Origin of the sequence: Spirillospora sp. NPDC048819 (assembly GCF_040650055.1) — a bacterium.
Taxonomy (GTDB): Bacteria; Actinomycetota; Actinomycetes; order Streptosporangiales; family Streptosporangiaceae; genus Spirillospora.
On the sequence record NZ_JBEZGN010000004.1, the window covers coordinates 113,975 to 171,645 of the forward strand.

Consider the following 57,671-nt stretch of genomic DNA (forward strand, 5'->3'; position numbering starts at 1 on the left):
CGCCGGAGGGCTTCCCGTTCGCCGAGAAGCTGATCGCGTGCGAGGTGCTGACGCCGGGCGGCTGCTGGTCGTCGTTCCCGCCCCACAAGCACGACGAGGAGACGCCGGACGAGGCCGTCCTGGAGGAGATCTACTACTTCGAGGTCGCCCGGGGCGGCATGGCCTACCAGCGCGTCTACGGATCGCCGGGACGCCCGATCGACGTCCTCGCCGAAGTGCGCAGCGGCGACGCCGTCCTGATCCCGCACGGCTGGCACGGGCCGTCGATGGCGCCGCCGGGCCATGACCTGTACTACCTGAACGTGATGGCCGGGCCCTCACCGGAGCGGGCCTGGCGGATCTGCGACGACCCCGCGCACGCGTGGATCCGCGACACCTGGGCGGGACAGCCCCTCGATCCGCGGCTGCCGCTGACCTCACCGGAAGGACGGTCATGAGGCTGACGGTGGGTCAGGCGCTGGTGCGTTTCCTGGCGGCGCAGTACAGCGAGCGGGACGGGGAGCGGCGGCGGTTCTTCGCGGGCTGTTTCGGCATCTTCGGGCACGGCAACGTCGCGGGTGTCGGGCAGGCGCTGCTGGAGCATGCCGACGACGTCCCCTACTACATGGCCCGCAATGAACAAGCGATGGTGCACACCGCCGCCGGATACGCCCGGATGAACGACCGGCTCGCCACCTTCGCCTGTACGACGTCCATCGGGCCTGGGGCGACCAACATGGTGACGGGGGCGGCCCTCGCCACCATCAACCGGCTGCCCGTGCTGCTTCTGCCGGGTGACATCTTCGCCACGCGTCCGGCCAACCCGGTGTTGCAGGAGCTGGAAGACGCCCGGTCATACGACGTTTCCGTCAATGACTGCTTCAAGCCCGTCTCGAAGTACTGGGACCGCGTCAACCGTCCTGAGCAACTCCCCAGCGCGCTGATGGCGGCGATGCGCGTCCTCACCGATCCGGCGGAGACGGGTGCGGTCACGTTGGCGCTGCCACAGGACGTTCAAGCGGAGGCGTACGACTGGCCGGACGACCTGTTCGCCCGCCGTGTGTGGCGTATCCCGCGCGCTGTGCCCGAACCCGCCGCGCTGGAGGAGGCGTCCGCCGTCCTGCACGGCGCTGAACGTCCCCTCATCGTCGCGGGCGGCGGCGTGATCTACTCCCGGGCCACCGACGACCTACGCGCCTTCGCCGAACGCACCGGCATTCCCGTGGCCGAAACCCAGGCCGGCAAGGGGGCCCTGCCCTGGGACCATGCCTGTTCAGTGGGTGCCATAGGCGCGACGGGCACGACCGCGGCGAATGCTCTCGCGCGTGAGGCCGATGTCGTCCTTGGCGTAGGCACCCGCTACAGCGACTTCACCACCGCGTCCCACAGTCTGTTCGCCAACCCGGACGTTAAGTTCATCAACCTCAACGTCGCGGGGTTCGACGCCGCCAAACTCGCCGGGATCACTGTTGTCGCCGACGCGCGGGAGGGCATCCGGGGCCTGAACGCGGCCGTGGACGGCTACAGCGTCCCGGCCGCCTATCGAGACGAAACCCAGGCCCTCGCAGCCGACTGGAACGCCCAAGTCGACCAGGCGTACGCGGCCCAGAACGGGAAGCTGCCCGCCCAGTCCGAGGTGATCGGCGCCGTCAACGAGATCAGCGGCCCGCAGGACGTCGTGGTGTGCGCCGCCGGGTCCATGCCGGGCGACCTGCACAAGCTGTGGCGGGCCGGCGACCCCAAGGGCTACCACGTCGAGTACGGCTACTCCTGCATGGGCTATGAGATCGCCGGCGGTCTCGGCGTGAAGATGGCCGCTCCGGACCGGGAGGTGTTCGTCCTGGTCGGGGACGGGTCGTACCTGATGATGGCCCAGGAGCTGACCACGGCGGTCGCCGAGGGGATCAAGCTGATCGTCGTCCTGGTCCAGAACCACGGCTACGCCTCCATCGGGAACCTGTCGGAATCGGTCGGCGCACAAAGGTTCGGCACCCGCTACCGTGCCCGGACCGAGACGGGACTCGACGGCGGCCCGCTGCCGGTCGACCTGGCCGCCAATGCCGCCAGCCTCGGCGCCGACGTGATCCGCGCGTCCACCGCCGACGATCTTCGCGACGCGCTCCGGGAGGCGAGGAAGGCCGCGCGGACGACGGTTATCCACATTGAGACGGACCCCTTGGCAGGCACCCCCGACAGTGCGGCATGGTGGGACGTCCCGGTCGCGGAGGTGGCGGCGCTCGACTCCACCAGGGAGGCTCGTGCCCGTTATGAGGGGGATCGGCGCGCACGCCGCCACCATCTGTGATCAACTCCTCAGACCGACCATTCGGGGAGAAACGGAGAACACATCCGATGAGAGGCGTTTTCGCGCGTGGATCGTCCAAGAGCCTGGCGGTCCTGGCCGCCGCGGGAATGCTGGCGCTCAGCGCCTGCAGCGGCTCGGGCGGCAAGGAGTCCGAGGAGGACACCCAGGGCGCCGGCCCCCGGCTGGAGATCGCCATGGTGACGCACTCCGCGCCGGGCGACACCTTCTGGGACATCGTCCAGAAGGGAGCCAAGGCGGCCGCAGCCAAGGACAACGTCGAGTTCCTGTACTCGGCCGACCCGGACGGCGGCAAGCAGGCCCAGCTCGTCCAGGCCGCGATCGACAAGAAGGTCGACGGCATCATCGTCACCCTCGCCAAGCCCGACGCGATGAAGGACGTCCTGGCCCGCGCCGCCGCCGCGAAGATCCCGGTGGTGTCGATCAACTCCGGCCAGGAGGAGTCGGCGGAGCTCGGCGCGATCGCGCACTTCGGGCAGGACGAGTCGATCGCGGGTGAGGCGGCCGGCACCCAGCTCGGGGAGATCGGCGCCACCAAGGCGCTGTGCGTGATCCACGAGCAGGGCAACGTCGGGCTGGAGGCCCGCTGCGACGGGGCGAGGAAGACGTTCGACGGCGACCTGGAGAACCTGTTCGTCCAGGGCTCGAACATGCCGGACGTCAAGTCGTCCATCACGGCCAAGCTGCAGGCCGACAAGAACATCGACGGGATCCTGACGCTGGGCGCGCCGTTCGCCGCGACGGCCGTCGACTCGGTCAAGGAGACCGGCAGCAAGGCCGAGATCGGCACGTTCGACCTGAACAAGGACCTCATCGCCTCGCTCAAGTCGGGCGCGATCGAGTTCGCCGTCGACCAGCAGCCGTACCTGCAGGGCTACGGGGCCGTCGACGCCCTGTGGCTGCTGAAGAACAACGGCAACGTCCTCGGCGGCGGCCGTCCCGTGCTGACCGGCCCGGCGATCATCACCAAGGACAACGCCGCGGGGCTGGAGGAGTTCGCCAACCGGGGGACCCGGTGACCCACGCGGTCACCGAGCCGCCGGTGGCCGATCCGGGCCCCGACGAGCGCCTGGCCCGGCAGTCGCCGCTGCGGCGGCTGCTGGGCCGCCCGGAGCTCGGAGCGCTGCTCGGCGCGGTGGCGCTGTTCGTGTTCTTCGCGATCATCGCGGACGCGTTCCTGCAGACCGGGTCGTTCTCGACCGTCCTGTACGCCAGCTCGACGTTCGGGATCATGGCGGTCGGCGTGTCGCTGCTGATGATCGGCGGTGAGTTCGACCTGTCCGCCGGCGTGATGGTGACGTCCGCGGCGCTGATCGCCGCGCTGACCGCCTACCAGTTCACGCTGAACGTGTGGGCGGGCGTGGTGATCTCGCTCGTCCTGACGCTGGCGCTCGGCATGATCAACGGGCTGCTCTACAACTGGACGAAGCTGCCGAGCTTCATCATCACCCTCGCCATGTTCTTCATGCTGGCGGGCCTGAACCTCGGCGTGACCAAGGCCCTCACCGGCAACGTCGCCAGCGACTCCGTCCGCGACATGGACGGCTTCGACACCGCCCGCGCGATCTTCGCCTCCGACATCGACGTTCTCGGCTTCCGGCTCAAGATCACGGTGTTCTGGTGGCTGCTGTTCGTCGCGATCGCGACCTGGATCCTGCTGCGCACCCGCATCGGCAACTGGATCTTCGCGGTGGGCGGCTCGGCCGACAGCGCCCGCGCGGTCGGCGTCCCGGTCGCCCGCGTCAAGATCGGCCTGTTCATGGGCGTGGCGTTCTGTGCCTGGTTCTCCGGGATGCACCTGGTGTTCGCGTTCGCGACCATCCAGTCGGGGGAGGGCGTCGGCAACGAGTTCCTCTACATCATCTGCGCGGTCATCGGCGGATGCCTGCTGACCGGCGGCTACGGATCGGCGATCGGCGCGGCGATCGGCGCGTTCATCTTCGGCATGACGAACAAGGGCATCGTGTACGCGGAGTGGAACCCCGACTGGTTCCGGTTCTTCCTCGGCGCGATGCTGCTCATCGCCACCGTGGTGAACCTGATCGTCCGGCGCAGAGTGGAGCGGGCGTCATGACCGCGAAGAACGCGCCGCTGATCAGGCTGAGCGGCGTCGGCAAGAACTACGGCAACATCATCGCGCTGCGGGACGTGAGCCTGGAGACGTCCGCCGGCGAGGTGACGTGCGTCCTCGGCGACAACGGCGCGGGCAAGTCCACGCTCATCAAGGTCGTCGCCGGCCTGCACCGCCACGACACGGGCACCTACGAGGTCCAGGGCGAGCAGGTCGCGTTCAACTCGCCCCGCGACGCCCTCGACCGCGGCATCGCGACCGTCTACCAGGACCTCGCGGTCGTCCCGCTCATGCCGGTCTGGCGGAACTTCTTCCTCGGCTCGGAGAAGCGCAAGGGCTTCGGCCGCATGGACGTCGAGTTCATGCGGTCCACCACCCACGGCGAGATGGCCGCGATGGGCATCGACCTCCGCGACGTCAACCAGCCCATCGGCACCCTCTCCGGCGGCGAACGGCAGTGCGTGGCCATCGCCCGCGCCGTCTACTTCGGCGCCAAGGCCCTCGTCCTGGACGAGCCCACGGCCGCCCTCGGCGTCAAACAGGCCGGGGTCGTGCTGCGCTACATCGTCCAGGCGCGGGAACGGGGGCTCGCGGTCATCTTCATCACCCACAACCCGCACCACGCCTACCCGGTCGGCGACCGCTTCCTGATCCTCAACCGAGGCCAGAGCCTCGGCTACCACACCAAGGACGAAATCACCCGCGAGGAACTGACGGCCCTCATGGCCGGAGGCACCGAACTGGAGGAACTGGCCCACGAACTGGACGCGGCGGGCTCGTCGGCCGCCGCCGACCGCCTGACGAAGGAGGCCGAAAGCCTGCGCCTCCCCGAAGACTGACTCCCCCGCCGCCCTGCCCCGCCCGGTGTCGCGGTGGGGCGGTGCGGTCGGTGCTCCGCCGCCACGCCCCGCACCGGTGTTGCGGTCGGGCGGTGCTGTCGGTGCTCCGCCGGCGCGCCCCGTCCGGTGTGCTGGCCAAAGCGGACTGCGACATGGCGGATACGTTAGTCATCGACTTCGAACATGCAATCGACTCCCGCACGCCTCCCGCTACCCCGCGACATGTCCCCACCGCCATCAGGACGCAGTAAACCGAGCCCACCGCATCACTCGGACCGCCCGCTCCACAACCACAACTCCGAATTCCTCATGAACGGCTATGGGCACTCATGAACACTCAATCACCAACTGTTCCGGGCGCTTCGGCCGTGCGGAGCCCGATTCATGACTCGACCGCCGCAGCCGGCCTCTCGCTTGAGGGCGTCAGCCGCTACGAGCCCCTCGACGGCGCGGTGCTCCGCGCCGCCCTGTCGCGCCGCCCGCGCCGCGACGTGACGACGACCCGCCGCGGCGCCGCCGAGTTCTTCCTGGCCAGGCACCTGCCCGCGCTGACCGACCGGATCGTCGCCCGGACGTTCACCGGCCGCGTCCGGGGAGGCGCGTTCGAGGGCGCCGAGATGGCCGCCGGGGTCGTGCGCCGCCACGCGGGCCGGTCATGAGCACCGCCGAGACGGCGCGGGCGGACACCGCGACCCGGCCCCGCGCGCGCGACCTCACCGGCTACGCCGCCGGCTCGCTCGGGATGGGCGTGTGGGTCACCATCCCCGGGCTGCTGCTGCTCTACTTCATGACGCACACGCTCGGCGTGTCCCCGTTCCTCGCCGGCCTCACCCTGCTGCTCCCGAAGATCATCGACGCGGTGGTGCACCCGTGGTTCGGGTCGGTGTCGGACCGGCAGGCCCGCCGCGCCGGGCACCGGCGCGGCATGCTCCGCTGGGGGCTGCTGCTGGCCATCGCCTGGATCGGGCTGTTCTCGGTGCCGGGCGGCCTGTCCGGCTGGTCGGCGGCGCTGTGGGTCGGCGGCTTCTACATCGCCGGGAACGTCTTGTACGCGTGCTTCCAGGTGCCGTACCTGACGACGCCGTCCGATCTGAAGATCGGGTACCACGAGCGCACCCGCGTGTTCATGTACCGGATGCTGCTGCTGACCGTCGGCCTGCTCGGCGCGGGCGTCGCGGCCCCGGCGCTGGTGTCGGACGGCGGCCGCGGCGACTACGCCCGGATGGCCGTCATGCTCGCCGGCGTCCTCGTCGTCACCGGCCTGCTCGCGATCGTCTTCATCCGGCGGCTGACGGACCGCTCCGGTTTCCGGATCCCGGACGGCGGGGAGGCGCACTCCGTCATCGACGACCTCCGGATCACCTGGCGGGACCGCGACTTCCGCGCCCTGGCGCTGTCGTACCTGTTCACCGGCATCACCACGCACCTGTTCCTGGCGGCGGTGCCGTTCTACACCCAGTACGTCCTCGACGACGAGGGCCTGACCGCCGTGTTCATGGGCGCGTTCCTCGTCCCCGCCGTGGTCGCCGGGCCCGTCTGGAAGAAGGTGTCGGAGCGCACCGGCAAGCAGCGCTCGCTCCTGTTCTGCCAGGCCGTCTTCGTCGTCGGCTCCCTCGCCCTGTGGGTCGGCGACGCGCTGGGCGTCGGGCCGACCGTCGCCGTGATCGCCGTGCTGGGCACCGCGTTCGCCGGTCTTCAGCTCTTCGCGTTCTCCCTGATCCCCGACATCGTGGCCGCCGCCGAATCGCGGGGGACGGCCCGCGCCGGCGCCTACACCGGCGTGTGGACGGCGACCGAGGCGACCGGCACCGCCATCGGCCCCTACGTGTACTCGGCGACCCTCGCCGTGGGCGGTTTCGTCTCCACGACCGAGGGCCACGCCATCGCGCAGTCGGACACCGCGCTGCTGGCGCTCCGCATCGGTGTCACGGTGGTGCCCGCCGCGCTGATGGTGGTCGCCGTCGCCTTCCAGCGCCGCTTCGCGCTCGACCGCATGGCCGCATCCGCCCCGGCCTCCGCCTCCTGACGGTCGTTCGCCGGCGGTACGGTCACTCGTCCGCGGTGTGGATTCCGCGGGCCGTGAACGCGACGTCGGGTTCGGTGTGGGCGCGCAGGCCGCGCAGCAGGTCACGCCAGTCCGCGGACCACCCGGCGCGCGGGCCGTGCGCCTCCGCGAGCGCGCAGGCGAACAGCCCGCCGGCGAGGTCGCCGCGCGCCGCGAGCCGGACCGCGTGCGGGTGCGCGTCCGCCGGGTCGGGCAGGCCCGGCCCGGTGAGCGCGGTGAATTCCGACGGGCCGGCGGCGAGCGCGTCCGCGACGTCCGCGACGGCCAGGACGCCGTGCCCGGCGCACCGGTCGGCCAGTGCGTCGAGGGCGGCGGCGGCGCCGGGGTCGTCCCAGCGGAGGGTCGCGGCGGCCAGTTCGCTCGCGAGCGGCTCGGGGAGGCGGCCGTCGACCGCGCGGACGGCGCGTTCCCCGAGCGTCCGGTGCCGGGCGGTGAAGTCCCGGACGGCGCCGGCCAGCGCGGTGAGCCGCTGGGACGCGGGCAGGTCGCGTTCGGCTTCGGCGTCGGGTTCGGCGGGGGCGGCGGCCAGCCCGGCGGCGGCCGCGCCGAGTTCGGCCGCGCCGATGCCGGTCGTGGCGCACTGGACGAGGGCGTGCAGCGCGGCCCGCCAGGCGCGGGTCTCGCCGAGGTCGGTGACGATGCCGGCCAGCAGCTCCGGGGCGTCCGGCGCCCAGGGCGCCCAGGTGGCGACGGCCGGCAGCGCGGCCGCGCGGGCCTCCGGGTCGTCGGAGCGCGCCACGCGCAGCACCAGCGCGGCGTAGCGGTCCCTGAACCGTTCCTCCACGTACGCGGGCGGCGTGCCGAGCACCTGCCGGGCCAGGTCGCGGGGGCCCTCGGCGGCCTCGGCCAGGATGCGCCGCGCGACGGGCTCGTCCAGGTGGTCGCGGACGGCCGAGGCGATCGCGGCCCGCACGTCGCGGTGGCGGCCCGGGTCGTCCCAGGCCGCGGCGACGATGTCCAGGGCGTCCGGTACCCGGTTGCGGAGCAGGATCCGCACGGCCTCCTTCTGCGCCGTGATCTTGCCGTCGGCCAGGACCGGCCGGAGCATCGCCGCCAGCGCCGACGGCGGAATGAACCGGGCCGCGCGGGCCGCCGCGTAGACGGCGACGTGGGCGTCGTCGGAACCGGCGTGGGCGAGCAGGTCGGGCAGGACGTCCTGTGGGGAACCCGTCCAGGGCAGCGACGTGAGCGCGCCGCGCCGGATGTAGGCGTCGTCGGAGCCGAGGTGGGGACGCAGCCGTGCCGCGTCCGTGCCGGGGATCCGCGCGATGGACGAGACGGCGGAGGCCCGCGCGGTGCCGGGCGCATGTTCGTCCGCCGCGATCCGTTCGAGGAGGCCGCGGTAGGCGTCCCGCTGCCGCGCCGTCCAGCGGCGTATCCAGATGGGATTGATGTGCGGCACGTATTTGACGTCGGGGCGTTGGAACCGTCCCGCCGGGGTGTCTTCGGCGAGGACGAGGTGCAGCAGATCGGTGCGCTCGCGGGCGATGGCGGCCAGCACCGCAGGGACGGCGACCGCCGACGGGTCCCGCGCCACGACCCGCCTGGCGCGTTCGGCGCGGGTGCCGGGCGCGGCGAGCCACAGCGTGATCGCCTGGGTGAGCACGGCGTCGTCGCGGGCGTCGAGCGCCGCCTCCAGCGCGTCCTGCAGGATCGGGACGCGGTGGGCGCGGCGGCGCAGCGCCCGGGCGAGCACCAGCGCGAGCCGGTGGTCGTCGCGGCGCGAGCCCGCCTCCAGATGGGGTGCCAGCGTCTCCGCCAGCCGGTGCTCCTGCCCGCGCCGCAGCATCCGGTCGAGACCGCCGAAGGGGAACGATCCCGCGCTGCCGACGAGGCGTTCGACGAGTTCCAGACCGGACGTCATCAGCCCGGCGTCGTCGCGCACGGCGCCCTGGCGGCACAGCGCCGCGGCGACCCGGCCGAGCTCGTGGCGGGTCGTGTAGGAGAGGTCGCGGGCGTTCAGCGCGTCGTCCGCGAGCCGCCCGACCGCCGGCGCGTGCTCGCCGCGCAGCAGCCCCTCCGGGACGGACGCCAGCGCGTTCAGCGCGCAGTACCGGACGGGATCCTGCTCGTTGCGCAGCCGCCCGAGCGACTCCAGCGCGGTGGAAAGCGTCGCCGGGTCGCCCGAACGGCCCGCGCACCGGATGAGCAGGGCGTACCCGGCGCCGCGCTCGTCGGCGTCCGTCCTGCGGGTCACCTCGCCGAGGACGGGCAGGGCCTCCTCGTAGGGCAGGAACGCCGCGACCGCCCACGTCCGCGCCGGCGTCTCGGTGACGCTGCGCAGGCCCATCATCCGGCGCGCCTCCCGGTACCGGACCGCGCGGGGGAGGACCTCCAGCAGCGCCTCCCCGGGCTCGGCGACGCCGCGGTCGACGCCGTCCATCGCCGCCTCGAACACCGCCTCGCGGCGGCTCGGCGGGAACGCGCCGAGCAGCAGCCGCAGCGCGCTCTCGTCCTCCCGGACGGCGCGCGCGACCGCGGTCAGGTCGGCGTCGCCGAGCCGGGCCAGCCGGTCCCGGACGGACCTGCGGTACAGCAGGGTCCGCAGGTCCCCGAGGTGCGCCTCGGACAGCAGCAGGCCGAGCATGCGGTGCGGCTCGGCGTCCAGCAGCGCCCCGGCGGCGGGGTGCAGCGGGTGCGGCAGCGACCGGGTCGCGCAGTGGCGCTCCAGCAGGCCGACGACGCGGCCGGGGTCGTGGCGCAGCGCCGCCGCGACGCCGGGCGCGTGGGTGAACCACCATGAGTCCCGCATCGCCTCGGGCAGTTCGGCGAGGCTCCGCTCCGCGTAGCCCAGCATGGCGTCCGGGTGGGAGCGGCCCAGCGACGTCCAGTTCGCGACGGCGTGCCCGAGCGCGTCGATCCACTCCGCGACGACGTCCGGGCCGCAGGTGGGCAGCAGCGCCGCCGCCTCCCGCTCACCCCACCGCTCCGCGACCCGCCCGATGAGCGCTTCGGCGAGGTCGACGCGCCGCCGGGCCCGGACGGCGTCGTACAGCGCCGTGCGCACCGCCGCCGGGGCGTCCTCCAGCCCGGCGAGGAACGGCTCCGGGCCGGCGCCGTACCGGACCGCCAGCCGGATCGCCTGGCACGCCAGTTCGGCGTCCGGGTCCCGCATCGCGCTCACCATGTGCGCGAGCGACGTCTCGTCCCGCACCGCCGCCGCGACGAACAGCGCCAGCGACCGCTCGTAGTGGCCGCGGCGGGCCAGGCCGTCGAGCAGCGTCGCGAGGGCGGGATCGCCGGCGAGGCGGCGCAGGTCCGCCAGCCGGCGGCAGCGGGCCTTGAACGGCAGCGGTTCGATCTCGGTCAGCAGTTCCTCGACGCGCATAACGCGCAATCCTGCCGGATCCGCGGCATCCCTTTCACCCGAATTAAGCCGCTACGGGTTCGTTGGCCCGTGACCCGGCGGCCCGCCCGGAAGGCCCCGATCAGCTGATCGGGGCCCGGGCGGGCGGCGGTCCGCAGGTCAGGCGGACGGTGCGGGGTGGGGGATGGACTTGTGCTCCAGGTAGGCGTTCAGGCCCTCCGGGCCGAGTTCGCGGCCCAGGCCGCTGTTCTTGTAGCCGCCGAAGGGGGTGTTCGGGTCGAGGGTGTACATGTTGACGCCGCAGCTGCCGGTGCGGATGCGGCGGGCGACGTCGACGCCGTGGGCGGTGTCGGCCGTCCAGACCGAGCCGCCGAGGCCGTAGTCGCTGTCGTTGGCGATCCTGATGGCGTCGGCCTCGTCGTCGTAGGGGATGAGGACGAGCACGGGGCCGAAGATCTCCTCGCGGGCGATGCGCATGTCGTTGCCGACGTCGCCGAACACGGTGGGGGCGACGTACCAGCCGCGGTCGTGCGGGCGGTTCAGCCCGCCGGTGATGAGCTTGGCGCCCTCGTCCTGGCCGATCCGGATGTAGTTCTCGACCCGTTCCTGCTGCCGCTTGGCGACGAGGGGGCCGACCTCCGTGCCGTAGTCGGCGGGGTCGCCGACGGCGAGGCCGCCGACCATGGCGGCGAGGGCGTCGGCGACCTCGTCGTAGCGGCGGCGGGACGCCAGGATGCGGGTCTGCGCGGCGCAGGCCTCGCCGTTGTTCATCAGCGAGGCCAGCTTGAAGCCCTCGATGGTGGAGGCGAGGTCGGCGTCGTCCAGGATGATCGCGGCGGACTTGCCGCCGAGTTCCAGCGTGACGCGTTTGAGCTGCTCGCCGCAGACCGCGCCGATCTTGCGTCCGGCGGCGGTGGAGCCGGTGAAGGACACCTTGTCGACGTCCGGGTGCGCGACGAGGTGCGCGCCGACCTCGCGTCCGGCCGGGACGATGTTGACGACCCCGTCCGGGATCCCGGCCTCCTTGATCCATTCGGCGAGGAGGTAGGTGTCCAGGGGCGTCTCGGGGGACGGCTTGGCCACCACGGTGCAGCCGGCGATCAGGGCGGGGGCGAGCTTGAGCATGAGCGTGAACTGGGGGACGTTCCACGGGACGATCGCGGCGACGACGCCCGCCGGCTCCTGGGTCACGGTGACCGGGCCCAGCATGCCCTGCCGCTCCTCCTCCCAGGCGTAGCCGGCGGCGAGGTCCACGTAGTACTGCAGCACCATCTGCGGGATGGCGGCCTGCCCGAAGATGGAGAACATGATCGGGGAGCCCATCTCGGCGGTGACGAGGTCGGCCATCTCCTGCTGCCGCTCGGCGTAGATCGCCGACAGCCGACCGACGATCTCGGCGCGTTCGGCGGGCGTCATCCGGGGCCAGGGGCCGTCGTCGAACGCGCGCCGCGCCGCCGCGACCGCCGCGTCGATGTCGGCCTCGGTGCCCTCGGGCACGCGCCCGATGACCTCCTCGGTGTGGGGGGAGATGACGTCGATCGTGCCGGTGCCGGCCGGTGCGGTCCAGTCGCCGCCGATGAACAGCCGATCGTGCTCACGCATGCTGCCGTGCCTCCTGCCAGACGGGGCGAAAAGAGATAACCGAGTGCTTGCTTGGGCACAGCATCGCACGCGGCCCCGGCGCGGTGGAAGACCAATGAGACTCGCGTCTCATCCGGCGTCTAGAGGAGGTGGGCATTGGGTTCCCGGGCGCGGGCGGCGAGGGCGGGGAGTTCGGTCAGCTCGACGCCGGCCGCCGTGAGGATCTCCGCGCCCGCCCCCTCGGTGAACAGGGCCGGTTCCCGCCAGGCGAACACGACGCGGCGCGCGCCGGACGCGACGATCAGTTCGGCGCACGGGCGGGGACGGGACGCGCGGTGCCCGCACGGTTCGAGTGAGCTGTACACGGTCGCGCCGGTGAGGTCGCCCCGGGTCTTGGCGAGGGCGGCCTCCTCGGCGTGGTCGTACGGGTCGTCCTCGCGGGAGAAGCCGCGCGCGATCTCGCGTCCGTCCGCGCCGACGACGACCGCGCCGACGGAGAAAGCGGTGTGCGATGGAGGGCACAGCTTCGCCAGGTCGCAGGCCAGCTCCAGCCAGGCCCGGTCGTCGGCGGCCGGGTCATCCACGCGCGTTCCCCGTCAGGTAGCGGAGGAGCACCAGGTCGCCGATGCGGGTGACGTCCGCCAGCCGCATCGGGCGGTCCGGCGACTGCGGGAACACCCCGGACCGGACGAAACGCGGCGCCGAGGGGTCGCCGATGAAGAACGGTGCGACCACGAGCTGGATCTCGTCCACGACGTCGCCGGTCAGGAAGAGGGTGTGGACGCCGCCGCCGCCCTCCACCATGAGCCGCCGGACGCCCCGCGCGGCGAGGTCGCCGAGCACCGTCGGCAGGGCAAGGGGCTCGCCGGCGTCGACGACCTCGGCGAGGCCGTCCAGCCTCGGCGCCAGCTCGCCGGCCGTGGGGGACGGCGCGTACACCAGCTTCGGGGACTCGCCCGTGGTGAAGAACCGCGCGGCGGGATCCAGGTCGCCGCTCCAGGTCAGCGTCACCTTGGTGAGGTCGGGCGGCAGCCCGCGAGCGATCCGCTTCTCGCGCCGCGCCGCGGAGCGGATCAGCAGCTCGGGGTCGTCGGCCCGGACGGTCCCGGCGCCGACGAGGATGGCGTCGCAGCCGGCGCGCACGGCGTCGACGCGGTCGAAGTCCGCGGCACTGGACAGCCGCAGCCGCTCCGGGGTCGCGTCGTCGATATAGCCGTCTGCGGACATCGCGCAGCTCAGCAGCACGTAGGGACGATCACTCACGCCGCAACCCTACGGGAGCCCCGATTCCGGGGGCCGCGCGGCCGCCGAAGATCGTTTGGGACGGCTCGGCGTTTCTGCGCGGGATGTGTCGGAGGGGGTGCCTATGGTTGCTGCGACATGCGAATCCTGCACACCTCCGACTGGCATCTCGGCAGATCGTTCCACCGTGAGGACCTGCTGGCCGCGCAGGCGGCGTTCGTCGACCATCTCGTCGCGACCGTCGCGGCGGAGCGGGTCGACTGCGTGCTGATCTCCGGGGACGTCTACGACCGGGCGCTGCCCGCCGTGGACGCCGTCCGGCTGTGCGACGAGGCGCTGCGGCGGCTCTCCGAGCTGGCCAGGGTCGTGCTCATCGCGGGCAACCACGATTCGGCGCGGCGCCTCGGGTTCGGGTCGGCGCTGATGGACGCCGCGGGTGTGCACGTCCGCACCGACTTCGCGTCCGTGGGGGAGCCCGTCATCGTCGGGGACGCCGCGGTCTACGGCATCCCGTATCTGGAGCCCGAACTCGTCCGGCACCCGTGGGACCTGGACGAACGCACCCACGCCGCCGCGCTGACGGAGGCCATGCGCCGGGTGCGGGAGGACGCCGCGGGCCGTCCGCAGCGGTCCGTCGTGCTGGCGCACGCGTTCGTGACAGGCGGCGAGGCCAGCGAGAGCGAACGCGACATCTCGGTCGGCGGCTCGTCGCAGGTGTCGGCGTCGGTGTTCGAAGGCGTCGACTACGCGGCGCTCGGCCACCTGCACGGCGCCTGGCGCATCACCGACCGCGTCCGCTACTCGGGCTCGCCGCTCGCGTACTCGTTCTCCGAGGACGGGCACGTCAAGGGCTCGTGGCTGATCGACCTGCGCGAGGACGGGATCGAATCGCGGTTCGTGGAGGCGCCCGTCCCGCGCCGCCTCGCCCGTCTGCGCGGACGCATCGACGACCTGCTCACCGACGCGTCCCACGACGCGTTCGAGGACCGCTGGCTCCAGATCACGCTCACCGACCCGCGCCGCCCGTCGGAGGCGATGGAACGGCTGCGCCGCCGGTTCCCGCACGCGCTCGTCCTCGGCTTCGAGCCCGAGGGCGGCGGGACGGACGGCGCCCGCACCTGGTCCGAACGCGTCCGCGAACGCTCCGCCCTCGACATCGCGGGCGACTTCGTCGCCGAGGTCACCGACGGGCCCGCGACCGGCGCGGAACGCGCCCTCCTGAACGAGGCATTCGAGGCCTGCCGCCAGAGGGAGGCGCTGGTGTGAGGCTCCACCGCCTGGAGGTCACCGCGTTCGGGCCGTTCTCGAAGACCGAGGACATCGACTTCGACGCGCTCTCCGACGCCGGGCTCTTCCTCATCCAGGGCCGGACGGGCGCGGGCAAGACGAGCATCCTGGACGCGGTGTGCTTCGCGCTGTACGGGCAGGTGCCCGGTGCCCGCAACGCCGTGAAGGGGCTGCGCAGCGACCACGCGGCCCCCGGCACCGGGCCGCGCGTCGTGCTGGAGACGACGATCCGGGGCCGGCGGATGCGCATCACGCGGTCGCCGGCGTGGGAGCGTCCGAAGCTGCGCGGCTCCGGGACGACGACCGAGCACGCCAAGGTCGTCCTGGAGGAGTTCGAGCACGGCGCGTGGACGGGGCTGACCACGCGGCTGGACGAGGCGGGCGACCTGGTGTCGCGGCTGCTCGGGATGAACGCCGTCCAGTTCTGCCAGGTCGCGCTGCTGCCGCAGGGGGAGTTCGCCGGGTTCCTGCGCGCCGGCGCCGACGAGCGCCGCAAGGTCTTGGAGCGGCTCTTCGCGACGGAGGTGTTCACGCAGGTCGAGAAGTGGCTGGCCGACCGGCGGGCCGCCACCGGACGCGAGGCCGCCGAGCTGGGCGCGGCGGCGGCCTCGATCGCCGACCGCATCGCCGAGACGTCGGGGGCCGCGCCGCCGCGCGGGGAACGCCCGGCCGTCCCGGCGCCGCGCCGCGCGGAACCGGCGGCGGAGCCGTTCGGCGAGGTCGAGGCGCTGCCCGCGTGGGCCGCCGAACTGGCGGCCGGGCACGAGGACGTCCGCGCGGTCGTCGAGGGGCTGCGCCGAGAGGTCACGGCGGCGATGGAGACGTCCCGCGCGGCGATGGAGGACGCGAAGGCGCTCGCCGACCGGCAGCGGCGCCACGCCGGGGCGCTCGCCCGCCGCGAGGCCCTGGGGGAGCGCGCGGAGGAGAGGTCCCGGATGGGGTCGCGGCTCTACGCCGCGGAACGCGCCGACCGGGTCGTCCCGCTGGTGCGCGCCGTCCAGGCCCGGCACGACGAGGCGCGGCGGGCGCGCCGCTGGGCCGACGAGACGCGCGCCGCGGCCGGGGCGCTCCTGCCCCCGAACGCCTCGGAGGACGTGCTCGTCAAGGCCGAGCGGGCCCGCCGCGACGAGATCGCGACGCTGGAGGGCGGGCGCGGCACCGCCGCCCGGCTCCGGCGGATCGAGGACGAGCGCGCGGCGCTGGCCCGCGACCTGGCCCGGCTGGAACCCGAGGAGGCGCGGATCGCCGCGGCCCTCGCCGACCTGCCGGGCGTCGTGGAGGCGCGGCGCGCCGAACTGGACGAGGCCCGCGTCGCGGCGGCCGGACGTCCCGGAGCCGAAGCGGCGGTCACCGAGGCCCGCCGCCGCCTCGACGCGGCGCAGCGCCGCGACCAGGTCGAACACCTCCTCGCCGAGGCCGAGTCCGCGCACCGCGACGCGGTCGACGCCGCCCAGGACGCCCGCCAGCGGGTCCTGGACCTCCGCCAGGCCCGGCTGGACGGCATGGCGGCCGTCCTCGCCGAGGACCTCGCGGACGGCGAGCCCTGCCGGGTCTGCGGTTCCACCGAGCACCCGGCGCCCGTGACGTCCGCCGCGCCGATCCCGACCGAGGAGCGGATCGACCGGGCGCAGGACGAGTCCGACCAGGTCCAGGCGCTCCGGGAGCAGACCGGCAAGGACGTCGAGGCGCTGCGCACCGAACGCGACCATCTCCTGGAGACCGCCGGGGAGATGACCGCCGATGTCCTCGCAGAAGAGTTCGCCGAGGCCGAGCGGGCGCTTCAGGAAGCGGTGGCCCGCGCCGCCGACGCAGAACGCCTGGAGGCCGCCCTCCACCGGGACGAGCAGGAACTCGACCGCGTCCGCGACGCGCAGATCGAGGTCGCCCAGGCCCTCACGGGAAACCGCGCCCAGGACGGGGAGCTGGCCGCCGAGCGGGACCGGCTGACCGCCGAGCTGGACGAGGCGCGCGGCGAGGACGCGTCCCTCGAAGCGCGCATCGCCCGGCTCGGCCGCGAGGCGGACGCGCTCGCCGAGGCGGTCGAGGCGCTGCGCGCGTCCGACCGCGCCGCCGGCGAGCTGGCCGCCGCCCGCGCGAACGCGAAGGCGACCGCCGAGGCCGAGGGGTTCCGCACTCCGGACGAGGTGCTGGAGGCCGCGCTGTCCGACGAGGAGCAGGGCGTCCTGCGCGACAGGATCCGCCGGCTGGACGACGAGGAGGCCGCCGTCCGCGACCTGCTCAAGGACCCGGCGCTGGTGAAGGCCGCCGCGGAGCCCGCCCCCGACCTTCCGGCCCTTGAGGCCGAGCTGCGCGCGGCGGACGCGGCGCGCACCCGGGCGGCCAGTGCCGCCGACCGCGCCCGGCACCGCTGCGACCGGCTCGCCGAGCTGTGCGCGCAGCTGGACGAGGCCGTCCGCGCGTGGCGTCCCGCCGCCGAACGCCACGAGGTCGCCGAGCGCCTCGCCGGGCTGACCTCCGGCAAGCACACCGCGAACCGGCACGCCATGTCGCTGTCGGCGTACGTGCTGGCCGCCCGGCTCGAACAGGTCGTCGCCGCCGCGAACGAGCGGCTCTCGCGCATGTCCGGGGCCCGCTACGCCCTCGTCCACACCACCGACAAGGCGGCGGGCGACCGCACGAAGGGCGCCGGCGGCCTCGGCCTGCGCGTCGCCGACGCCTGGACCGGCCTCGAACGCGACCCGGTGACGCTGTCGGGCGGCGAGTCGTTCATCGCCTCGCTGTCGCTCGCCCTCGGCCTCGCCGACGTCGTCACCGCCGAGGCGGGCGGCACGGAGATCGGCACGCTGTTCGTCGACGAGGGCTTCGGCACCCTCGACGAGGAGACGCTCGACGAGGTCATGGACGTCCTGGACGGCCTGCGCGACGGCGGCCGCGCGGTGGGCGTCGTCAGCCATGTCGCGGAGCTGCGCGCCCGCATCCCCGCCCAGCTCCGCGTCACCAAGGACCGCGCCGGCTCCACCGCCGCGATCATCGTCTGACCGGGACGACACGCCGCCCGGACGTCACGCGGTGCCTGACCCGGCCGCGTCGTGGCCGCCGGATCTGCGCGCGGGGGATCGGCCGCTCTCGATCCGCTTGGGCCGGCCCGTCCCGTCGAGCTCGATCCCGTCCGCCCATCGGTCCTCCCCGTGTGCTCGGTGCGCCGGGCCGGTGGACGCGCCGCGTGCGACGAGTTGATTTGAAAAAACTAGTGTAATTGGTTCAATCCCGCGCGTCCCGGCGGGGTCCGGGTTGGGAGTGCGCGCGGCGGCCGTCACCGCATGGCATGGCGCTGACCAGCGCGCTCGTGGGGCCCGCCGTCGCTGTGTGTTGCTTCACACGCGCAATCGCTGGACTTGTGGAGGATTTATTAATAAAAACTAGCCTCGCTAGTAAAAAACAGGACCCGGAAGGGGTCGACAGGATGGATGGTGCAAGATCGAGGGTGCTGGTCGCGGCGGTCGCGTTCGCGGTCGCGCTGACCGTGACGCTGTGGACGATTCCACGCGGCAGCGGCGCGGCCGAATCCCCGCATGCGGCCGGATCCTCGCATGCGGCGGAATCGCCCCAGGTCGCGGAGTCGTCCGCCGCGGACCACGACGGGATGTCGCACGATGGCGGGACCGACTGGAAGACCATGGACGAGAACATGGCCAAGCGGGACAAGAGCTTCCCCGCGGCCACCAAGGGCCAGGGCGGCCAGGATCTCGTCCCCAAGGTGCTGGCGGATGGAACCAAGGAGTTCCGGATGACCGCCAAGCCCACGAAGTGGGAGGTCGAGCCCGGGAAGGTCGTGGACGCCTGGGCCTTCAACGGCATGGTGCCGGGCCCGACGATCCGCGCGGACGTCGGGGACAAGGTTCGCATCGTGGTGAAGAACGAACTGCCCGAGGCGACGAGCGTCCACTGGCACGGCATTCAGCTGCCCAACAAGATGGACGGCGTCCCCAACGTCACGCAGGATTCGATCAAGCCGGGTGAGTCGTTCACCTACGAGTACCCGGTGACGCGGATCCAGGACACCTGGTACCACTCGCACTACAACGGCGTAAAGCAGGTGAGCAGCGGGCTGTGGGGCGCGATCCAGTTCGGTGACATCCCCACCCCGAACAAGGAGAAGGTGGCGCAGAAGCACATCATCCAGATCCAGGACTCCGGCGCCGTCGGGATGACGCTCAACGGCAAGGCGTTCCCCGCCACCAGCCCGCTGAAGGCCAAGCTGGGCGACTGGGTGCAGGTCACCTACGTCAATGCGGGCACCATGGCCCACCCGATGCACCTGCACGGCGTGGACCAGGTGATCATCGCCAAGGACGGGTTCCCGCTGAAGTCGACGTACAAGGCCGACACGGTCAACGTGGCGCCCGGGGAACGCTACACCGTGCTGATCCACGCCGATCAGCCCGGCAAATGGATCTGGCACTGCCACATCTTCACGCACGCCGAAGGTCCGCAGGGCATGTTCGGCCTGGTCATGGAGATGGACATCACCTGAGGCGGGCGCGGCCGCCGATGGCGACCCGCACGACCCGCCCCATCCCCCCCGCTTCGCACATTTGGAGTGAATCAATGTCGATGACCCCTGCGCCGGATCATCCGGCTCCGGACAGACGGCCGGGCTTCCGGCTCGGCCGCTGGACCGCGGCCCTGAACGGATTCCTGCCCGCCATCAGCGCGGCGCTCGCGCTGGGCCTGATCGTCGGGCTGCTCATGGTCAGCGCCTCGCCCGGCGGCCACGGCGGCACCCTGGCGTCCGCCGAAGGCGGCTCGTCCTCCGCCGGAGGCGCGGCCCTGCCCGGGAAGGGCAAGAAGGTCACCCTCGACTTCGAAGAGGGCGACATGTACATCAAGCCGAACAAGGTCACGGTCCCGGCCGGCGCCGACGTCACGGTGAACGTCGTCAACAAGGGCAGCATGGCGCACACCTTGAGCCTCCTGGGCAAGACGAACAAGCAGCTCCAGCCCGGCGAGTCCGAGACCCAGCACTGGGGGGTTCTCACCGAGTCCACCCAGGCGTGGTGCGTCGTCGCCGGTCACAAGGACGCCGGCATGCTGGTCGAGGTCACCGTGACCGGTGGTGAGAGCGGCGCGACGGCTGCGGCGACCGGCGCCGGCGCTCCGGCGGCCGCGGCGGCCGACGGCGGGAACGCCAAGATCGATCCGGCGGCCAAGCCCGGCGACGGCTGGAAGGCCTTCGACCCGACGGCACCGGTCAATGACGGCAAGGACGTCCACGAGGTCACCTTCACGGTCACCGAGAAGGAGATCGAGGTCGCCCCCGGGGTCAAGCAGGTCCGGTGGACCTACAACGGCACCGCGCCGGGGCCCACACTGCGCGGCGACGTCGGCGACACCTTCCGGATCAAGCTGATCAACAAGGGGTCGATGGGCCACTCCATCGACTTCCACGCCTCGAAGGTCGCGCCGAACGTCGAGATGAGGACGATCAAGCCCGGCGAGACGCTCGTCTACGAGTTCAAGGCGCAGTTCTCCGGCATCTTCACCTACCACTGCGGCTCCGACCCGATGATCTACCACATGGGCAACGGCATGCACGGCGCCGTGATCGTCGATCCGCCGAAGCTGGACAAGGTCGACAAGGAACTGGTGCTCGTGCAGTCCGAGCTGTACCTCGGGCCGCAGGGCAAGCCCGCCGACCTGAAGAAGATGATGTCCGGCCAGTACGACGCGGTCGTCTTCAACGGCTACCACAACCAGTACGTGCACGCCCCGATCAAGGTGAAGCCCGGGGACCGCGTCCGGGTGTGGCTCGATGACGGCGGACCCAACGAGAACATCGCCTTCCACGTCGTCGGAACGATCTTCGACACGGTCTGGAAGGACGGCGCCTACCGGGTGCGCAAGGACAACGCCGAGAAGGGCGGGGCGCAGGTCCTCGACCTGCAGCCCACCCAGGGCGGCTTCGTCGAGTTCACCCTCCCCGACGCCGGCACCTACGCGTTCCTCGGCCACAAGATGCAGAACATGGCCGCCGGCGGCGTCGGCGTCTTCCAGGTCGGCTGACCCACCCCATGGAGGTGACCATGACAACCATTGAGACCGGCGCCGGGACGGCCGCCCGAGCGACCTCGTCCGTGCCCTCGGCCAGGCGCGTGGCCGCGATCGGCTCCGTCCTCGCCGCGCTCATCCACTACGCCGTCGTGCCGGAGCACCTGAGCGAATGGTGGGCGTACGCCGTCTTCTTCAGCGCCGTCGGCATGTTCCAGCTCATCTGGGCCGTGCTGGTGCACACCGGGAACGAGCGGCCGGTGCTGCTGTCCGGGCTCGCGGTCAACGTCGGCGTCCTCGCCCTGTGGGTGGTGAGCCGCACGGCCGGCCTGCCCTTCGGCCCCGATTCGGGGGAGGCCGAGGCGTTCGGAGTTCTCGACGTGCTCAGCGCCGCCGCCGAACTGGCGGTGGCCGGCGCGATCCTGCTCGCCCTGCGCCCGAGGCGTAAGGCCGGCACTCCCGCGGAATCCGCCGAACAGAGCGACTGACGCGGCTCGGCCCGATGTGCAGGCCCGCGGACCCCGACGGGGGCCGCGGGCCTGCGCACGTCCCCCGCGGCGCCGTTCAGAGGTAGAGGCCGGTCCCGTGCTCGGGGCGTTCGCTGGCGATGGCGTGCAGGTCCCGCTCGCGCATGACGAGGTAGTTCTCGCCCTGTATCTCGACCTCGTACTGGTCGCCGGGGTGGAAGAGCACACGGTCGCCGGGCTTGACGATGCGCACGTGGTGGCCGACCCCGCAGACCTCGCCCCAGACGAGGCGGTTGCCCTGCTCGACCGTCGCGGGGATGACGATCCCGCCGGTGCTGCGGCGCTCGCCGCTGTCCTTCTCGACCTTGATCATGACACGGTCGTGCAGCATCTGGACTTCGAACTTCGGCTCGGACACGCTGGGGAGTGTAGTCGTCCGCGCGGGCCGGTCCGCACAGGTCAGCCCCCACAGGTCAGCCGCACAGGTCAGCCCGCACAGGTCAGCCCGGCGCGCGGGTCAGCGCGTTCCACGAGCCCGCGATGATCTCCCGGAGCCCGGAGCGCTCCGGCCGCCAGCCGAGGTCGGCCCGGATCGCGGCGGCGTCGCAGACCAGCACCGGCGTCTCCGGCCGGGCCGGGCGCCGCAGCGCGGGCACGGGCCGGCCGGTCACCTCCTCGACGGCGGCGACGACCTCGCGGACGGACGTGCCGGTGCCGCTGCCGACGTTGTAGACCCGGTCCTCGCCGGGGGCGGCGGCCTCCAGCGCCCGGACGTAGGCGGCGGCGAGATCGTCCACGTGCAGGTACTCGCGGACGGCGAGCCCGTCACCGTTGATCTCCAGGTGCGGCGCCCGGCCGGCGGCGACGGCGAGGGCCTTCGGGATCAGCCGGGTCTCGTCGGGGTCGATCCGGCCGTCCACCGACCCGGCGACGTTGAACGTGCGCAGGACGACGGCGCCGGCGGCGCCCGTCCGGGCGTGGAACCGCACGGCCTGCTCGGCGGCCAGCTTGGACGCCCCGTACGGGCTGGCGGGCGCGGTGCCCTCGCTCTCGGGGATCGGCAGCCGCCCCGGCGTCCCGTACACGGCGGCCGTCGACCCGTACACCACCCGGGTGCCGCCCACCGCCTCCAGGAGGTTCACCGTGCCCTGGACGTTGACGGCGAAGTACCGCAGCGGCTCGCGGAACGACTCGCGGACGCGGGTCAGCGCCGCGAGATGGCAGACGCCGTCGTAGGGCCCGGCCGGCAGCCCGTCCGGGTCGAGGAGGTCGCCGCGGACGGGACGCACCCCGTCCGCGACCCCGGCGCCCCCCGGCCGCCCGCGCCGCACCAGCCCGTCGACCTCGTGCCCGGCCGCCACCAGCCGCCGCCCGACCGCGTACCCGATGTACCCCGCCGCCCCCGTCACCAGCACCCGCATGACTTCAGCATCCGTGAGCGCACCCCGCGCGGCAATGGGCGTCCGGGCCAGGGCATGGTCATGGGGGCGGGGTCACGGGGCGGTGCGCATGCTCCTCCCCGGGGCCGCCACGGGTGACGTGCCCGTCGCGCCGGGCTCCTCGTACCGGGGGAACATGACCAGCGCGAGCAGCGCCAGCACGAAACCGCCCGTCCGCAGCATGAACGGCACCGCCTCCCGCGGCCACGCCTCGTCGAACAGGACGGTGCTGCTGAGGATCAGGTACGTCCGGCCGATGACGGTCAGGACGACCGCGACGATCGCGACCCGGCAGCGCTGCAGCGCGACCTGCAGCTGCCCGAGCGCGATCGCGGCGAGCCCGATCGTCAGGTACGGGTACGGCGACTCCAGCACCGCCCGGAAACTGCCCGTGTCCTGGTAGACGAGCGAGATGCCCCGGATGCCCGCCTCGGCCAGCCCGGCGCACGCTCCGGCGCCGATGCCGTAGGCGACCCCGGCCAGCTTGCGGGCGTGCCTGCCGCCCGCGCGGCGGTCCCCGACCAGCCACACCAGCGCCGCGATGATCACCGCCGGGGCGCAGATGGCGATCATCATCCAGGGCCGGGCCAGCGTGCCGGCGAGCGTGGCGTCCGCGCGCGGCTCGCCCTCGGACGTCGCGGACATGCCGATCAGCATCGTGGCGAGGACGAACAGCGCGACGCTCGCCCACTCCCGCACGCTCATCCGCTCGCCGAGGAACAGCACCGCGAACGTGACGAGGAAGACCAGGCCGGCCGCGAAGACGGGCTGCGCGACCGCGAGCGGCAGCGCGGAGAACGCGACGACCTCGTAGCCGAGGCCGAGGAACAGCAGGAGCCCGCCGCCGAGCCAGATCGGGTCGGTGAGCATCAGCCGGGCGACGCGGAACGGGCGGCTGCCGCGCAGCGGCTCCATGCGGCGCGCGGAGATCCGGAAGATCAGGAATGCGATGTAGTAGACGGTGGTCGCGATCAGCGCGAGGGCGGCATGGCCCAGGTCGTGACCCATCGGGATCGGCCTCTCGATGGCGCGGTCGAGCGGAGCTCGTTGTCCGGTCGGGGTGGGTGGGGGACGGTGGACGTGTCGTTCGGCGCGCCATCGAATCGACCTACCGCCAGCCTGCCTTGTCACACCGCCAACAACAAGACCGCGAGCCTTGACTACAAGATCACTTGTATTTACGGCCACGGGTGGACGACACCCGTGAGACCAGCCCGCGCGGGAGGATCCGGCTGATGCCGACGATCGCCTTGTACTGCGGGCTCGGGACGCTGACCTGCACCCCGCGCCGCAGGTCGCGCAGCGCGGCGTCCACGACGTCGTCCTTGTCCAGCCACATGAAGCCGGGGACGTCCGACATGTCCATCTGGGCGCGCTCGTGGAATTCGGTGTGCACGAAACCGGGGCACAGCGCCATCACGCGCACCCCGCCCCCCGAGCGGTTCCCGATGTCGGCGGCGACGCCCTGGCTGAAGTTCACCGCCCACGCCTTCGACGCCCCGTACGTGCCGCGCGTCGCGAACGCCGACACCGACGAGACGTTGATGACGCCGCCCCGGCCGCGCTCCAGCATCCCCGGCAGCGCCGCGTGCGTGAGCCGCAGGACGGCCTCGCAGTGCACCTTGAGCATCGTCAGCTCGTCCGACACCGGGACGTCCAGGAACACGCCCTTGTTGGCGAACCCGGCGTTGTTGACGAGCAGGTCGACGTCCTTGCGGACGCGTTCCTCGGCCGCGGCCAGGCCCTCCTCGGCGGACAGGTCGGCGGTCAGGGTCTCGGCGCGCACGGCGTACCCGCCGCGCAGCTCGGCGGCGGTGCGCTCCAGCCGCTCGGTGTCGCGGGCCAGCAGGACGAGGTCGAATCCGTCGGAGGCGAGGCGGCGGGCGAAGGCGGCACCGATGCCCGCGGTCGCGCCGGTGATGAAGGCGGTCGGCATGGACCCGAGCCTAGGCGTCCCGGCGGCCGGGCGGGCTACCCGGCGGCGGCCTTCCGCGCCCGGAAGTGCCGCGGGTCGGGTCGCCGGGTCGCGCGGCGGTAGGCGAAGGTGAACCCGGGCCAGTTGTTGACGACCTTGCCGTCGGCGTCCATGTACCAGCTCCGGCAGCCCGCCTGCCACACCGTGGAGCGGAGCCGCTCCTGCATCTCGCGGGTGAACGCGTCCTGCACGTCCGGCCGGACGTCGATCCAGCCGAGGCCGTGCCGGCGCAGCGTCTCCACACAGCCGAGCACGTAACGGAACTGCGACTCCAGCATGTAGATGATCGAGTTGTGCCCGAGGTTGGTGTACGGCCCGTACAGCAGGAACAGGTTCGGGAAGCCGCTGACGGTGATGCCGAGATGCGCCTGCGCGCCGTCGCGCCACGCCTCGTTCAGCTCCCGCCCGTCCCGTCCGGCGATCTTCATCGGGGACAGGAACTCGGTGGTCTGGAAGCCGGTCGCGTACACGATGACGTCCACGTCGTACTCGCGTTCCGCGGTCCTGACGCCGGACGGCGTGATCTCCTCGATGGGGTCGGTGATCAGGTCGACGTCCGGCCGGGCGAGCGTCGGGTAGTAGTCGCTGGAGATGAGGATCCGCTTGCAGCCCATCGGGTAGCCGGGGATGAGCGCCTCCCGCAGGACGGGGTCCTCGACGCCGTCCTTCAGCGCGTTCCGGAACCGGTTCTCCAGCAGCGACATCAGCTTCGGGTACTTGATGAACCCCAGCGCCCGCGCCTCGTACAGCGCGTAGACGCGGGCGCGGCTCAGCCCGTACAGCCCCGGCACGTTCTTCAGGGCGGCCTTCTCCCAGCCCCGGTACAGCCGGTCCGGCTTGTCGATCACGTACGGCGCGGACCGCTGGAACAGCCGCAGCTCCGCCGCTTCCTTCGCGATCTCCGGCACGATCTGGATCGCGCTGGCGCCCGTCCCGATCACCGCGATCCGCTTGCCCCGCAGGTCTGCGCCGTGGTCCCAGCGGGCGGAGTGGAAGCTCGTCCCGGTGAACGACTCGCGGCCCTCGATCCGCGGCCATACGGGCCGGTTGAGCTGCCCGCACGCCGATACCAGGACCCGCGACTCCAGTTCGCCGGCCGTCGTCGAGATCTTCCAGACGGCCCTGTCCTCGTCGAACCGCGCCTCGGTCACCTCGGTGCCGAAGCGCACCTTCTCCAGGGCGCCGTACTTGCGGGCGCAGTGCCACAGGTAGTCGAGGATCTCCGACTGCGGCGGGAAGCGCCGCGACCAGTCCGTCTTGGGCTCGAACGAGAACGAGTACAGGTGCGACGGGACGTCGCACGCCGCGCCCGGATAGGTGTTGTCGCGCCAGGTGCCGCCGAGGCCGCCGGCCTTCTCCAGGATCACCACGTCGTGGATCCCGGCCTCCCGGAGCCGGATCGCCATCCCGATCCCGCCGAACCCGCTTCCGATGATCACCACGCTGTGCGTCATGGCCGTCCCGAATCTCATTCTGCTGCGGTTCCCACCGAGCGTAGGTGACCACGAGGTCACTGAACAGATGCCGGATTCGCGCTTATTGTCGAGCTGCGGGGACGTGTCGCGGCGGTACGGCCGCACTCGAGACGATCTTGTCCCGGATCAGGCCCGTGAACAGGTGGCCTTCTGGAAAGATCACCCCATGTCCGACGATCTCCGGGCGCACTTGGACGCGCTCAACGCACCACGGCCGACCCGCGCGTGGCGCCGCCGCACGCTGGAGCTCCTGGACGACCCCGCCGCGCGCGACGAGGTGCTGCGCAGGGTGCGCTGGTACGCGACCAAGGAGCCGCGCCCCGTCGGCGGCCGGCCGTTCTCGGACCCGTCCCTGCGCGGGGAGCCGGGCGGCCGCGGCCGCGTCTGGGCCGCGGCGCTCACCGGCGATCCCGGGATGATCGAGCTGCTGGACGTCATCGTGCGCCGCGCCGCGGGGGTGACCCGCGAGTTCGAGCCGTCCGCGAAGCTGGCGGGCGGGGCGGTCAACGCGCTGAGCGAGTTCACCGACCCGCGGGCCCTCGACGTCCTGCGCGGGCTGCGGCGCGACGTCCGCTACCCGGGCCTCGGCCGGCAGATCGGGACGGCGGTCGAGGCGGCGGCCGCGCGGCGCGGCATCACGCCCGCGCAGCTGGTGGAGCGCGGCGTGCCCGCGCACGGCCTCGGCCGGGACGGGTCCCTGGCCCGCGACATCGGCGCGTACCAGGCGGTCCTCCTCATCGAGGACCCGCTGACCGTCGGGCTGACGTTCACCGGCGCGGACGGCCGCCCGCTGCGGACCGTGCCGGGCGCCGTCAAGGTCCCGTTCGCGGCGCAGATCAAGGAGCTGAAGGTCCTGGTGAAGCAGGTCCGGGCCACGCTCGCCGCCGAGCGGACCCGGATCGAGGCGCTGATGGCGGTCGAGCGCACCTGGCCGTACGGGGAGTGGTGCCGCCACTACCGCGACCACCCGGTCACCGGCGTTGTCGCGCGCGGCCTGATCTGGGAGTTCGAGGCACCGGACGGCATCTGGCACGCCGCCACCCCCGGTGAGGGCGTCCTTGTGACCGTGGACGGACGGGCCCTGCCCGCTCCGGCGGCCGGCGCGCGCGTCCGGTTGTGGCATCCGGCGCGCGCGTTCCCCGGCGCGGTGCGCGCCTGGCGCGAGTTCGTGACCGGCAACCGGATGCCGCAGCCGTTCAAGCAGGCGTACCGCGAGACCTACCGTCCCGGCCCGGCCGCCACGGAGGCCGCGCTGCGCTGCGGCTGCTTCGACGGCGAGGTCCGGCGCGTGTTCGCCGAGGGCGACTGGCGCGTCAGCTGCCACCACGAGACCGGACGCGACGCCGGCGAGGTCCGGTTCGAGCGGCGGGCCGCCGGACGGTGGGCGCGGACGCCGCCGCGGGACGTGCCGCCGCTGGTGTTCAGCGAGGGGATGCGGGAGGCGGACCTGTTCGTCGGCGTCACCTCGATCGCGGCGGAGGACCCGTTCGGCGAGCCGTCCGCGAGCGCCGTGATCCGCGGGGACGCGCTGCGCCGCATCCTGCCCGGCACGAGGATCGCCGGCCGCTGCTCGGTCGACGGCCGCTTCCTGGTCGTCCGGGGCGAGCTGCGCACCTACAAGATCCACCTCGGGTCGGCGGCCGTGCTGATGGAGCCCGGCAACGCCCGCCTGCGCGTCGAACCGACCCGGCGCCCAGGGCAGAAGGGGCTGTTCCTGCCGTTCGAGGACGAGCGCCTGACGCTGATCCTCGGCACCGCGTTCCTCCTCGCCGCCGACCACAAGATCACCGACCGGGCCGTGCTGCGGCAGATCAGGAGGGGCGCCTGATGGATCTCACGGCGAGGCTGCTGCGCGTCATGACGGACCCGTCCCCCGAGGACGAGGAGTTCCGCGAACACCGCCCCGACCTGTCGCGGATCTCCGACGAGGACCTCGGCACCCTCATGCCCGCGGCCTACGCGGCGGTGGGCGTCCCGTTCGTGTCGACCTCCATCCGGTTCATGGTCGAGGAGGAGTGCCGGGAACGGCAGCCGCGCTACACACCCGAAGCGTGCGAGCGGATGTTCGCGGCCCTCGTCGGCGGGCTGGACAAGCGGAAATGGGCGGATCTCACCCTCGGTGTGGGCTCCCTGCTCCGCTGCACGGGCCCGTGGCCGGACGTCTCCGGGCCCGCGCGCACGCTGGTCACGTACCTGCTGGAGGACGGTGACCTCAGACAGCCCTACGCGCTGCTCGCCGTGGGCGCGCTCGCGGGGGAGGAGACGCGGCGCGCCGTCGTCGAGGGGCTCGGCTCCAGGGCCGGCCCGATCGTCCTGGACGAGTTCGACGTCATCGCGAGTCTCCACCCGGCGGAACAGGCGCTCACCAGCGAGATGGACACCGTGCGCTCCCACACCTCCCCGCACCCGCTCCCGGACCTATGGCGCCGTCTCGCCGACATACCCGGCTACCTCGCGTTCGCCCGGCGCGCCCTGGAGACCGCCGACGGGCGCGCCCGCGCGATTCAGGCCGGGGACGTCCCCTACCGTCCGGACAAGGCGTTCTCCCCGCGCGAGGTCGTCGCGCTGGGGCACGCCGTGCGCGTCGCGCTGGTGTCCGACGAGCCGTGGCTGCCGGAGTTGTTCGACCGCCTCCTGCCCGCCGTCTCGATCGCGCCGACGTCCGCCAGAACGCTGCCGTCGCAGGCGCTGCTGTACGAGATCGTCCGGGCGGCACAGGAATTCCCGACCCCCGAGCTGGTCACCGCGGTCCGGACCGTCCGCTTGAACGTCCGGCACGCGGGCGTGCCCAAGCAGCTCGACAAGATGCTCAAAAGGGTCGATGCCGCCCTCGCCGAACGCGCCGAGGTCGCCCTCCGCCTGCCCGACCTCGGCTTCGGCCCGGACGGCGTGCTCCGCCGGGAACTCGGCGGCTACACGGCCGTCGTCACCGTCACCGGCAAGGCCGAGCTGACCTTCGAGAAGGACGGCAAGGTCCTGAAGGGCGTCCCCGCGCCCGTCCGCCGCGACCACAAGGACGAGGTCAAGGAGCTGCGCGAGCTCGTCAAGCGGGTCGCCGCGCAACTCGTCACGCTCGCGCGGGCGCTGGAGGGCGGGTACACGGCCGGCGCCGCGCACCCGTTCGGATGGTGGCGGGACGCGCTGCTCCGCCACCCGATCGCCGGGCCGATGGTCCGCGCGCTGATCTGGGAGGTCGAGGCGGGGCCCGGCGACCGCCGGGCCTTCCTGCCCGAGGTGGACGACCTTCCGGACGCCGCCGGCGACGCCCGCGTCAGGCTCTGGCACCCGATCGGGGCGGACCCGGACGACGTGCGCGCGTGGCGCGACGTGCTCATCGACCGGCGGATCCGGCAGCCGTTCAAGCAGGCGTTCCGTGAGATCTACCTCCTCACCCCGGCGGAGGAGGAGACCCGCGTCTACTCCAACCGGTTCGCCGCGCACCTCGTCCACTACCGGCGCATGTTCGCGCTGTTCCGGGCGCGCGGCTGGACGAGCCGGCTGCTCGGCCCGTGGGACGGCGGCGGCGAGGACGAGGCGGTCCGCGTCCTCGCGGCGGGGGAGTGGCGGGTCCGCTTCTCCCACGTCCTGGCCGACTGGGAGGGCGAGGAGGCGATCGCCGGGACCGATCAGGTGCGCTTCGCCCGCCGCGAGGACGGCGCCTGGCGCGAGGCCCCGCTGGCCGACGTGCCGGCCCTGGTGTTCAGCGAGGCGATGCGGGACGTGGACCTGTTCGTCGGCGTCACCTCGATCGCCGCCGACCCCGCGTGGGAGGACGGCAGGGCGCACGACTACCGGGTCCGCGAGTGGCAGGCGGACCTGGGGGAGTCCGCGCGGACCCGCAGGGACGCCCTGGAGCGCGTCCTGCCGCGCACGAAGATCGCCGACCGCTGCCGGATCGACGGCCGGTACCTGGTCGTCCGGGGCGAGCTGCGCACCTACAAGATCCATCTGGGGTCGGCCGGCGTCATGATGGAACCCGACGACGCGTTCCTCTGCGTCGTCCCCGAGCGCGGCGGCGCCAAGGTGTTCCTGCCGTTCGAGGAGGAGCGGCTCTCGCTGATCCTCAGCAAGGCGTTCCTGCTCGCCGCCGACGACAAGATCACCGACGAGTCGATCCTCCTGCAGATCAAGCGAGGTGCCTGATGGCCGCCGTGACGTTCCGGGACGAGACCGCGGCCGGCCGGCCCGTCGCCGAGTTCCAGGTGGAGGGGCTGCCCGGGCGGATGACCGTCCGGGAGCTGATCAGGCTGCGGGTCCGCGAGGAGGTCGCGCGGCACAACGCCCGCCCGACGGACCGCTTCAACGGCCTCGTCCGCCCGGACGACGCCGAGACCGAGCTGAACGGCTACCGCCTCCGCGCCCCCCGCCGCATCGACTGGGAGCGGCAGGCCGACATCGCCGAACGCGCGTTCGCCGGCAACGGGTACTTCGTCCTCGCGGGCGACCGGCAGGTCGAGGACCTGGACGAGGAGGTGGATCTGACCACCGGCCTGAACCTGGTGTTCGTCAAGCTCGTGCCGCTGGCCGGCGGCTGAGGGCCCTAGCCGATCAGGCCGAACTCCTGGGCGCGCAGGCCCGCCTGGAAACGCGAGTCGGCGTCCAGCAGCGTGAGGATCTCCGCGACCCGGCGCCGGTAGGTGCGCAGCGGCATGCCGAGCCGCCGGGCCGCCGCCTCGTCCTTCAGCCCCCCGCCGAGCAGCCGCAGGATGCGCCGGCTCTCCTCGGTCAGCGCGGGCGGCCGGTCACGGCGGAAGTCGGCCAGGTCGGTCGCCGTCTCCCAGGTCGCCCGGAACAGCGAGACGACGCCCTTCACCACGCCCGGCGACCGGACGACCGTGTACTCGCGGACGCCACGCTCCGGCGGACCCGCGAGAATGGCGATCTTCCAGTCCACGATGATCGTCTCGTGCGGGAGCGGCGTCGGGCAGATCCGCACCCGGGCGCCCGCCTGAGCGATCTCCACCAGCCGCCGCTCGGACTCCTCGTCGGCGAGCGCCTCCGGGCTGTACAGCTTGTGGGCCGTCGGCATCGGCCGGGTCCTGCGCCGCTCGGCGACGATCCACTCCCGGAAGCCCGGCAGGGCCCACGTGTTCATGTCCTTCGCCGCGCAGGCGAAGTCCCCGCGCGCGAGGAACAGCCGCCCGGCGCGCTCGATCAGCTCCGCCTCACCGCGCAGCACGACGTTCCGGTCCAGATCGACGCTCATCGCCATTCAGTCTGCCACGCCGCCGGAGACGCCGGGTTGGCAGCAAACTGCCAGCCGCTCGTCCCGGACGCCGCCGTGCAGCACTGTGGAGCACATGACACGACATTTCGATCTGGGCGGCGACCTTCGGATCAACCGGATGGGCTTCGGCGCGATGCGGCTGCCCGTGAGCAGCCTCCACGGCCCGGCGAACGACCGCGACACCGGGCTGAAGATCCTGCACCGGGCCGTCGAGCTGGGCGTGGACCACATCGACACCGCCGCGTTCTACTACCACCAGGACGGCCTTGCGGCGAACGAGATGATCCGCGCGGCGCTCAGCCCGTACCCGTCCGACCTGGTCATCGCGACGAAGGTGGGCCCGTACCGGGGGGAGGGCGACTCGCACCCGACCGGGCAGCTTCGGGCGGCGCAACTGCGCGCCGAGGTGGAGAGGAACCTGACCGAGCTGGGCCGCGACCACCTGGACCTCGTCTACCTGCGGCCCGGCGGCATCGAGGATCCGGACGACGAGCCGGTCGGGGAGCGGTTCGCCGTCCTGGCCGGGCTCCGCGAGGAAGGCCTCATCCGCCACCTCGGCGTGAGCCACGTGAGCCCGGCACAACTGGAGGAGGCCCGGCGGATCGCACCGGTCGCCGCCGTCCAGAACCGGTTCGACGTGACTCAGCCCCAGGACACCGAACTCCTGGCCGTCTGCGAGCGGGAGGGCATCGCGTACGTCCCGTACTTCCCCCTCGGCGGCTTCGGCGTCCCCGACGACGCCCGCGTCAACGCGATCGCCGCACGCCACGGCGCCACCGTCCCGCAGGCGCTCCTCGCGGGCCTGCTCGCGCTGTCACCGGTGATGCTGGCGATCCCCGGCACCGGCTCCCCCTCCCACCTGGAGGAGAACATGGCCGCCGCGGACCTGGCTCTCACCCCGCAGGACCTGGCCGAGCTGAGAACCTGACTCACCGCCCCCGCGCCGTCGGTGCCAGGCTCTAGCCTTGAACCCTGACGGTCAGGGGGTGAGATGTCGGCGACGCGGCTGCTGGTGCTAGGGGGTGTGCGGCGGTCCGGGCGGGCGCACGGGTACGAGGTCCGCCGCGAGCTGATCTCGTGGGGCTCGGACGAGTGGGCGCACGTCAACCCCGGTTCGATTTACCACGCGCTCAGGCAGCTCGCCAAGGAGGGCCTGCTCCGCGCGCACGACGTCGAGGAGAGCGACGCCGGCCCGCCGCACACCGACTACGAGATCACCGAGGCCGGCCGGGCCGAGTTCCTGCGGCTGCTGCGCGGCGCCCTCGCCACCGTGGACGTCCGGCATCCGGAGATGCTGACGGCCGGGCTCGGGTTCCTCACCGCACTGCCGCGCGCCGAGGCGATCGGGCTGCTGCGCGAGCGGCTGGACGGCCTGGCCGCCTGGCGCGCGTCCGTCGCCCCGCGCCTGGCGGAGCAGGACCCGTCCGACCATCTGCGCGAGCTGCCCGGCTGGTGGATGCACTCCGCCGACGCCGCCACGCGGTGGACGCTCGGGCTGATCGAGCGGCTGGAGTCGGGCGCCTACGCCATGGCGGGCGAGCCGGCGGGCGCCGGCGCCCGCGGCGCCGTGTGATCAGGTGTCGACGAACGTCTGCGGGACGATGACGCGCAAGGCGTTGCCGCGCAGCCGGATCGACACCGGGGTACGGCCGCGGATCTCGCCGTCCACGTCGACCCGCAGCGGCGGGTCGGTCTCGATCTCCACGTGGGCGGTGGTGAGGAACGCGTCCTCGTTCAGGCTGCGCCACTGGCCGGTGAGGACGTGCCGGGCCGTCGCCGACGCCAGCCGCAGCCGCCGCTCGTCGCCCAGCCGGTAGACGGCCAGCAGCCGGTCGTCGGGGCTGGCGTCGCGGGCGATGCGCTGCCCGCTCTGGTGCGCGCCGTTGGCGATGTTGAGCTGATGGGTGGCCAGCTCGACCGTCTCGCCGTCGATCGTGACGCGGGCGCGGAACGCCTCGTGCCCCGGCAGCAGCCGCGCCGCCGTCAGCGCGTAGGCGGAGCGGCCCATGAACCGCTTGAGCAGGTGCGGGACGTTCTCGGCGACATGGACCGACAGGCCGAGGCTCACCATGTTCGCGAAGATGTGCTCGCGGTCGCCGGCGGGCCCCTCGCCGTGCGGGTCGCCGGTGCTCTCGAACCAGCCGACGTCCACGTCCGCGACCTTCCCGCCGCCCGGACGGCCGACGGCCAGCGTCCGGACCGCGCGGTCCAGGTTCAGCGGCAGCTCCAGGCTCCGGGCGAAGTTGTTGGTGGTGCCGAGCGGCAGCACGCCGAGCGCGATGTCGCGGTGCGCCAGATGCCCGACCGCCTCGGCGACCGTGCCGTCCCCGCCGCCGACGATGACGAGGTCGGGCTCCATGGCGAGGACGTCGGCGAACAGCTCGCGCAGCCGGGTCGGGTCGGTCACGGGGAACACGTGCACGAACTCCACGCCCGCCTCGCGCAGCATCCGGCGGGCCCTGCCGAAGAGCCGGCGGCCCCGCCGCGAGCGGGAGTTGATCACCAGTGCGGCTCGTCCTCCGCCCGCGATCGCCGACTCCAGCTCCGTCTTGCTCCGCATCTCGGCGCTCCGCATCTCGGCCGGTCGCCCCCTTCGTCCGCGTCACCCTACAAGGAACGTGGACCGGAACTCCCGGCCCGATATTTTATAAACCGATAACCCGCCGTTGAAACATGGCCGTGAGTGGGGACCCTTAAAGGAAGAACCACATCTGAATGAGCGGGGCGTGAACATGGGGCTGCGCGGGTTGGCGGGAGCGGGTTTCATCGTCGGAATCGCGGGCCTCACGGCGTCCATCGCCGCCGGCGGCGCCGCCCGCCCCGCCGCCCTCGCCGACGACGGCGCGACCGTCGTCGGCGAACGCCGGCCCCGCCGCAGGGTGCTCGACCTGGCGATCCGCTCGCCCGTCCTCGCGGGCGCCGGCCACGCCCGCCTGCTGCTGCCCCGCGGCTGGTCACGCGACGCGTCCCGCACCTGGCCGGTGCTGTGGCTGCTGCACGGCGCCATGGCCGGGCAGGGCGGCCACACCGCCTGGAGCGACCACTCCGACATCGAGGAACTGACCGAGGACGCCGATGTGATCGTCGTCATGCCGGACGGCGGCCCGTGCGGCAATTACACCGACTGGTGGAATCGCGGGGACGGCGGTACGCCGAAGTGGGAGACGTTTCATCTGGCGGAACTGCGGCAGATCCTGGAGCGCGGATACCGCGCCGGACCGGACCGCGCCGTCGCCGGCAACGCCATGGGCGGCCTCGGCGCACTGGCGTATGCGGCCAGGCACCGCGGCCTGTTTCGGGCGGCGGCGTCGTTCAGCGGGCCCCTCCATACGCTGCACCGCGACCCGTGCGGGCTGGACGTCGCCGACCTCGTCCAGCTGGGCGTCGCGATCGGCGCGCCGTCGCTCGACTGGACGGACGTGTGGGGCGACCCGGAGGAGCAGCGGGTCGTGTGGCGGCAGCACAACCCGTACGACCTGGCCGACCGGCTCGCCGGCGTGCGCGTGCACGTGAGCGCCGGGGACGGCGGCCCCGGCCCGTACGATCCGCGCCCCGGCACCGGCCCCGACGTGATCGAGGCGCTCGCCTGCACCGTGTCGAGGGAGTTCGCGGGCAAGCTGGGAAAACTCGGCATCCCCGTCTCGACGCACTTCTACCGGGGCACCCACACCTGGCCCTACTGGCGCCGCGAACTCCGCGCCGCCCTGCCCGCCCTCATGGCGGAGATCACATGACCTCCGGCTAGGGTCGGGACGTGACCGAACCCCGTTCTGATTCAGAAGTTCCGGCGTTCTGGCAGGCGCTCGGGCTGCCCGGCATCTTCGACGTCCACGTCCATTTCATGCCGCAGCGGCTGATGAGCGCGGTCTGGGAGTACTTCGACGAGGCGGGCCCGCTGATCGGCACCGACTGGCCCATCCGGTACCGGGACTCGGAGGAGGAGCGGCTGGCGTTCCTGCGCGGCCTCGGCGTCCGCGCCTTCACCTCGCTGGTGTACCCGCACCGCCACGGCATGGCGGAATCGCTGAACGAGTGGGGCGCACGGTTCGCCGCGCGCGTCCCCGAATGTGTTCAGACCGCGACCTTCTACCCCGAGCCCGGCGTCGAGGACTACGTGGGCCGCGCGCTGGACGGCGGAGCCCGGCTCTTCAAGGTCCACCTCCAGGTCGGCGGGTTCGACCCCCGCGCCAAGGAACTGGACCCGGTGTGGGGGATGCTCGCCGAGGCGGGCGTACCCGCCCTCGTCCACGCCGGGTCGGGTCCGGTCGCCAACGGCTACACCGGACCGGGGCCGTTCGGCGAGGTCCTCGCCCGCCATCCGCGGCTGACCACGATCGTCGCGCACCTGGGCGCGCCGGAGTTCGACGGCTTCTTCGCCCTCGCCGACCGCTACGAGCGCGTCCACCTGGACACGACGATGACGTTCACCAGCTTCGGCGAGCTGGGCGCCTTCCCCGCGGCGCTGATGCCCCGCCTTCGCGACCTCGGCCTGGGCGGGCGCATCCTGCTCGGCACCGACTTCCCCAACATCCCCTACGAGTACGCGCACCAGCTGGAGGCGCTGGCGGCGCTCGACCTCGGCGACGACTGGCTCCGCGCCGTCTGCTGGCACGGGCCGGCCGCTTTCTTCGGCCTGACGTGACCGAAAAGGCCGCCGTTTCATAAGTTTTCATGCCGGACGGCTGGTCATCGGCCTTTCCACGGCGGGACGCGGCCCGCATTCTTGACAGTTCCGGCGGCGGCCGAGATTTTGGGAGCGCTCCCACTCGCGCGTTCACCGAATGAGGTCCCCGCATGAAAGCGCGTCTGAAAGGCCGCCCCGCTCCTCCCCAAGGCCGATCCGTTCTCAAAGGCCGTGCCGCCAAGGGCCGCGCGGCCCTCGCCGCGGCCCTGCTGGCGGTCCCGCTGTCCCTCGTCTGCCTCGTCGCGCCCGCCGATGCCGCGACGCAGCTGTGCGGAGCGACCGACACGGTGTCCGTCGACGGCGGCGAGTACATCGCCCAGAACAACATCTGGGGCGCGGAGACGCCGCAGTGCATCACGGTGGACGGCACGTCCTTCACGGTCGACTCGTCCGGGCACGGCAACTCCACCAGCGGCGCCCCGGCCGCGTACCCGTCCCTCTTCAAGGGCTGCCACTGGGGTCAGTGCACCACCGGCAGCGGCCTGCCGGTGCAGGTCGACGGCGACATGCCCTCCGTCACGAGCGACTGGAGCACGACCGTCACCGGCTCAGGCGCGTACAACGTGGCGTACGACCTCTGGTACAACACCACGCCCACGACGTCCGAGGCCCCGGACGGCGCGGAGATGATGATCTGGCTGGACTACCAGGGCCCCGTCCAGCCCGCCGGGACCCGGATTGCGAGCGGCGTGCAGATCTCCGGCGCCACCTGGGACGTGTGGACCACCCAGATGGACTGGCGCTACATCGCCTACGTGCGCACCGGCGGCGCCACATCCGTCGACGACATCGACCTGCGGGCCTTCACCAGAGACGCCGTGGCGCGCGGTTCCGTCGAGGAGGACTGGTACCTCATCGACGTCGAGGCCGGATTCGAGATCTGGCAGGGCGGGGCCGGCCTGACGACGAACGCGTTCTCCGTCGAGGTCGGCGGAACCACGACCCCGCCGACCGACCCGCCGACGGACCCGCCCACGGACGGGCGGGCGTGCTCGGCGACCCTGCGCACGGACAACTCCTGGAACAGCGGGTTCACCGCGACCGTGACCGTCACCAACACCGGGGACGAGCCGCTGTCCGGCTGGTCCGCCGACTGGACGTTCACCGGCGGCCAGCAGGTCGTGAACGGCTGGAACGCCACCGTCACCCAGAGCGGCTCCGACGTCCACGCCGAGAACGCGAGCTACAACGGGGCCGTCCCCGAAGGCGGCTCGGCGAGCTTCGGCTTCCAGGGCGCCGGCCCGGCGCCCGGCGCACCCGCCGTCACCTGCACGGCCGGCTGACGGCCGGGCGGAGGAGAGCGATCCATGATCCTGCCTCAGAGACTGCAACGCCTCGTCCCGCTCATCCTGGCCGCGCTGCTGGCGCTGGTGTTCGTCCCCGCCCTGCCGGGGACGGCCCGCGCCGCGGCCGGCGCCGGGTACTGGCACACCGACGGCCGGCAGTTGCTCGACGCGAACGGGCAGCCGGTGCGCATGACGGGCATCAACTGGTTCGGCGCCGAGACGTCCAACTACACCCCGCACGGACTCTGGACCCGCAACTACAAGGACATGCTCGACCAGATCAAGGGCCTCGGGTACAACACGCTGCGGCTGCCGTACTCCAACGAGCTGTTCGACCCCGGGAGCACGCCGAACAGCATCGACTACACCAAGAACCCCGGCCTCAGCGGGCTGAACGGCCTGCAGATCCTCGACGAGATCATCGAGTACGCGGGCGAGGTGGGGCTCAAGGTCGTCCTCGACCGGCACCGCCCGGGCGCCGCCGGCCAGTCCGCGCTCTGGTACACCGACGCCTACCCCGAGTCGCGCTGGATCTCCGACTGGACGATGCTGGCCGAGCACTACGCGGGCAACACCACGGTCATCGGGGCGGACCTGCACAACGAGCCGCATGAACCGGCCTGCTGGGGCTGCGGCGACCAGGCGCGGGACTGGCGGCTCGCCGCCGAGCGGGCCGGCAACGCCGTCCTCGACGCCAACCCCGACTGGCTGATCATCGTCGAGGGCGTCGACAGCTACGAGGGCGACCCGTACTGGTGGGGCGGCAACCTGCAGGGCGCGGCGCAGTACCCGGTGCGGCTGGACGTCCCGAACCGGCTCGTCTACTCCGCGCACGACTACGCCACGTCCGTGCACCAGCAGCCGTGGTTCGAGGACCCGAGCTTCCCGTCCAACCTCGCCGGGATCTGGGACAGGAACTGGGGCTACCTCCACAAGAACGACGTGGCGCCCGTCCTGCTCGGCGAGTTCGGGACGACGCTCACCGACCCGCGCGACCAGACCTGGCTGCGCACGCTGATGGCCTACGTCGGCGAGGGCACGGGCGGGATCTCCTTCACGTTCTGGTCGTGGAACCCCAACTCCGGCGACACCGGCGGCATCCTCAACGGCGACTGGACGACGGTCAACACCGGCAAACAGGCCTACCTCGACCCGTACCTCCTGGGCGCGGGCGACCCCGGCGGCGACCCGGGCGGCGACCCGGGCGGCGATCCCGGCACGCCGGAGGTCTCCTGCGAGGTCGACTACGCGGTGCAGAGCAGCTGGGACGGCGGTTTCAACGCCCAGGTCACCATCACCAACAGCGGTCCGGCGGCCGTGGACGGCTGGACGCTGGCGTTCGCGTTCCCCGCGGACCAGCGGATCAGCCAGGGCTGGAGCGCGACGTGGTCCCAGGACGGCGACGACGTCGCCGCCACGAGCCTGGACTGGAACGACGCGATCGCGCCCGGCGCCTCCGTCTCGATCGGCTTCAGCGCCACCGGCTCCTCGGCCGCCGTGCCCGCCGGGTTCGACCTCAACGACCAGCCGTGCGAGGTGTGACATGCGCGTAAGACATGACAGGGCCCGGCGAGCATGGGTCGCCGCCGTCCTGTCCGCGGCGCTGCTGCCGCTGGGGGCGTCCCCGGCGCAGGCCGCGGACGGCCCCGCCCTGACCGTCGACCCCGCCGCCGGTCATCACGCCATCAGCCCCTACATCTACGGGATGAACTTCGCCGACGAGGACCTCGCCGCGGATCTGGGGCTCCCCGTCCGGCGGTGGGGCGGCAACGCCACCACGCGCTACAACTACCTGTACGACACGACGAACCGGGGCTCGGACTGGTACTTCGAGAACGTCCCGGGCCCCGCACCCGACCCCGCGCAGCTCCCCGACGGCTCCGAGACCGACCAGTTCACCGAGCAGGACCGGCGCACCGGCTCCGGCACGATCCTGACCGTCCCGCTGATCGGCTGGACGCCCAAGGCCCGCGACTACACCTGCGGGTTCAGCATCGAGAAGTACGGGCCGCAGGAGGCCGCCGACACCGAGTGGCGCCCCGACTGCGGCAACGGCGTCAAGCCGGACGGCACGAACGTCACCGGCAACGACCCGCTCGACACCAGCGTCCCGGCCGGTCCGGAGTACGTCACCGACTGGCTGGCCCACCTGACCGGCAAGTACGGCAAGGCCGCCGACGGCGGCGTCCGCTTCTACAACCTCGACAACGAACCCGATCTCTGGCACCACACGCACCGCGACGTCCACCCGGACGGCGCCGGCTACGACGAGATGCGCGCGCAGACGTACGCGATCGCCTCCGCCGTCAAGGCCGCCGATCCCGGCGCGAAGACGCTCGGGCCGGTCGGCTGGGGCTACCAGTCGCTGACGCTGTCCGGGCTGGACAAGCAGACCTGCGACCGGGAGGGCGGCGACTGCTGGTCCAACCCGCCGGACCGCGCCGCGCACGGCGGTGTGCCGTTCGCGGCCTGGTACCTCCAGCAGATGAAGGCGTACGAGGAGCAGCACGGCGTCCGCATCCTGGACTACTTCGACGAGCACCTGTATCCGCAGCAGACCGGAGTGGCGCTCGGCGAACCCGGCGACGCCGCGACCCAGGAGCTTCGGCTGCGCTCCACCCGCCAGCTCTGGGACCCGACCTACGTGGACGAAAGCTGGATCAACGAGCCGATCCAGTACATCCCGCGCATGCAGCAGCTGGTGGACGAGAACTATCCGGGCACGAAACTGGCGATCACCGAGTACAACTGGGGCGCCCTCGGCCACATCAACGGCGCGCTGGCGCAGGCCGACGTCCTCGGCATCTTCGGACGCGAGGGCCTGGACCTGGCCACGCTGTGGAGCCCGCCGAGCGCGACCGACCCCGGCGCCTACGCCTTCCGCATGTACCTGGACTACGACGGCGCGGGCTCCGCGTTCGGCGACACGTCCGTCCAGGCGGCGAGCGCCGACCAGGGCGAACTGGCGGTGTACGCGGCCAAGCGCACCTCCGACGAGGCACTCACCCTGATGATCGTCAACAAGTCGCTCACCGACGACCTCACCAGCACGGTGTCGATCGCCGGACGGTCGGGCACCGCGGCCGCCGAGGTCTACCGCTACAGCGCGGACGACCTGTCGGCGATCGAGCGCGACGACGACGTCACCGTGGGATCGGCCGGGTTCACCGAGACGTTCCCGGCGTCCTCGGTCACGCTGGTCGAGGTCCCGGCGGACGACGGCCCGGCGGCCTCGGCGTGCAAGGTGGACTACTCCGTCCAGAGCGAGTGGGGCACGGGCTTCACCGCACAGGTCACCGTCACGAACACGGGCACCTCACCCCTCTCCGGGTGGGCGCTGGAGTTCGCCTTCCCCGCCGGCCAGCGGGTCGCCCACGGCTGGAACGCCTCCTGGACGCAGGACGGTGAGAACGTCACCGCGCGGAACCTGGACTGGAACCGCACGATCACACCGGGAGGCTCGGTGACGATCGGCTTCAACGGTTCGGTCGCGGACGCGAACCCGCCCCCGTCCACCTTCAAGGTCAACGGCGCGGCCTGCACCTGACGCCGTCCGACGACCCGCGGCGGGCCGCCGTCCCCGTGGCCCTCACGACGACGGCCCGCCGCGGCCCCGGCTTGCGGCGTGCCGCCCGTATCGGCGCACTCAAGGGCGGCCCGCCGCAGGTGAAGTTGTCCGGGTCCAGTGGTCACAGGGCGACGCAGGCCCGCCACGGTGCGCAAGAGCGAGCCCGGGGAAGAGGAGAACCGCAGCCCACGGGGTCACAGCGGTCAGAGAACAAACGGTGGCTCATCGTTTCGGAGGGGCACAACGGGGCCCGCTGATCTCCGACATCCGGACCTACACCGGGGCTGCGCTCGCAGAAAGTGGTCGGCCGGCGGTCATCCCGGTCGGGGATGGTGGAAGACGATGATCGAGGGCTGACATGAACCGAGCGTCCGGCCAGTCGAAGGCGCAGGCTGGACGCTCGCCGGTCGTCGGGGATCAGGTGTTGCGGCGGATGCGTTCGAGAAGCCGCGCCCATTCGGTGGGGGAGAACTCGAGGATGGGGCTGTGGTGAAGCTTGGTGTCGCGCACGCCGACCGTGCCGTCGGCCGCTCTGCCCGCCTCGACGCACCCGCCGTTCGGTTGGCTGTGGCGCGACTTCCGCCAGCCGTGAAATTCGTTGGTCATGTCCCCGATCCTGACTCGTTGGTGAGCTGGTTGGCTACCCGTTCGAGGAAGGAGAGGCTGTCTTCACGGGACAGCGCGGCTTGCCGGAGGCGATCGTACATCGTGGCGTACCGCTCCACCTCGCGTCGCTGAGTGAGTACGACATCGGTGGTGACGGTTTCGAGTACAGCCATTGGAGGGTCGCCCGCTTCGGCGAACGTGTAGAGGCAGAACGACGACATGGGGAGGAAGCCTCCCGGGATACCGGCGTCGTGCAGCAGAACGCGGACGGTGATCCGCTCCTCTTCCGAAACTACCCTGATCATGTGGTGCAGCTGGGCGATCATCGCCTGTGGCGGTACGGCGAGTCGGTGAATTACACACTCGTCCAGGACGGTTTCGTAGGACGGGCCGTCTGACCGGAGCAGTTCACGCTGGCGGCGCATACGTGCTTCGGTCATACGCTCCGGGACGTAGTCGAGCTTTCCCTGACACTCGTCCAGTTGCACGAGTGCCGCGATGAACCCGGGGGCCTGCAAGACCGCAGGCATCAAGGTCTGGTTGTAGTCACGTATGGAGTTGGCGCTGTACTCGAGGTCCGCGTAGAGCTTCTGCCTGGGCCCCATGGAGACGCCGTACTTGTCCCACCAGCCCTTCTGTGCGGCCTCGTGGGCGAGCTTGTGGAGTCTGTCGTACTCACTGCCGGTGATTTCGAGGATGTTAAGCATGCTCACGATCTCGGCCAGGTCCGGGCGACCCTGGGCGTTCTCCAGCCGGGAGATCTTCGCGCGGGAGTAGTACATGAGCTGGGCGAGGGCATCGGTGGTGAGACCACGGCTCTCGCGGAGCTTGCGGATCTCGGCCGCCAGCCGGCGGCGGCGGACGTAGGGGCTCGGCATGGCCGTCCTCCCGATCGCGTCGGTCACGATCCGTTCGGATCTTTGACTCTCTGTGTTCGACACTATCGGGCAATCATATGGTCACGCTCAGTCAAACGCGCGACTCGGCGACACTGCAGCCAATATCCGCACGTGCACGTCACGCACGTGAGAGATTTGCTCGCCCGGTCCGTTGACGACGTCCAATCAAAAGCCGCACTTACCCGAATATGTCGGATTCGTGGCGCACTCGATCCCGCAATGGTGGAACCACGGGGGTGGCCGAGCGGCATCCTGCGGGCTCGCTCGAGCATGGCTCTTCGAGCGCCCCGGCCGCTGTCATTCGATCCTGGCGAACACGGCTGTGAGCCTGCGCCCATCGACGCGGGTGAGCTTCCAAGTTTGATCGCCCAGCGGAAACGTGTCACCAGGGTGCAGCAGGAAGTCGTGCTCGCCGTCGTCGAAGGTGGCGATCACAACTGTGGCGGGGGCGCCGTCCTGTTCCTCGCGGACGGAGACTAATCCGATCTTCATTCCCGCATCGAGGTGGGCTTGAGTGCCGTCCTTCAAGCCGATCTCTTCGATTGCCAAGATCACTCCAGTGTGGTGTAGCGCGGCCGGGTATTGGCTTTGAATTCTTGGATTGACATTACCTCTGGATGTCTTCTGTTCCAGGGGTTATGTAGGTGGATATTGCCCTTGTCGTCAACTTTGGTGACCTCGTAGACATGGCTGTCGACAAGTTTCTTGGGTAGTACCAACTCGTTCTTGTTCAGCTTGCGAGTGCCGACCAGTACAGGTTTGTTTCCGGAGAGTTGGCCGGCGATTTCATCACGGAGTTGCCGATCAGCGCTTCGCCCCTGGTTATCGTAGCCGGTTGGGAACTCCACGACCTTGGCGGGACGACCGGTGAGCTGAGTGAGCAGCTCGGCACGGTCCCTCTCGTTGCTGCCTTGGTGAAGCCGTACGTAGCCGGTGGGGGCCGCGCCGGGATTGCCGCGGGCATTCCAGATCCTGGTCGCCTTGTCCTGACGTTCATCGTTCCAGGTCTGGTCCGTACCGGCGACCGCCTTCTCCAGAATAGGGGCCCAAGCCGCACCCGTCGAGGTCGAATTAGCAAATGCGGGCGTGTCGGGACGTTGATCGAAGACGGGTAGATCGGGTGTGACGGTCAGTTTGATGGGCCGTCCGGTCGGATCGTAGCGCCGGTTTGGTATCGAGTACTTCGCCTCGTGCAGACGGACCTGATAGTTGCCGTCTTCGCCTTCCCGTACGCAGTCGCGGATGGCCTCGGGGTGGTGTTCGGCGACTGCGCCCAGAGTGGCGATGATGCCGCAGTCACCGAGGGCCCCTTGTTCCGTCTGTTCCCGCGTTGGCTCACCGTCGAAGAGCGGTGTGCGGGTGCCATCGCGACGCTCAAGGGGAGTGCCGTAACGGTCGGGAACGTACTCTGGATCCTCCGTGGGATCCTGGAAGTCCGGGCGGTCAACCGTCTCCGCGAGTTCCTTGGGCTGATCGCTTCGATCCAGCCTGGCGGCGACCCGCTTCAACCGATCTGCCACGCCGCGTTGGAGGGCTTCCTCGTCAAGGTCGGCCACGCGGGCATTGTCATCGGGCAGCCCCTCACCCGAGATCCTTCTCTCCCAGTCGTCTGACGCCTCGTCCGGATTGTCCGTCTCGGCGGCGGGTCGCGGGCCGTCCGTCTGGTCGTCCGAGATCTCGGTCGGTTCAGTGCCGGGACGGTGGGGGAGCGCCTTATGGTCCTGCGCCTGCTGCCGGTCGGTGCCGGGCGTGCGAGGGTCGGTCGGCCCCTCAGAGGCCTGCGTCGTTGGTCGGTCGTTGTCGCCGGGCTCGTCCGCGTGCTGCTCGTCGTCGGCTTGTGGTTCCTCGCCGCCGCTCTCTGGGCCCTGTGCGGTGGGCGTGGTGTCGCGTTCCCCGCTCGGTTCGCCGCTGGTGTCCCCGGCCTCGATCCGTTGCGCGGCGCCGGCCTGCTGTGCTTCGCGGGCGCGGGCGAGACTTTTCAGGCGGGACGGCTGCCCGGGCGACCCAGGATTGTCGGGCGGCGGCGTGTACGGGCGCTCTTGGGAGGCGGGCTTGTCGGTGGCTTCCGCGCGGTTGTCGGTCTTGGTGTTGTCTTCCACGCCCACGCTCGCGGCCCTTTCGCTGGGGGGCGAGCCGCTCCATCAGGGCATCGGTCGGGCGGCTCGCCGGGCGTGTCCTTGACGCGCGGGGCTGACGCCGGCCACACCGGCCCCCCATGTAACCGCGCACGTCCGAACTTTGCACGTACGGAGATTGGGGATCTGAAACCCGGCCATCCGTCTCACATGGTGTTGCGATCGGCATGCCATGGTTTCGTCTTCAGGAGTACTGAGTGCAGGACGGTCAACGGTTCGATCTCTCAATACTCAAGGAATGCGACGATGTCCTATTTGTCGGATCTTGTGCCGTCGGACGTTGTCCAAATGCCAGGGCAAGCCACTCGGGCATCCTTGCTCCTGACTGGGCGGCCTACCTCCGGCCCCTGGTCGGCGACGTGCGGTCACCGTCCTCCCGCCCGCGACATGGCCGCCTGATCCGCCCCCCGCCCAGACGATCGGCCGTGCAGGGTTTGAGGTCGCCTGACGACCTGCGGCGGACCGCAGTCTTTGTGGCACTCAGGGCAGCGGCGTGCGGCGGCCGGTGTCCATGCCTTTAGTGGTCGCAGGGGGTGGGGCCGGCGTGTTCGTGGGGTCTCGCCGCGTCGCCGACGTGGCGGGGGCCGTGCGGGTCGTCGCAGTGGCCGCGCTCGCTGCCGGAGGGGTCGTCCACGTGATCGACTTCCAGGGTCGTGTGGGTGATCCCGTACGAGGTGCGCAGCAGTTCCTGCAGGTCGCGGCGGACGGCGTGGCAGTCGCCTCCGGTGTCGACGAGTACGTGCGCCGACAGCGCCGGGTAGCCGGAGCTGACCTCCCACACGTGCAGGTCGTGGACCTCCTCCACGCAGGGGCGCCCGGCGAGCCGGGTACCGAGTTCGGACGGGTCGATGCCCGCCGGAGCGGCCTCCATGAGGACGCGGCCGGCGTCCCGCAGCAGCCCGTACCCGGCCTTGAGCATCAGCGCGGCCACCACCAGCGACGCGATCGCGTCGGCGCGGGCGAAGCCCGTCGTCCACACGACCAGGCCCGCGATGGCGGTGGCGATGAACGCGAACAGGTCGTTGAGGATGTGCTGGAACGCGCCCTCGACGTTCAGGCTGCGCCGGTCGGCCCTGCTGATCAGCATGGTCGCCGCGACGTTGACCGCGATGCCGGCCAGGGCCGTCCAGAACACGAACTGGCCTTCGACGGCGTGCGGTTCGATCAGCCGCCGGACGCCCTCGTAGACGAAGTAGACGGTGAGCAGGATCAATGTCAGCCCGTTGAGCTGCGCCGACAGGATCTCGGCGCGGCGCAGTCCGTAGGTGAAGCCGCCCTTCGGCGGGCGGGCCGCGAGGCGCATCGCGAACAGGGCCAGCGCGATCGCGAACGCGTCGGTCATCATGTGCGCCGCGTCGGTGATCAGCGCCAGCGACCCGGCGATGAAGCCGACGACCACCTCGCCGGCCATGAAGGCGAGGATCAGCGCCAGTGCGGCGCCCAGCAGCCGCCGGTCGGCGCCCGCCGACACGCCGTGTCCGTGCCCGTGATCACGCCCGTGCCGGTGCCGGCCCGGCTCGTTCTCCCGGCCCCCGATCATGCGCCTTCCTCCCCGTGGCCGACGTGGGTGAGGGCGAGATCGAGCAGCATCCGGACGTGCGAGTCGGCCAGCCGGTAGTAGGCCATCCGGCCGTCCCTGCGGACCCGGACGACGCGGTTGGCGCGCAGCAGGCGCAGCGCGTGCGAGACCGCCGACTCCGAGTGCCCGCAGGCCGCGGCGATGTCGCACACGCACATCTCTCCCCCTTCGAGCAGTGCGGTGATCACCCGTAGCCGCCCGGGGTCGGACAGCAGCCCGAACACCTGCGCCAGTTCGGCGATCGTCTCCGCGTCCGGCAGGGCGGCGGTGACGACGGCGACCTTCTCGGGATCGACGACCCGGACGGCGCACGCCTCGGCGGGCGCCGTCGGGGGCGCGATATCTGAAGCACTGCTCATATGAGCAAATATACCGCACGGGATTCAGGAGACCGACGGGGCCGGCTCCTCGGACGGCGGCAGCGAGATCGGGCTGTCCGGTGTGCCGCCGGGCCCCTCCGACCCTCCGGTACGCCCGCCCGACGGATCCCCATCGATGCCCGTACCCGGATCGTTCGAGGTCACGCCCGGTGAGGCGGGGGACTCGTCCCCGGTGCCCGGCGATGGCGTACCGGTGCCCGTCGGGTCGGTGCCGGGCGTTTCCATGCCCGGCGACTCCGCCCCGGGTGACTCCAGGCCGGAGTCTTCCGGCGACGGTGAGTCGCTGGTCGGAACCTCGGTCTCCGTCGCCGGCAGTTCGGTCGGCGGCCCGTCGGCCTCGCCCTCGGTGGCGCGGGGCCGCTCGAACCCCATCGTGCCCTCCGGGTCCACGAGGACGAACGTGACGATCGTGCCCTTCTTGGAATCGCTGGGGCGGATCTTGGTCACATTCCGCTCCTCGAATCCCGGCCAGGATCGGCCAGTGTAGGACGCGTCGTCCAGGGAGATCTTTTTCTCCGGCCGGGTCAGGGGATTCCCGCAATTGCACTTCACCGTGGGCACCCCGTAGCCATTGACCATAACGCCCATTCCCGCTTGGAGGACGGCGGGTCCGCTGGTCGCCTTACCGTTGCGGTAGCCGTGGTTGGTGACCAGCGTGTCGGTGCGCAGCAGCACCGGCGTCAGCCGAGACACGTACCGCGGGATGTCGCTCACCGGGATGCCCTGCACGCCCGCCCAGGCCTTCGCCTTCTCGGGATTGGCCTGCAGGAACGCGATCAGCTTCTGCGGGTCGCACGACGCCTCCTGCCGCGTCCCGCCGTACAGCCCGGGGGAGTCGCCCGTCGTGGTCCCGCCGGCCCGCGGCCGCTCCTTGACGTCGATCTTGTCGGTGTTGGACATCATCGTGTAAGGCTCCGGGCCCGGCGTCCCCACCGTCAGCCGGGTGATGGTCGCCCCCGCGTCCCCGCACCCGGAAAGCGCGCCCGCCGCCAGCACCAGGGCGGCGACCGACCCCGCCAGCGGCCCGGCGGTCCCCCCGCGCCGCACAATTGTCGAATGGATCTCAGCCATGTTTCGTCTCTCCCGATCCGGGCTCCCCGTACCTATACTCTTTGATGCCGGGCGGAGCGGATTTGTGCCCGGTGGAATGCCAAAACTTTTTGTCACCGGCCGACCGGCCGGTATCGGGGGACCCGACGGGGGTACGAATGGCGAGCCCGATTCCCCTCACCGCCGCCGACCCGACCCGCCTCGGCGGCTGGGAGCTGCTCGGCCGGATCGGCACCGGCGGCCAGGGCGTGGTCTACCTCGCCCGCCCGGTGGACCCCGATGCCCGGCCGTCCCGCGTCGCCGTCAAGCTCCTGCACACCCAGCTGCTCGGCGACGCCGGCGCCCGGGAGCGGTTCGTCCGCGAACTGGCGCTGCTGCAGCGCGTCGCGGGGTTCTGCACCGCGCAGATGCTCGCCGCCGACATGGCCGGTGACCGCCCCTACATCGTCAGCGAGTACATCCCGGGGCGGTCGCTGCGCGCGCTCGTCCACGAGGAGGGGCCGCGCGCCGGCGCCGACCTCGACCGCCTCGCCATCAGCTCGGTGACGGCGCTGTCTGCCATCCACCGTGCGAACGTCGTGCACCGCGACTTCAAGCCGCAGAACGTCCTGATGGGGCCGGACGGGCCGCGCGTGATCGACTTCGGCATCGCCCGCGCGTTCGACGCCGGCTCCACCCTGACCAGCCAGGTCGTCGGCACCCCCGCCTACATGGCGCCCGAGCAGTTCTCCGGCCGGGTCGGGCCCGCCACCGACCTGTTCGCCTGGGCGGGCACCCTGCTGTTCGCCGCCACCGGCCGCGACCCCTTCGCGGGCGGCCCGCTGCCCGCCGTCATGTACAAGATCATGCACGAGACGCCCGATCTGAACGTGCTGCCGGGCCCGCTCGCCGAGGTCGCCGCCGCGTGCCTCGCCAAGGACCCGAAGGCCCGCCCGGCCTCCGAGGACGTCCTGCTGTGGCTCCTCGGCGAGCGCGACGGGAGCACCCGCCCGGAGGCCCCGACCGAGCACCTCCCCGGCCCCACGGCCCCGGTGCCCGGCCCGACCGTCCAGGCGCCCGGCTTCACGGCCCCCGCACCCGGCCCCACCGCTGGACTCGGCCAGGACGCCGACCCGGCGACGATCCGGCAGCCGGCGCCCAACGGCGGCCCGCCGTTCGGCCACGACCCCGCAACACCGCAGACATGGCGGGAACCCTGGCCGCAGGGCGCCGGCGCGTCAGGCCCGGCGCCGCCACCGCACCCGCCCCGGCCGCCCCGTTCCCTCCCGCGCGGTCCCGCGCTGGCCGGCGGGCTTCTCCTCGCGGGTTTCCTTGCCGCGCTGGACGTCGCGGCCCTCGCCATCCTGATCGCCAGGCCGTCCCTCAGCGAGGGCGCCCGGGGCGGGCTGCTGCCCGTGGTCGCGTCCTCGTTCGCCGTGGTGGCGGTGGTCACGCTGGTTGCGGTGATCCTCGCCTGGCGCGGCAGCCGCCCCGCCGCGTGGACGGTGATGGCCGCCCGCGTCGTGCGCGTCGCGATGTGGGGCGCGTGGGGAGCGCTCGTAGAAATCCAGGCGTCCGCACTCGCCGGACACGCCGCCGTGACCGCCGTCGTCGTCATCCTCCTCGCCCGCGCCCTATCCAAACCCCTCCGCTAACCCCCACCCCGACTAACCCCCGCCCCAGCTGACGCCAGGCCCCGCTGGTGCCCTGCCCCGGTTGGTGCCTCGCCTGGGCTGGTGCTCTGACCCGGCTGGCCCCCGCCTCGGCCCTCCGGTTGACGCCTGGCACCGTTGATGCCTGGCCCCGTTGGTCTCTCGCCTGGGCTGGTGCTCTGGCCGCGGTTCGTGCTCTGGCCCGGTTGGTGCCTGGCTGCGGTTGGTGTTCTGGCCCGGTTGGTGCCTTGCTGCGGTTGGTGTTCTGGTCGCGGTTGACGTCGTCACACTGGGGGTGGGGTGTTTGGGTTGTGTCGTTCTGTCCATTCCTTGAGGTCGCGGCGTTCGATTGCGGCGGCCATCAGGTCGGGGAACGCGTCCGGGGTGCAGGCGAATGCGGGGACGCCCAGCGCGGCGAGCGCCGCCGCGTTCTCGTGGTCGTAGGCGGGCGCGCCCTCGTCCGACAGGGCGAGCAGCACCACGACCTGCACGCCCGCCGACGTCAGCGCCGCCACCCGGCGCAGGAGCTCCTCCCGCACCCCGCCCTCGTACAGGTCGCTGATCAGCACGAGGATCGTGTCGTCCGGCCGGGCCACGAGGCCCTGGCAGTACGCGACGGCCCGGTTGATGTCGGTTCCGCCGCCGAGCTGCGTCCCGAACAGAACCTCCACGGGGTCGTGCAGCTGACCGGTCAGGTCGGCGACGTTCGTGTCGAACACCACCAGCGACGTCCGCAGCGACCGCATCGACGCCAGCACCGCGCCGAAGACGCTCGCGTACACCACCGACGCCGCCATCGACCCGCTCTGGTCGATCGCGAGGATCACGTCGCGTTTGACGGCCTGCTGCCGCCGCCCGTACCCGATGAGCCGCTCCGGGACGAGGGTTCCGTGCGCGGGCAGGTAGTGCCGCAGGTTCGCGCGGATCGTCCGCTCCCAGTCGACGTCGGCGAGCCGCCTCGGCCGCAGCACCCGCGCCGACCGGTCCAGCGCCCCGCCGACCGCCGACCGCGTCTTCTGCGCGAGCCGCCGCTCCAGATCGTGGACGACCTTGCGGACCACCGCCCGTGCGGACTCCCTGGCCCGGTCGGGCATCACCCGGTTCAGCGACAGCAGCGTCCCGACGAGGTGGACGTCCGGTTCGACGGCGTCCAGCATCTCCGGTTCCAGCAGCAGGCGGGTGAGGTCGAGGCGCTCGATCGCGTCCTTCTGCATGACCTGCACGACGCTCGACGGGAAGTAGGCGCGGATGTCGCCGAGCCACCGCGCCACCGACGGCGCGGAGTCCCCGAGCCCGGCGCTGCGCCGCCTCGGCCGCGGTCGGCCCCCGCCGCCGCCGGCCCCGTAGAGCTTCTCCAGCGCCCCGTCCATCCGCGCGTCGTCGCCGGTGAGCGACACCCCGGTCCCGTCGGCCTGCTCGCCGCCGAGGACGAGCCGCCACCGCCGCAGCCGGTCGTCCGCGCTTTCATCGCTCACGCCGATCCCTCCTCGTCGTCGGTGCGGCCCCGCCCGCCAGTGGCCGGCATCGGCGGGGCGGGAACACGCCGGTTCGGCCAGCCGAGGATCCGGAGGGTCGTGTCGACGGCCGGGGCCGCGCGGCTCTCGTCGAAAGCCTCCTCGTCGCGGTCGGGCGAGGGGGCGGGGGACTCGTTCCGGTGGCGGAGCCGCTCGCCGATGGACCGGCGCTCGGCGTCGGCGTAGGCGCCGAAGGTGCGGCGCAGCAGGGGCAGGACGTCGGTGAACGAGTCGCCCGGCAGCCCGGAGATCCAGTCGTCGACGAGGCGCAGGAGGGCGTCGTCGTGCATGAGGATCAGCGCGCCGCCGGACAGGAAGCCCTCCACCCAGGCGGCGGCCCGGTCGGGGGCCGCGCCGGCGGACACGGCCCGCGCCATCCGGTCGGGGACGTCGTGCAGGCGGCCCGCGTCGAGCAGGAGCCGCGTGAGGCGCCCCTCGATCAGGCCGTGCAGGACGTCCGGCCGGGCGAGGAGACGCTCCAGCGTGCGGCGCCACCGTTCGATGTGGTCTTCCTCCGCGAGGAGCGACAGGGCGCTGTGCACGGCGTCGACGTGGGCGAGGAACTCGCGTGCGGCGTCGTCGTCGAGCCCGGTGATCGCCGGCGGGAGGCCGACGCAGATCCGGACGACGAGGCCGTCCACGACCGTGCGGAGCGGGCCCGTGGACGTGTCGCGGACGTCGCCGTAGCGCAGCGCGCGGACCAGGGCGGGCATCGCGCACATCAGGTGCGCCACGTCGGTGTCGACCGCGGCCCGGTCGGCGAGGGCGCGCATGACGGTCGGCAGCGCGTCGCCGAGATCGGCGAGCAGGCAGCGCTCGGCCACCGACGTCAGGTCGGCGAGCGTGGCGGCGTGCGCGGCCATCGCCTCCGCGCGGGCCGCGGTCGCGCCGCGCACGGTGGTGCCCCACACGCTGGCCTCGATCAGCTCGACGTCGAACTCGGGGCGCCACGCCAGCGTCCACGTCTCCCGGAACGTGCCCTTGGACCGGCCCGTGTCGGACGGGACGCCCCAGTCGACGTCCAGGAGGCGGAGGCGGTGCAGCAGCCGGCTGCGCTCCAGGTCGGTGGGTTTGCGCAGGTCGAGGTCTTGCTCCTTGTCCAGCGCGGACGGTTTGAGCCGCAGCCGCCGCTGCTCGGACTGCAGGTCGCGCTGGAGGGGGACCATCGGGGTCCGTTCCGGGACGGCGCCGAGCCGCTCCCCGACCACCATGCGCCGCTGGATCAGCTCGACCGGCAGGTCGGCGCCCTCGCACAGCACGGCCCGCGTCGCCTCGGTGACCTCGTCCAGCCCGGCCAGCGGACGCCCCCGCAGCGCGGCGAGGGCCTCGGCGAGCCGGACGGCCTCGATCACGTGGGCGGAGGAGACGTGCAGGTCCTCGTCGCGCAGCACGCGGGCGGCGGCGGTGAGCCACCGCTCGATCGGACGGTCCCGGGCCGTGAACAGGTGGTGGTACCAGCCGGGCGACCGGACGCCCGCGCCGTAGCCGGAACGCCCGGCGAGCCGCCCGTGCGTCCACGGCACCCACGTCATCGCGACCTTGGCCTTCGGCAGCCCGCGCAGCGTCCGGTCGTCGTGGGTCGCCGGGACCTTCGCCCGCAGGGCGGGCACGTGCCACGCGCCGCACACCACGGCGACCCGCTCGTGCCCCTCCTTGAGGGTGCGGCGCAGCGTCCGCCGCATGTGCGCCTCGCGCTGCTCCTCCCGCCGCAGATGGCCGGCCGGCAGCCCGCCGGACGAGGCCCCCTCCGGGAGCCCGGCCAGCTGCTCGCGCAGCTCCGCCATGGCCTCGGCGATGGCCGGGAACGGCGACGGTCCGCCGCCGCGATGCTCGACGACGTCGTCCCACCACCGCTCGGCGTCGTCGTATCCGGCCGCCTTCGCGAGCCACCCCAGCGGATCGAGGCGGATCCCCTCCGCGGCCTCCGATGGGGACGGAGCGTCCTCCTCCGGCCCCTCCGAATCGTCCTCGCGGGACGGGACGAGCTGGTTCGCGGCCGGCAGATCGCAGAAGCGGACGAGGACACCGGCCCCCAGGGCGTACCGGACGGCCTGCCATTCGGGGCTGAACTCGGCGAACGGCCAGAACGCGGCCTTGCGCCCGCCGTCGCCGTCGCCCGGCGCGGGGGAGTAGGCCAGGAGCGCGACCGGGGGCACCATCCCCGGGTCGCCGGCCAGCTCCACGATCGGGTCCGCCTCGGGCGGGCCCTCGATCAGCACCGCGTCCGGCTTGAACTCCTCCAGGGCGCCGCGCAGCGCCCGCGCCGAGCCGGGCCCGTGGTGACGGATCCCGTAGACCTCGACGTCGCTCAAGACACCTCCCGGCACGCCCGGTAGAAGTCACGCCATTCCGGCCGGTCGCGGACCACCGCCTCCAGGTACTCCTGCCAGGCCACCCGGTCGGACACCGGGTCCTGGACGACGGCGCCGACGATCCCTCCGGCCACGTCCGCGGCCCTCAGCACACCGTCGCCGAAATGCGCGGCCAGCGCCAGCCCGCTCGTGATCACCGAGATGGCCTCGGCGGTGCTGAGCGTCGCGCTGGGCGACTTGAGCTTGGTGCGCCCGTCGCTCGTCACCCCGGAGCGCAGCTCCCGGAACACGGTCACGACGCGGCGGATCTCCTCCAGGCCCGCGGGGGACTCCGGCAGCTCCAGCCCCGCGCCGATCTGGTCGACGCGCCGCGCCACGATGCCGACCTCCTCCTCGGCGGACTCCGGCAGCGGCAGCACGACGGTGTTGAACCGGCGGCGCAGCGCGCTGGACAGCTCGTTCACGCCCCGGTCGCGGTCGTTGGCCGTGCCGATGACCGTGAAGCCCTTGCGCGCCTGCACCTCGGTGTTCAGCTCGGGGACGGGCAGCGTCTTCTCCGACAGGACGGTGATCAGCGAGTCCTGGACGTCGGAGGGCATCCGGGTCAGCTCCTCGATGCGGGCGACCGCGCCCCGCCGCATCGCCCGCATGAGCGGGCTCTCGACGAGGGCCTTCTCGGACGGGCCCTCGGCGAGCAGCCGCGCGTAGTTCCACCCGTAGCGGATCGCCTCCTCCGCCGTGCCCGCCGTCCCCTGCACGAGCAGCGTGGAGTCGCCGCTGACGGCGGCCGCGAGATGCTCCGACACCCAGGTCTTCGCCGTCCCCGGCACCCCGAGCAGCAGCAGCGCCCGGTCGGTGGCCAGCGTCGCGACCGCGACCTCCATCAGCCTGCGCGGCCCCACGTACTTCGGGCTGATCATCGTGCCGTCGGGCAGTTCGCCGCCGAGCAGGTACGTGGTGACGGCCCACGGGGACAGCCGCCAGCCGGGCGGCCGGGGCCGGTCGTCGTGCTCGGCCAGCCGCGCCAGCTCACCGGCGTGCTCCTGCTCGGCATGCGGACGCAGCACCGCGTCCGCCGTCTCTCCGGAGGGACGACCCCCCGGGCCCCCCGGCAACTGCTCTTCGGTCACAGGGCCAGCTCCTTCAACATCTCGTCGCGGAATCGCAGTGTGGCGATCAGTTCGGTCGCGGCCCGCGGCGCGGCTGCGCCCTGCTCGGCCACGAGCACGTCGAGGCGGGACACGGTGGACGGGTCGAGCCGCTGGTCGGCGAGCCGGCACAGCTGGGTGATCAGGTGCTCGTCGCGGCGGGTGGGACGTTCGGCGGACGCGGTGAGCAGGGCGACGACCGCGGACGCGAGCGCGCCCGTCCACGGCCCGGGCACCCGTTCGAGGACCCGCAGTAGATCGGGCCGCCCCTCCACCCAGCGGATCAGGTCGGCCGCCGCCGCGTCGCGTTCCCCCTGGGGCAGCACGGACAGCAGGTCGGCGAGCGCCTCCGGCTCGTCCACCATGACGCCGCCCTTGAGCAGCGCACGCGCCCATTCGGCGTCGCGCCCGGTGAGGGCGGCGCGGGCCCACCCGATGTGGACGTCGCGTCCGTCGGCCTCCGAGTCATTCTGAGGGGACGACCCCCCGGACCCCCCGGCAACGGCGCTGAAGGGGAGGCACACGATCTCCATGGGCGGCAGCCCGAACAGATCCCTCCAGGTGGACAGGGGAGTGCGGGCGAGGATCTCGCGCAGCCACGCGGCACGCGTCCCCACCGGCCCGCCGCCGCTTCTCGGCGCGAACGACCCGCTCGGATGGAACGGGACGCCGTCGCGCGCCATCTCCTCGTCGTGGGCCTGCGGCGGATCGACCTGGATCCACGTCTGCTCGCGCCCCCGCACCGTGTGGACCTTCGGGGTCAGGCAGGCGCGGGCGCGCGCCGCCATCCGCTCCCCGTAGGCGGACCCGGGCAGGCGGGCGAGCAGGTCGGACGCGAGCTGCCGGACGTCCTTGCCCCGGTCCTCCAGGGCCGCCTCCAGGAACTCCTCGTCGTCCGCAGAGAGCCCGTGCCCGAACGTGGCGAGGAAGGCCGCGCGGTCGGGCGCGGGCTCCTTGGCCCACGTCCCGCGCAGCAGTTCCCTCGCCCGCTCCGGGTCGGTGCGGCGGAGCCCCGCCAGGTAGGCCACCCGCCGGTTGCGCGTGCCGGTCTCCCACACCTCCGGGCCGCCGCCGGGATCGTCCGCGGCGCCGACCAGATACGCCCAGTCGGTGTTCTGCAACGCCAGCCACACGCCGCGCCGGCCGGACGCCCGAGCGATCGACGGCCGCAGCATCCGGTCGCCGCGCCCGCGTTCCAGCAGGTCGGGAAGCAGTTGGGCGGGCACCCGCAGGCCCCTGGCCGCCGCCGCCTCCAGCCACTCGGGCAGCACCCTGATCTGCTCGCCGCGCAGGATGCGCCGCAGCCGCGCCGCCGCCTGCGCCGGCACGACCGTGGCGTCCTCCACCGGCGCGAGCGCCACCGGCACGGGCGCCGCGGCGGAGGGGACGCGCCCGGCACGGCGCCGGACGGTGAGCAGCGCCGCCTGGTCGAGCAGCCGCCCCGCCCCGTCGCCCCCTTCGGCGGGAGCACCGGGCAGGACGGGCGGATCACGGCGCTCGGTGCCGAGCAGCGCCGCCGTGACGTGCTCGTTCCACATGGTCACAGGATCACCGTGCCCTCGTCCTCGTGCCATGCGGCCAGCGGGTACAGGCCGCGCGGGCTCCACTCACCGGCCATCGTGACCGGGCCGCCGCCCGACAGCGCGAGCAGCCGCCACGGATCCGCCAGCCGGAGCGGCAGCGCGTCCCCGGCCGCGTCGACCACGTACAGATCGCCTCCTCCGTCACGGGCCAGGCGGACGTTCTCCAGTGTCGCGGGCCAGCGGTCCAGCCACGGGTCGAGCGCGAGCGCCGCCGCGTGCTCGTCCAGGAACCCCTGGACGGACGTCCCGGCGGGCGCTCCCGGGACGGCGGCCCCGAAGCGCTCGGCGACCAGCGCCCGCAGCGGCTGCGACCCGGGGAAGAAGGCCAGCTCCGCATCGACCTCCGTACCCACGATGAGCGACGCGTCCAGGGACGTGCCCGGCGCGGCGAACGACAACACGAGCGCCGGGCGGCCCGTCCGGCGGCCCCGCAGCCACACCCGCCGCGTCGTCAGCAGGTCTTGCGCCGTGTCACGCGACCCGGTCACGCACCAGTGATCCCGGACGCGCTCCCCGCCGGCGACGACCTCGTCCTGCGGGACGGTGAACCCGACACGGGACCGGACGGTGTCGCGCAAACCCTCGGGCAGCTCGTTCCGCCGCCCGTAGGCCCGCACGAGCAGCCGCAGCAGCGCGTACTCCTCCAGCAGGCGGTCGGGCCAGCCGGGTGTCCGGGGGATGGCGGCGAGCCCCCGGACCTGCCCCGCGAGACCGCCCGCCTGCGCGTCGACGAGCCGCCGCGCGGCGTCGTCCCACAGCCGGTAGGGCGCCTTGTCCGCCTGCGCGAGCCCGTGCGCGACCTGGTCGCGGAGCCACTGGTCGAGCTCGGCGAGACCGTCGTCGACGCGCCGTTCGCGCCGTTCCGCGGTCTTCGGGTCCCTGGCCTTGGCCCCCGCCGAGACCCGCCGTCGTACCGCCCGGCCGGCGCGCTCCCGCCGCTCCTCGATCCACTCGGCGGCCCACCCCGGCCGCGCCCCGGCCTCCAGGCCCCCCGTCGCGCCTTCGGCGCCGACGGCGCCGTCGGCCCACAGGAGCAGAAGCGCGAGGGCGTGCTTGCACGGGAACTTCCGGCTCGGGCACGAACACCGGAACGCGGGCTCGGTCAGATCGGCGCACGCCCGGTAGACGGACTTGCCGCTGCCCTGGCACTCGCCCCAGACCGCCTCGTCGTCACATCCCGTCCGGGCCCATCTGCCCGGCTCGGCGAGGCCGCCGGCCGCCTTCGCGGACGCGGCGTCGGGTGCGAGGCCGAGCACCTGGTCCCGGTCCCATCGTTCGCTCACACAGTCGAAACTATCGGCCTCCTCCGACATCCTCGGCATGTTCGCCCGGCGCCGTTTCCGGCTCCGGCTCCCCGCCGCCGGACGGGCGGCGGAGCTGGACGATCAGGAATCCCGCCGCGACCGCCGCCGCCAGGAACAGCAGCACCGTGCCGTCGGAGATCCCCGAGGTCACCCGGCCGGCCCACTGCTCCATCCGGTACTCGGTGTCGACGCCGAGCATCGAGGGGAGCGCGGACGTCCCGTCGAACACCAGGAACAGCGCCCCGAGCGCGATGAAGAACGACCCGGACACCAGCGAGTTGGTGTGCAGCTCAAGGCGTCCCACCCGGAAGGTCCGTCCGCGCAGCCAGCGCCGTCCGCCCAGGCCGAGGCGGTCCCAGAACAGGGCGAGCACGAACAGCGGGAACGCCATGCCGAACGCGTAGACGGCCAGCAGCGCGCTCCCGTACAGGGGGTGGCCGCCGACGGCGGAGATCGTCAGCACACCGCCGAGCACCGGCCCGGCGCAGAACCCGGCCAGCCCGTAGACGGTGCCGAGCAGGTACACGGTCCCGGACGAGCCGGGCTTGATCCGTGCCGCCGCCTCCTGGACGCGCCGGGAGGCGAACCCCAGCCCCAGGATCTGCGCGGCGCCCAGGACGATGACCGTCCAGCCCCCGACGGCCACCACCAGGTCACGGTGGCCGTAGAACAGCCTGCCCACGATCGAGCCCGCCGCTCCGAGCGG

The 57,671-nt window shown here is 72.4% G+C and carries 47 protein-coding genes (2 of these 47 running past the window's edge); 23 read left to right on the top strand and 24 right to left on the bottom strand.

Going from position 1 to position 57,671, the window contains the following annotated elements; all coding sequences use genetic code 11:
• From iolB to AB0C35_RS08440, 7 genes are all read left to right on the top strand, one after another.
• A protein-coding gene (iolB, locus tag AB0C35_RS08410; RefSeq protein WP_358452042.1) for a 5-deoxy-glucuronate isomerase crosses the window boundary here: on the top strand, positions 1–437 show its 3' portion. Its footprint begins 421 nt before the window's first position; only the last 437 of its 858 coding nucleotides appear in the window; its start codon lies off the left edge, out of view; its stop codon occupies positions 435–437.
• Positions 434–2,284: a 3D-(3,5/4)-trihydroxycyclohexane-1,2-dione acylhydrolase (decyclizing) gene (iolD, locus tag AB0C35_RS08415; RefSeq protein ID WP_358452044.1), complete on the top strand. Its 1,851-nt coding sequence runs from the start codon at positions 434–436 to the stop codon at positions 2,282–2,284. Before iolB ends, iolD begins: the two co-directional genes overlap by 4 nt.
• Before the next feature lie 47 nt (positions 2,285–2,331).
• Complete coding sequence (locus AB0C35_RS08420; RefSeq protein ID WP_358452046.1) at positions 2,332–3,321, top strand: sugar ABC transporter substrate-binding protein; 990 nt, start codon at positions 2,332–2,334, stop codon at positions 3,319–3,321.
• Positions 3,318–4,376 carry an ABC transporter permease gene (locus tag AB0C35_RS08425; RefSeq protein ID WP_358452048.1) on the top strand — a complete coding sequence of 353 codons (1,059 nt, stop codon included), beginning with the start codon at positions 3,318–3,320 and terminating at the stop codon, positions 4,374–4,376. The genes AB0C35_RS08420 and AB0C35_RS08425 overlap by 4 nt, the downstream gene beginning before the upstream one ends.
• On the top strand, positions 4,373–5,212 hold the full coding sequence (locus tag AB0C35_RS08430) for an ATP-binding cassette domain-containing protein (protein WP_358452050.1): 840 nt from the start codon (positions 4,373–4,375) through the stop codon (positions 5,210–5,212). The genes AB0C35_RS08425 and AB0C35_RS08430 overlap by 4 nt, the downstream gene beginning before the upstream one ends.
• 368 nt (positions 5,213–5,580) lie before the next feature.
• Positions 5,581–5,871 (top strand): hypothetical protein, encoded by a 291-nt coding sequence (locus tag AB0C35_RS08435; RefSeq protein WP_358452052.1) that lies wholly within the window; start codon positions 5,581–5,583, stop codon positions 5,869–5,871.
• Positions 5,868–7,238, top strand: coding sequence for an MFS transporter (locus AB0C35_RS08440; protein WP_358452054.1), 1,371 nt, complete (start codon positions 5,868–5,870; stop codon positions 7,236–7,238). The genes AB0C35_RS08435 and AB0C35_RS08440 overlap by 4 nt, the downstream gene beginning before the upstream one ends.
• Positions 7,239–7,260: 22 nt before the next feature.
• Here the strand turns inward: AB0C35_RS08440 and AB0C35_RS08445 are convergent, their stop codons facing one another.
• The 4 genes from AB0C35_RS08445 to AB0C35_RS08460 form a co-directional block, all read right to left on the bottom strand.
• Positions 7,261–10,605, bottom strand: a complete 3,345-nt coding sequence (locus tag AB0C35_RS08445; protein WP_358452056.1) for a hypothetical protein — start codon at positions 10,603–10,605, stop codon at positions 7,261–7,263.
• A gap of 138 nt (positions 10,606–10,743) precedes the next feature.
• Complete coding sequence (locus AB0C35_RS08450; RefSeq protein WP_358452058.1) at positions 10,744–12,186, bottom strand: aldehyde dehydrogenase; 1,443 nt, start codon at positions 12,184–12,186, stop codon at positions 10,744–10,746.
• 119 nt (positions 12,187–12,305) lie between these two features.
• Positions 12,306–12,749 (bottom strand): dCMP deaminase, encoded by a 444-nt coding sequence (locus AB0C35_RS08455; RefSeq protein ID WP_358452060.1) that lies wholly within the window; start codon positions 12,747–12,749, stop codon positions 12,306–12,308.
• A complete protein-coding gene (locus tag AB0C35_RS08460; RefSeq protein WP_358452061.1) occupies positions 12,742–13,428 on the bottom strand; it encodes a dihydrofolate reductase family protein in 687 nt (228 codons plus the stop codon). The genes AB0C35_RS08455 and AB0C35_RS08460 overlap by 8 nt, the downstream gene beginning before the upstream one ends.
• A 117-nt stretch (positions 13,429–13,545) precedes the next feature.
• Between AB0C35_RS08460 and AB0C35_RS08465 the strand changes: the two genes are divergently transcribed.
• The 5 genes from AB0C35_RS08465 (at position 13,546) to AB0C35_RS08485 (ending at position 21,191) form a co-directional block, all read left to right on the top strand.
• Positions 13,546–14,673 carry an exonuclease SbcCD subunit D gene (locus tag AB0C35_RS08465; RefSeq protein ID WP_358452063.1) on the top strand — a complete coding sequence of 376 codons (1,128 nt, stop codon included), beginning with the start codon at positions 13,546–13,548 and terminating at the stop codon, positions 14,671–14,673.
• On the top strand, positions 14,670–17,693 hold the full coding sequence (locus AB0C35_RS08470; RefSeq protein ID WP_358452065.1) for an SMC family ATPase: 3,024 nt from the start codon (positions 14,670–14,672) through the stop codon (positions 17,691–17,693). Before AB0C35_RS08465 ends, AB0C35_RS08470 begins: the two co-directional genes overlap by 4 nt.
• 425 nt (positions 17,694–18,118) lie before the next feature.
• Complete coding sequence (locus AB0C35_RS08475) at positions 18,119–19,189, top strand: multicopper oxidase domain-containing protein (RefSeq protein WP_358452067.1); 1,071 nt, start codon at positions 18,119–18,121, stop codon at positions 19,187–19,189.
• Positions 19,190–19,263: 74 nt separating this feature from the next.
• On the top strand, positions 19,264–20,718 hold the full coding sequence (locus tag AB0C35_RS08480; RefSeq protein ID WP_358452069.1) for a multicopper oxidase domain-containing protein: 1,455 nt from the start codon (positions 19,264–19,266) through the stop codon (positions 20,716–20,718).
• A gap of 20 nt (positions 20,719–20,738) precedes the next feature.
• Positions 20,739–21,191 (top strand): hypothetical protein, encoded by a 453-nt coding sequence (locus AB0C35_RS08485; RefSeq protein WP_358452071.1) that lies wholly within the window; start codon positions 20,739–20,741, stop codon positions 21,189–21,191.
• Positions 21,192–21,267: 76 nt separating this feature from the next.
• On the opposite strand, the gene AB0C35_RS08490 is transcribed toward AB0C35_RS08485, so the two are convergent.
• From AB0C35_RS08490 to AB0C35_RS08510, 5 genes are all read right to left on the bottom strand, one after another.
• Complete coding sequence (locus AB0C35_RS08490; RefSeq protein ID WP_089326083.1) at positions 21,268–21,588, bottom strand: co-chaperone GroES; 321 nt, start codon at positions 21,586–21,588, stop codon at positions 21,268–21,270.
• 82 nt (positions 21,589–21,670) lie between these two features.
• Complete coding sequence (locus AB0C35_RS08495) at positions 21,671–22,591, bottom strand: NAD-dependent epimerase/dehydratase family protein (protein ID WP_358452073.1); 921 nt, start codon at positions 22,589–22,591, stop codon at positions 21,671–21,673.
• A 72-nt stretch (positions 22,592–22,663) separates the two neighbouring features.
• Positions 22,664–23,617 (bottom strand): DMT family transporter, encoded by a 954-nt coding sequence (locus AB0C35_RS08500; RefSeq protein WP_358452075.1) that lies wholly within the window; start codon positions 23,615–23,617, stop codon positions 22,664–22,666.
• Positions 23,618–23,777: 160 nt separating this feature from the next.
• Complete coding sequence (locus AB0C35_RS08505) at positions 23,778–24,545, bottom strand: SDR family oxidoreductase (RefSeq protein WP_358452077.1); 768 nt, start codon at positions 24,543–24,545, stop codon at positions 23,778–23,780.
• Between the two features lie 35 nt (positions 24,546–24,580).
• On the bottom strand, positions 24,581–26,038 hold the full coding sequence (locus AB0C35_RS08510; RefSeq protein ID WP_358452079.1) for an NAD(P)/FAD-dependent oxidoreductase: 1,458 nt from the start codon (positions 26,036–26,038) through the stop codon (positions 24,581–24,583).
• 187 nt (positions 26,039–26,225) lie between these two features.
• On the opposite strand from AB0C35_RS08510, the gene AB0C35_RS08515 reads away from it, so the two are divergent.
• The 3 genes from AB0C35_RS08515 to AB0C35_RS08525 are packed head-to-tail and all read left to right on the top strand — an operon-like array spanning position 26,226 to position 30,594.
• The gene (locus tag AB0C35_RS08515) at positions 26,226–27,887 is read left to right on the top strand and encodes a DUF4132 domain-containing protein (RefSeq protein ID WP_358452081.1); all 1,662 of its coding nucleotides are present in this window, start codon (positions 26,226–26,228) and stop codon (positions 27,885–27,887) included.
• A complete protein-coding gene (locus AB0C35_RS08520; RefSeq protein WP_358452083.1) occupies positions 27,887–30,202 on the top strand; it encodes a DUF4132 domain-containing protein in 2,316 nt (771 codons plus the stop codon). Before AB0C35_RS08515 ends, AB0C35_RS08520 begins: the two co-directional genes overlap by 1 nt.
• Complete coding sequence (locus tag AB0C35_RS08525) at positions 30,202–30,594, top strand: hypothetical protein (RefSeq protein WP_358452085.1); 393 nt, start codon at positions 30,202–30,204, stop codon at positions 30,592–30,594. Before AB0C35_RS08520 ends, AB0C35_RS08525 begins: the two co-directional genes overlap by 1 nt.
• A gap of 5 nt (positions 30,595–30,599) precedes the next feature.
• Here the strand turns inward: AB0C35_RS08525 and AB0C35_RS08530 are convergent, their stop codons facing one another.
• Entirely contained in the window at positions 30,600–31,265 is a 666-nt protein-coding gene (locus AB0C35_RS08530) for a DNA-binding response regulator (protein WP_358452087.1), read from the bottom strand.
• Positions 31,266–31,359: 94 nt separating this feature from the next.
• Between AB0C35_RS08530 and AB0C35_RS08535 the strand changes: the two genes are divergently transcribed.
• Both AB0C35_RS08535 and AB0C35_RS08540 read left to right on the top strand, forming a co-directional pair.
• The gene (locus tag AB0C35_RS08535) at positions 31,360–32,214 is read left to right on the top strand and encodes an aldo/keto reductase (RefSeq protein ID WP_358452089.1); all 855 of its coding nucleotides are present in this window, start codon (positions 31,360–31,362) and stop codon (positions 32,212–32,214) included.
• A gap of 63 nt (positions 32,215–32,277) precedes the next feature.
• Positions 32,278–32,859 (top strand): PadR family transcriptional regulator, encoded by a 582-nt coding sequence (locus tag AB0C35_RS08540; RefSeq protein WP_358452091.1) that lies wholly within the window; start codon positions 32,278–32,280, stop codon positions 32,857–32,859.
• Here the strand turns inward: AB0C35_RS08540 and AB0C35_RS08545 are convergent, their stop codons facing one another.
• Positions 32,860–33,846 carry a diacylglycerol kinase family protein gene (locus tag AB0C35_RS08545; RefSeq protein ID WP_358452093.1) on the bottom strand — a complete coding sequence of 329 codons (987 nt, stop codon included), beginning with the start codon at positions 33,844–33,846 and terminating at the stop codon, positions 32,860–32,862.
• Between the two features lie 172 nt (positions 33,847–34,018).
• Here AB0C35_RS08545 and AB0C35_RS08550 point away from each other — a divergent pair, with 172 nt between their 5' ends.
• From AB0C35_RS08550 to AB0C35_RS08570, 5 genes are all read left to right on the top strand, one after another.
• Positions 34,019–35,020, top strand: a complete 1,002-nt coding sequence (locus AB0C35_RS08550) for an alpha/beta hydrolase family protein (RefSeq protein WP_358452423.1) — start codon at positions 34,019–34,021, stop codon at positions 35,018–35,020.
• Positions 35,021–35,040: 20 nt separating this feature from the next.
• Complete coding sequence (locus tag AB0C35_RS08555) at positions 35,041–35,928, top strand: amidohydrolase family protein (RefSeq protein WP_358452095.1); 888 nt, start codon at positions 35,041–35,043, stop codon at positions 35,926–35,928.
• 152 nt (positions 35,929–36,080) lie between these two features.
• Positions 36,081–37,253, top strand: a complete 1,173-nt coding sequence (locus tag AB0C35_RS08560; protein WP_358452097.1) for a cellulose binding domain-containing protein — start codon at positions 36,081–36,083, stop codon at positions 37,251–37,253.
• 24 nt (positions 37,254–37,277) lie between these two features.
• On the top strand, positions 37,278–38,798 hold the full coding sequence (locus AB0C35_RS08565) for a cellulase family glycosylhydrolase (protein WP_358452099.1): 1,521 nt from the start codon (positions 37,278–37,280) through the stop codon (positions 38,796–38,798).
• A 1-nt stretch (position 38,799) separates the two neighbouring features.
• Positions 38,800–40,803, top strand: a complete 2,004-nt coding sequence (locus AB0C35_RS08570; protein ID WP_358452103.1) for a glycoside hydrolase family 44 protein — start codon at positions 38,800–38,802, stop codon at positions 40,801–40,803.
• A 438-nt stretch (positions 40,804–41,241) separates the two neighbouring features.
• On the opposite strand, the gene AB0C35_RS08575 is transcribed toward AB0C35_RS08570, so the two are convergent.
• The 7 genes from AB0C35_RS08575 to AB0C35_RS08605 all read right to left on the bottom strand — a co-directional run bounded on the left by AB0C35_RS08575 (position 41,242) and on the right by AB0C35_RS08605 (position 47,494).
• Positions 41,242–41,430 (bottom strand): DUF397 domain-containing protein, encoded by a 189-nt coding sequence (locus AB0C35_RS08575; RefSeq protein WP_358452105.1) that lies wholly within the window; start codon positions 41,428–41,430, stop codon positions 41,242–41,244.
• Entirely contained in the window at positions 41,427–42,335 is a 909-nt protein-coding gene (locus tag AB0C35_RS08580) for a helix-turn-helix transcriptional regulator (RefSeq protein ID WP_358452107.1), read from the bottom strand. Before AB0C35_RS08580 ends, AB0C35_RS08575 begins: the two co-directional genes overlap by 4 nt.
• 291 nt (positions 42,336–42,626) lie before the next feature.
• The gene (locus AB0C35_RS08585) at positions 42,627–42,878 is read right to left on the bottom strand and encodes a DUF6406 domain-containing protein (protein WP_358452109.1); all 252 of its coding nucleotides are present in this window, start codon (positions 42,876–42,878) and stop codon (positions 42,627–42,629) included.
• 2 nt (positions 42,879–42,880) lie between these two features.
• The gene (locus tag AB0C35_RS08590) at positions 42,881–44,428 is read right to left on the bottom strand and encodes a hypothetical protein (RefSeq protein ID WP_358452111.1); all 1,548 of its coding nucleotides are present in this window, start codon (positions 44,426–44,428) and stop codon (positions 42,881–42,883) included.
• A 553-nt stretch (positions 44,429–44,981) separates the two neighbouring features.
• The gene (locus tag AB0C35_RS08595) at positions 44,982–46,004 is read right to left on the bottom strand and encodes a cation diffusion facilitator family transporter (RefSeq protein ID WP_358452113.1); all 1,023 of its coding nucleotides are present in this window, start codon (positions 46,002–46,004) and stop codon (positions 44,982–44,984) included.
• Positions 46,001–46,402, bottom strand: coding sequence for a metalloregulator ArsR/SmtB family transcription factor (locus AB0C35_RS08600; RefSeq protein WP_358452115.1), 402 nt, complete (start codon positions 46,400–46,402; stop codon positions 46,001–46,003). The genes AB0C35_RS08595 and AB0C35_RS08600 overlap by 4 nt, the downstream gene beginning before the upstream one ends.
• 24 nt (positions 46,403–46,426) lie before the next feature.
• Positions 46,427–47,494, bottom strand: a complete 1,068-nt coding sequence (locus AB0C35_RS08605) for a DUF6777 domain-containing protein (protein ID WP_358452117.1) — start codon at positions 47,492–47,494, stop codon at positions 46,427–46,429.
• Positions 47,495–47,631: 137 nt separating this feature from the next.
• On the opposite strand from AB0C35_RS08605, the gene AB0C35_RS08610 reads away from it, so the two are divergent.
• Entirely contained in the window at positions 47,632–49,107 is a 1,476-nt protein-coding gene (locus tag AB0C35_RS08610; protein ID WP_358452119.1) for a protein kinase, read from the top strand.
• Positions 49,108–49,388: 281 nt separating this feature from the next.
• Here the strand turns inward: AB0C35_RS08610 and AB0C35_RS08615 are convergent, their stop codons facing one another.
• The 6 genes in view from AB0C35_RS08615 to AB0C35_RS08640 are tightly spaced (at most 59 nt apart) and all read right to left on the bottom strand, a layout consistent with a single transcriptional unit that may run on beyond the window.
• Positions 49,389–50,579: a VWA domain-containing protein gene (locus tag AB0C35_RS08615; protein WP_358452121.1), complete on the bottom strand. Its 1,191-nt coding sequence runs from the start codon at positions 50,577–50,579 to the stop codon at positions 49,389–49,391.
• A complete protein-coding gene (locus AB0C35_RS08620) occupies positions 50,576–52,930 on the bottom strand; it encodes a DUF5682 family protein (RefSeq protein WP_358452123.1) in 2,355 nt (784 codons plus the stop codon). The genes AB0C35_RS08615 and AB0C35_RS08620 overlap by 4 nt, the downstream gene beginning before the upstream one ends.
• Positions 52,927–53,997, bottom strand: a complete 1,071-nt coding sequence (locus tag AB0C35_RS08625; protein WP_358452125.1) for an AAA family ATPase — start codon at positions 53,995–53,997, stop codon at positions 52,927–52,929. Before AB0C35_RS08625 ends, AB0C35_RS08620 begins: the two co-directional genes overlap by 4 nt.
• A gap of 59 nt (positions 53,998–54,056) precedes the next feature.
• The gene (locus tag AB0C35_RS08630; protein ID WP_358452425.1) at positions 54,057–55,616 is read right to left on the bottom strand and encodes a DUF5691 domain-containing protein; all 1,560 of its coding nucleotides are present in this window, start codon (positions 55,614–55,616) and stop codon (positions 54,057–54,059) included.
• 2 nt (positions 55,617–55,618) lie between these two features.
• Positions 55,619–56,944, bottom strand: a complete 1,326-nt coding sequence (locus tag AB0C35_RS08635; protein WP_358452127.1) for an SWIM zinc finger family protein — start codon at positions 56,942–56,944, stop codon at positions 55,619–55,621.
• 10 nt (positions 56,945–56,954) lie between these two features.
• Positions 56,955–57,671, bottom strand: partial view of a cytochrome c biogenesis CcdA family protein gene (locus AB0C35_RS08640; protein WP_358452129.1) — the 3' portion only. Its footprint extends 168 nt past the window's final position; the window shows 717 of its 885 coding nt (coding positions 169–885); its start codon lies beyond the right edge, outside the window; it ends in the stop codon at positions 56,955–56,957.

Excerpts from the sequence above, each read along its gene's own strand:
- iolD (WP_358452044.1), top strand. The coding sequence starts at position 434 with ATGAGGCTGACGGTGGGTCAGGCGCTGGTGCGTTTCCTGGCGGCGCAG.
- AB0C35_RS08420 (WP_358452046.1), top strand. The coding sequence starts at position 2,332 with ATGAGAGGCGTTTTCGCGCGTGGATCGTCCAAGAGCCTGGCGGTCCTG.
- AB0C35_RS08430 (WP_358452050.1), top strand. The coding sequence starts at position 4,373 with ATGACCGCGAAGAACGCGCCGCTGATCAGGCTGAGCGGCGTCGGCAAG.
- AB0C35_RS08440 (WP_358452054.1), top strand. The coding sequence starts at position 5,868 with ATGAGCACCGCCGAGACGGCGCGGGCGGACACCGCGACCCGGCCCCGC.
- AB0C35_RS08445 (WP_358452056.1), bottom strand. The coding sequence starts at position 10,605 with ATGCGCGTCGAGGAACTGCTGACCGAGATCGAACCGCTGCCGTTCAAG.
- AB0C35_RS08450 (WP_358452058.1), bottom strand. The coding sequence starts at position 12,186 with ATGCGTGAGCACGATCGGCTGTTCATCGGCGGCGACTGGACCGCACCG.
- AB0C35_RS08465 (WP_358452063.1), top strand. The coding sequence starts at position 13,546 with ATGCGAATCCTGCACACCTCCGACTGGCATCTCGGCAGATCGTTCCAC.
- AB0C35_RS08475 (WP_358452067.1), top strand. The coding sequence starts at position 18,119 with ATGGATGGTGCAAGATCGAGGGTGCTGGTCGCGGCGGTCGCGTTCGCG.
- AB0C35_RS08480 (WP_358452069.1), top strand. The coding sequence starts at position 19,264 with ATGTCGATGACCCCTGCGCCGGATCATCCGGCTCCGGACAGACGGCCG.
- AB0C35_RS08485 (WP_358452071.1), top strand. The coding sequence starts at position 20,739 with ATGACAACCATTGAGACCGGCGCCGGGACGGCCGCCCGAGCGACCTCG.
- AB0C35_RS08495 (WP_358452073.1), bottom strand. The coding sequence starts at position 22,591 with ATGCGGGTGCTGGTGACGGGGGCGGCGGGGTACATCGGGTACGCGGTC.
- AB0C35_RS08500 (WP_358452075.1), bottom strand. The coding sequence starts at position 23,617 with ATGGGTCACGACCTGGGCCATGCCGCCCTCGCGCTGATCGCGACCACC.
- AB0C35_RS08505 (WP_358452077.1), bottom strand. The coding sequence starts at position 24,545 with ATGCCGACCGCCTTCATCACCGGCGCGACCGCGGGCATCGGTGCCGCC.
- AB0C35_RS08510 (WP_358452079.1), bottom strand. The coding sequence starts at position 26,038 with ATGACGCACAGCGTGGTGATCATCGGAAGCGGGTTCGGCGGGATCGGG.
- AB0C35_RS08515 (WP_358452081.1), top strand. The coding sequence starts at position 26,226 with ATGTCCGACGATCTCCGGGCGCACTTGGACGCGCTCAACGCACCACGG.
- AB0C35_RS08520 (WP_358452083.1), top strand. The coding sequence starts at position 27,887 with ATGGATCTCACGGCGAGGCTGCTGCGCGTCATGACGGACCCGTCCCCC.
- AB0C35_RS08525 (WP_358452085.1), top strand. The coding sequence starts at position 30,202 with ATGGCCGCCGTGACGTTCCGGGACGAGACCGCGGCCGGCCGGCCCGTC.
- AB0C35_RS08530 (WP_358452087.1), bottom strand. The coding sequence starts at position 31,265 with ATGAGCGTCGATCTGGACCGGAACGTCGTGCTGCGCGGTGAGGCGGAG.
- AB0C35_RS08535 (WP_358452089.1), top strand. The coding sequence starts at position 31,360 with ATGACACGACATTTCGATCTGGGCGGCGACCTTCGGATCAACCGGATG.
- AB0C35_RS08540 (WP_358452091.1), top strand. The coding sequence starts at position 32,278 with ATGTCGGCGACGCGGCTGCTGGTGCTAGGGGGTGTGCGGCGGTCCGGG.
- AB0C35_RS08545 (WP_358452093.1), bottom strand. The coding sequence starts at position 33,846 with ATGCGGAGCAAGACGGAGCTGGAGTCGGCGATCGCGGGCGGAGGACGA.
- AB0C35_RS08550 (WP_358452423.1), top strand. The coding sequence starts at position 34,019 with ATGGGGCTGCGCGGGTTGGCGGGAGCGGGTTTCATCGTCGGAATCGCG.
- AB0C35_RS08560 (WP_358452097.1), top strand. The coding sequence starts at position 36,081 with ATGAAAGCGCGTCTGAAAGGCCGCCCCGCTCCTCCCCAAGGCCGATCC.
- AB0C35_RS08565 (WP_358452099.1), top strand. The coding sequence starts at position 37,278 with ATGATCCTGCCTCAGAGACTGCAACGCCTCGTCCCGCTCATCCTGGCC.
- AB0C35_RS08570 (WP_358452103.1), top strand. The coding sequence starts at position 38,800 with ATGCGCGTAAGACATGACAGGGCCCGGCGAGCATGGGTCGCCGCCGTC.
- AB0C35_RS08575 (WP_358452105.1), bottom strand. The coding sequence starts at position 41,430 with ATGACCAACGAATTTCACGGCTGGCGGAAGTCGCGCCACAGCCAACCG.
- AB0C35_RS08595 (WP_358452113.1), bottom strand. The coding sequence starts at position 46,004 with ATGATCGGGGGCCGGGAGAACGAGCCGGGCCGGCACCGGCACGGGCGT.
- AB0C35_RS08600 (WP_358452115.1), bottom strand. The coding sequence starts at position 46,402 with ATGAGCAGTGCTTCAGATATCGCGCCCCCGACGGCGCCCGCCGAGGCG.
- AB0C35_RS08605 (WP_358452117.1), bottom strand. The coding sequence starts at position 47,494 with ATGGCTGAGATCCATTCGACAATTGTGCGGCGCGGGGGGACCGCCGGG.
- AB0C35_RS08610 (WP_358452119.1), top strand. The coding sequence starts at position 47,632 with ATGGCGAGCCCGATTCCCCTCACCGCCGCCGACCCGACCCGCCTCGGC.
- AB0C35_RS08630 (WP_358452425.1), bottom strand. The coding sequence starts at position 55,616 with ATGTGGAACGAGCACGTCACGGCGGCGCTGCTCGGCACCGAGCGCCGT.